The sequence below is a fragment of the Pseudoalteromonas sp. G5_S1_54_S4 genome (assembly GCF_054968565.1).
Genome location: NZ_JBQKUL010000010.1, coordinates 1 through 57,671, shown reverse-complemented (window position 1 = coordinate 57,671; position 57,671 = coordinate 1). Strand labels below are relative to the sequence as shown.

The window sequence follows — 57,671 nt, the reverse complement described above, 5'->3', positions numbered from 1 at the left end:
AAAAATGAGCAATTGATTTGTTTTCTTAAAAAAACGTTTGACCTAACCCAGTCAAATCACTATTATGCACCCCGTTGTCAACGAGGTCACTCGCAGACAATAGTAAGTATCGGCGATTAGCGCAGTTTGGTAGCGCACTTGGTTTGGGTCCAAGGGGTCGCAGGTTCAAATCCTGCATCGCCGACCATTTTTTATGTTTATTCATAACAATTTAACTTACTAGTGAACTATGAAGTTTTCGATGCGCCCATAGCTCAGCTGGATAGAGCAACGCCCTTCTAAGGCGTCGGTCGAAGGTTCGAATCCTTCTGGGTGCGCCATTTTGAAAACACTGTAATGCCGTGGTGATTGTAGCTCAGTTGGTAGAGCCCCGGATTGTGATTCCGGTTGTCGTGGGTTCGAGCCCCATCAGTCACCCCAATTTACAAAAAGAATATCGGCGATTAGCGCAGTTTGGTAGCGCACTTGGTTTGGGTCCAAGGGGTCGCAGGTTCAAATCCTGCATCGCCGACCACTTTCTTATAAGTGGTCTTAAATCCAACATTTAAGTATTCAAGAAAAGTTATATCGGCGATTAGCGCAGTTTGGTAGCGCACTTGGTTTGGGTCCAAGGGGTCGCAGGTTCAAATCCTGCATCGCCGACCATTTTCCCCTAAGTAAAACACATCTAAATTCTACTTTTATTACACAACACTCTTAATTTTTTCTTTATTTATCGTATTTTCACTTAATTAGTCTGTTTTTTATTCGCTTAGTCGTTATCTACCCTGATCTACCCCAAATAATTGCCCCCTACACTCGACTATCATAAATATTAGGTTATAATGCCGCGTCTATTTGTTTAATAATATAGTGCCCTAAGGGCAGAGCAGCAATGGTATCTCCTGGTAGCGACGGATTTTTTTAAGCCCCAAAGCTTGAATTTTATCAAGACGCCTATAGATTACTTTGTTTGTAAGGAAGGCGAACAGTCGCCAAAATTGAATATTGAGGTAAATCATGCAAGTTTCTGTTGAGACGACTCAAGGCCTTGAGCGCCGTCTGACCATCACCGTTCCTGCAGAGAACGTTGAGACCGAAGTAAAAAAACGCTTACAACAACTGTCAAAAACGCAGCGTATCGACGGTTTCCGTGCTGGTAAAGTTCCAGTATCAGTAATCAACAAGCGTTTCGGACCAGCTGTTCGTCAAGAAGTTGCTGGCGAAGTAATGCAACGTAATTACATTGAAGCAATTGTTGCTGAAAAAATTAACCCTGCAGGCGCACCAACATTTGCTCCTAAAGCACTTGAAGCAGGTAAAGATTTAGAATTCTCAGCAACATTTGAAGTTTATCCTGAAGTTGAAGTTCAAGGTTTAGAGAAAATTGCTGTTGAAAAACCAGCGGTAGAAGTTACTGACGAAGATTTAGCAAACATGCTAGAAACACTTCGTAAGCAACACGCTTCTTGGGCTGATGTTGATGCAGCAGCTGGCGCAAACGACCGTGTAACGGTTGATTTCGTTGGTACTATCGACGGCGAAGAATTTGAAGGCGGCAAAGCTGAAGACTTCCCATTAGAACTTGGCCAAGGTCGTATGATCCCAGGTTTTGAAGATAACATCGTTGGCAAAAAAGCAGGCGAAGAAGTGGTTGCTGATGTAACTTTCCCTGAAGATTACCATGCTGAAAACTTAAAAGGTAAAGCGGCTCAATTCACTATCACAGTGAAAAAAGTTGAAGCGCAAGAATTACCTGAATTAAGCGATGAGTTTGCAACTAAATTCGGTGTTACCGAAGGCGGCGTAGACGCTCTTAAAGAAGAAGTTAAAAAGAATATGACGCGTGAGCTAGACCAAGCGGTTAAAGCTAACGTTAAAGACCAAGCAATCAAAGGTCTTTTAGAGCAAAACGAAGTTGAAGTGCCTAAAGCATTAATCGACCAAGAAGTTGACGCATTACGTCAGCAAGCTGCTCAACGTTTTGGTGGCAATGGTCAAAACATGCCAGAGCTTCCTGCTGAATTGTTCCACGAACAAGCAGTTACACGAGTTAAAACTGGCCTATTATTAGGCGAAGTGATCAAAGCAAACGACATCAAAGTTGATGACGCTAAAGTTGAAGCATTAATTGCTACTGTAGCTTCTGCATACGAAGATCCAACTGAAGTAGTAGAATACTACAAAGCAAATGATCAACTAATGCAGCAAATGCGTAATGTAGCAATGGAAGAGCAAGCTGTTGAAGCTATTTTGGCTAAAGCAACTGTGACTGATGTTGAAAAAGCATTTGATGACATCATGAATCCACAGCAAGGTGCATAATAAGTCATTGACTTAAGCGCTCGCTAACGATTAAATGGCTCGTGTTACTCTGTTTATGCAGTGTGCCCGGGCCATTTTAGTTTGTGGTTCTTAATTAGCTAAAAATGATCATTATGCTTTTCTTAGAATAAGTATAAGCGCATAAGGAATTAAATAAGTATGAACACTGGTATGACAGATCCCCTAAACGCATTAGTCCCTATGGTTGTTGAGCAAACAGCTAAAGGCGAGCGCTCGTTTGATATTTATTCGAGACTATTAAAAGAGCGTATTATCTTTTTAACGGGCCAAGTTGAAGACAACATGGCAAACCTGATCTTAGCGCAAATGCTATTTTTAGAATCAGAGAACCCAGAAAAAGATATTTTCTTATATATCAATTCACCGGGTGGCTCTGTCACTGCGGGAATGGCTATTTACGATACAATGAACTTCATTAAACCAGACGTAAGCACAATCTGTGTAGGCCAAGCGGCTAGCATGGGCGCATTTTTACTGTCTGGTGGCGCGAAGGGTAAACGTTTTTGTTTACCAAATTCACGCGTGATGATTCACCAACCGTTAGGTGGATTCCAAGGTCAAGCATCTGATTTTGAAATACACGCGAAAGAAATCCTGTCTATTAAAGACAAATTAAATCGCTTAATGGCTGAGCATACTGGCCAACCGCTTGACGTTGTTTCACGCGATACAGACCGTGACAATTTTATGAGTGCAAGCCAAGCTGTAGATTACGGTATTGTTGACTCAGTATTTACTAATCGCGGTAGCAAGTAAGTATGCCTGCAAGCAGTGATGCTTGCTAATGAGAGTTACTATGCGAAAAACACTAAATTTTGGTATAGTTAAAGCGTGTTAAAATAGCCACCAAGACTTTGGTGGCCAACGTAATAAAATGAGGTAGCTGAATGTCTGACACTCCTACAGACGGCGACAAAAGTAATAAATTGTTATACTGCTCTTTTTGTGGCAAAAGCCAGCATGAAGTTCGAAAATTAATTGCAGGACCTTCAGTATACGTTTGTGATGAATGTGTAGAGCTGTGTAATGATATTATCAGGGAAGAAATTAAAGACATCGCGCCTAAGCATGATGCCGCTGACAAATTACCTGTGCCAAAAGAAATTCGTAACCACTTAGACGACTACGTTATTGGTCAAGACCATGCGAAGAAAGTATTGTCTGTAGCGGTTTACAATCACTACAAGCGTTTACGCAATCAATCAACTAAACAAGACGTTGAACTAGGTAAAAGTAATATTTTATTAATTGGCCCAACCGGGAGTGGTAAAACATTATTAGCTGAAACGTTAGCTCGTTTACTTGATGTGCCGTTTACTATGGCCGATGCCACCACACTAACCGAAGCCGGTTATGTAGGTGAAGATGTTGAAAACATTATTCAAAAGCTTTTACAAAAATGTGACTACGACGTAGAAAAAGCACAACGTGGTATTGTTTACATTGATGAAATTGACAAAATTTCTCGTAAATCAGATAACCCATCAATCACACGTGATGTATCAGGTGAAGGTGTACAACAAGCCTTACTTAAACTGATTGAAGGTACAGTGGCTTCTGTTCCGCCACAAGGTGGACGTAAACATCCACAGCAAGAGTTCCTGCAAGTAGACACTTCTAAAATACTGTTTATTTGTGGTGGTGCATTTGCTGGTCTTGATAAAGTTATTGAACAGCGTAGCCACAAAAACACCGGTATTGGTTTTGGTGTTGACGTTAAAGAGTCGGCGGCGAGCCGTTCTCTGAGTGAAACATTTAAAGATGTTGAGCCAGAAGATTTAGTAAAATATGGTTTAATTCCAGAGTTTATTGGACGTTTACCTGTGGTTGCAACACTGACAGAACTTGATGAAGCCGCGCTGGTACAAATTCTAAGTGAGCCTAAAAACGCCATTACTAAACAGTTTTCAGTATTGTTTGGTATGGAAGATGTTGAGCTTGAGTTTCGTGATGACGCACTGCGTGCTATTGCTCATAAAGCAATGGAACGTAAAACCGGTGCGCGTGGCTTACGTTCAATCGTAGAAGGTGTATTGCTTGATACTATGTATGAGCTGCCTTCAATTGATAACGTTAGCAAAGTGGTTGTTGATGAAACCGTTATTAAAGGTGAGTCTGATCCTATCTTAATTTATGACAGCAGTAATCAAGAACATGCTGCGGCAGATTAAATTCTGAGCGAATTATAAAAAAAGGGAGCCAATGGCTCCTTTTTTTATAATTAATTTAATCGAGTTAACAAAAATTGTTGAACTTTAATTAGGTTATCCCCATATACTTGAGTAATCTTTAAATAAATGAAGTGCAAAGAGAAAATACAATGACGCTTGAGAGAAACGATCGAGTCGAAATCCCTGTGCTAGCACTGCGCGATGTGGTGGTGTATCCACACATGGTGATCCCGCTTTTTGTAGGCCGTGAAAAATCAATAAAATGCCTTGAAGCGGCAATGGATAAAGACAAACAAATTTTCTTAGTTGCACAAAAAGATGCAACTGTAGATGAGCCTGAGAAAGACGATATTTATCGTGTTGGGACAATTGCGACTGTACTTCAATTATTAAAGCTACCCGATGGTACAGTAAAAGTATTAGTTGAAGGCACACAACGTGCGAATATCGAAGAGTTTGTTGATAACGAAGACTTTTTCGTTGCTAATGCACAGTTCATTGAATCGGATTCAGTGAACGAACAAGAACAAGATATCTTTATTCGTAGTGCATTGAGCCAGTTTGAAGGCTATGTAAAATTAAATAAAAAAATTCCACCTGAAGTCATGACCTCGGTCTCTGGTATTGATGAGCCAGCGCGCCTTGCTGATACCATGGCTGCACATATGCCATTGAAAGTGCCTGAAAAACAAAAAGTACTTGAAATATCTAGCGTTACAGAACGTTTAGAGTACTTAATGGCGCTGATGGAAGGTGAAATAGACTTATTGCAAGTTGAGAAGAAAATTCGCACCCGCGTTAAAAAGCAAATGGAAAAATCGCAGCGTGAGTATTACCTCAATGAGCAAATGAAAGCGATTCAAAAAGAGTTGGGTGAAATTGATGACGTACCGGATGAATTTGAAGCGTTGAAAAAGCGTATTGAAGAGTCTGGCATGCCATCAGAAGCGAAAGAAAAAGCCACAGCTGAGTTAAATAAGCTTAAAATGATGTCGCCAATGTCGGCAGAAGCCAGTGTTGTTCGCTCATACATAGATACGTTAATTAACGTACCGTGGAAAAAACGCTCCAAGGTGAAAAAAGACTTAGCCGGCGCGCAAAAAATATTAGATAGCGACCACCACGGCCTTGATAAAGTCAAAGAGCGCATTATTGAGTACCTCGCAGTACAACAGCGCACAAATAAACTTAAAGGGCCAATCTTATGTTTAGTTGGACCGCCAGGTGTAGGTAAAACATCACTTGGACAGTCTATTGCGCGTTCAACGGGTCGTAAATACGTTCGTATGGCACTCGGTGGTGTACGCGATGAGGCTGAGATTCGTGGGCATCGTCGTACTTACATTGGCTCTATGCCTGGTAAGTTAATTCAAAACATGACTAAAGTGGGCGTTAAAAACCCATTATTCTTGTTAGATGAAATTGACAAAATGTCAGCAGATATGCGCGGTGACCCTGCATCAGCATTGTTAGAAGTATTGGATCCTGAGCAAAACAGTCACTTTGCGGACCATTACTTAGAAGTTGATTACGACTTATCTGATGTGATGTTTGTTGCAACCTCAAACAGCTTTAATATTCCAGGTCCTTTATTAGACCGCATGGAAGTGATTCGATTATCGGGTTACACCGAAGACGAAAAGCTAAATATTGCTAAAGAACATTTAATTCCTAAGCAAATTAAGCGTAATGGTTTAAAAGCTAAAGAAGTTGAAATTGCCGACAGTGCTATCATTGGTATTATCCGTTATTACACTCGTGAAGCGGGCGTGCGTAATTTAGAGCGTGAAGTATCTAAGCTATGTCGTAAAGCGGTTAAAAATATCTTAATCGAAAAAGACACTAAAACAGTGACAATTGATGCAGATAACCTTGAAGAATACTTAGGTGTGCAGCGCTTTGATTACGGTAAAGCAGAAGATGGCGACCGTATTGGCCAAGTTACAGGCCTAGCATGGACAGAAGTCGGTGGTGACTTACTCACGATTGAATGTGCTGCAGTACCAGGTAAAGGCAAATTGACTTACACCGGCTCGTTAGGCGATGTAATGCAAGAGTCGATTCAAGCGGCAATGACCGTTGTGCGTAATCGTGCTGATGAGCTGCGTATTAATAGCGACTTTTATGAAAAGCGCGATATTCACGTACACGTACCTGAGGGTGCAACACCTAAAGATGGCCCAAGTGCCGGTATTGCAATGGTAACGTGTTTGGTTTCAAGCTTAACCGGTAATGCGGTGCGCTCTGATGTAGCCATGACAGGTGAAATTACCTTACGTGGTGAAGTATTGCCTATTGGTGGTTTAAAAGAGAAATTATTAGCGGCTCACCGTGGTGGGATTAAAACGGTCATCATTCCAAAAATTAACGAACGTGACTTAAAAGAGATACCTGACAATGTATTGGCGGGTCTTGATATTCACCCAGTTACATGGATTGATGAGGTATTAAAGCTTGCTTTAGTGCATCCAGTTGATAGTTTTTCAGTCGAAACACCGAAAAAGCAGTAAAAAAGCCAAAAAAAGTGCTTTTAGGGGCTTTTCAAATCTAAACGGTATGATAAGTTAAGCACTGGTTTTCAAGCCTAGCCCTTGCAGGGCCTAGGCTTAAGAAAAATATAATCATATGAGCTTTAAATAAATGCTCAAAAATTTCAAAACAGTGATGTTAGTTTAAAAAAACAATCGCTCTTGATAACAACAATGAAAGAGGATGATATTGTGAATAAATCTCAATTAATCGATCAAATCGCAGCTGATGCTGACATTTCTAAAGCGGCTGCAGGTCGTGCACTAGATTCATTCATCGAATCTGTATCTGGCGCGCTAAAAGATGGCGACTCAGTTGCACTTGTTGGTTTTGGTACTTTCTCTGTACGTGAGCGTGCTGCTCGTGCAGGTCGTAACCCACAAACTGGTGAAACGATTCAAATTGCTGCTGCTAACATCCCAGCTTTTAAAGCCGGTAAAGCGCTTAAAGACGCAGTAAACTAATCACTGTGTAAACAAATTAGTTATGGCGAGTGAACAATACGCTTAATTATTCTAATCGATGAATTAAGTTACTTCACCGCCAGTTACTTCAAGTGAAAAAGCGTATCTGGTAAGATACGCTTTTTTTACATATGACAAGGTAGAAAAGACCTTGGTCAGAAAAGAGATAAACAAATGCTTGAGAAAATCAGAGAAGGTTCGCAAGGGCCGGTAGCCAAAGTCATTTTAGGCGCGGTGATTTTATCTTTTGCCTTAGCTGGGATCGGTAGTTACTTAGGTCAAACCACAGAACAACCCGTTGCTGAAGTAAATGGAATTAAAATTAGCCAAACAGAATTTAGCCGTGCGTTTCAAAATGAACGTAGCCGCTTAGAACAACAATTTGGTGAATATTTTACCCAAATAGCAGCCGATCCAACTTATATGGCTCAAATACGTCAAGGCGTGATTGACCGTTTAGTACAACAAGAATTACAAAGCCAGTTAGCGACTGAGCTGGGTTTGCGTGTGAGTGATGAAAGTATTCGTCAAACAATTTTAGAGCTTCCTTATTTTAAAATTGGCGATCAGTTTAATAACGACCGTTACTTACAAGTGATTCGTCAAATGAACTTCCAACCTGATTCATTTCGAGAGTACCTTCGTGATGATATGACACGAAGCCAGTTAGTGTCAGCGGTTGCAGGAACTGACTTTGCATTGCAAAACGAGCTTAAATCAGCCATTGCACTGCAACAACAAACTCGCAGCATTGATTATTTAGTCATTGATAAACAAGCAATGCAGGCTGATGTTGACGTTACTGATCAAGAAGTGGCTGATTATTACGAATTAAATGCAGGGCAATTTTTATCGCCAGAGCTTATTTCAGTTAATTACATTGAGTTAGATGCAGATGATATCGATGTTGCATCGGTAAGCGAAGACGACGTAAAAGCATATTATGAGCAGAGTAAAGCGCAATATGTTGAGCCTGAAAAACGTCGTGTATCACATATCTTAATTGATAACAGTGAAGATGACGATGCGGCAAAAGCGAAAGCTGAGTCTTTATTAGCACAGCTTAATGCGGGTGCTGATTTTGCACAATTAGCTGAATCGTCGTCAGATGATATTGTTAGCGCCGAAATGGGTGGTGACCTAGAATGGATTGAACGTGATGTCATGGAGCCTGCATTTGAAGATGCTGCTTTTGCACTGCAAAACAAAGGTGATTACTCTGATGTAGTAGCCTCTGAATTTGGTTATCACATCATCAAATTAACTGATCTACAAACTCAACAAGTTAAACCGTTCGATGAGGTTAAAGCTGACTTACGTGCTGAACTTGAACAAGCTGAAAAAGTGGATGCGTTTTACGAGAAGCAAACAGAAATGGGGGCGTTAGCATTTGAGATTTCTGATCGCTTAGACGATGCTGCTGAAGTGGCGGGTGTGGAAGTACAATCTACACCGCTATTAGCGCTTAGCGCGCTTCCTGAGCCGCTTAATAACCCAGCGGTTGTGACTACCTTATCATCAGTTGAATTACTAGAAGATAAAGTAAACTCAGAAGTAATTGAGCTTGGTAATGAGCACGTGATTGTGGTTCGTGTTAACGAGCATCAACCGGCTGCAACTAAAGCATTGAGCGAAGTAAGCGAGCAAATTAAAACACGCTTAGTAAACGAAAAAGCGTCGGATCTTGCAAAAGAAAAAGCACGCACGTTATTTGCACAAATCAAAGAGGGCAAGAGCTTAAACGATGTGGCTGCTGAGCAATCACTAAGCGTTCGTCAAGAGTCGCAACTTACTCGTGAAAGCTTTGCAGTTTCGCCTGCTATTGTTACCCAAGTATTCAAAATGGCACATCCTAGTGATGCAGCTGTATATGATGTAGTTAACTTAAACAATGGTGATGCAGCGATTGTTGCGCTTAAAGCGGTAAATGATGCACCAGTGAGTGACAACATTGAGCCACAAATGAAGCAAAATATCACGATGGCGCAAGCGCAGAAAAACTATACGGTATTCATTGAGTCGCTTAAGCAACAAGCAGAGCTTAATGTACCAAAAGCAGCGCAACCTGCGGAATAAATAATAGCTAAACTATAAAAGGCGCCAATTGGCGCCTTTTTTATTTTTGTATTAACAGCTTAATAAGCGTTGAGTAACCTTTGACTGTGGGCTTTGAAAAATAGCTTCAGTGGGACCGTATTCAACAATTTCACCTTTATTGAGAACGACTAATTGGTCGCTAATATGGCGCACTAAACTTAAGTGATGGGTGATCAAAATATAGGTTAAACCGGTTTCGAGCTGTAATTTAAGTAATAAGTTAACTATTTGCGCTCTTACAGAAGGGTCAAGCGACGAAAGTGCCTCATCGAGTACAACGACCTTGGGATCTAAAATAAGTGCGCGAGCGAGCGCTACACGCTGTAATTGCCCCACACTAAACATATGCGGATAGTATTGTTGATGATCAACCAGCAATCCGACCTTAAGTAAAGTACTGCCAATTTTTTCACTGCGCTGATCTTTATCAAAATCGGTATTAAATTTTAGGCAATCATCGAGCATTTCAGCAATGGTCACTGCTGGGTTCAATGAGGTGGCGGAGTCTTGAAAAATCATTCGGATATAACGACACTGCGCATCACGATTACCATTGTTTTCTATGGTGTTATTCTCTAATAATATCTGCCCGCTATCGGCACTGTATGCACCCACTAATAATTTAGCCAGGGTACTTTTTCCTGAGCCTGTTTCACCAATAATGGCAATTGTTTCACCTTTACCAATGCAAAATGAGATGTTTTTTAAAACATCAAACTTTTTACGGCTAAATAGACCCGCTCGCATGTTAAAGGTTTTTGATAAGGCTTGAACTTTTAACAGTGGCTGCATTATTTTATTTCCTTGATCAGCGGGAAGTGACAGGCGTAGCTATGACCGTGGTGTTTAGAGAGTTTAGGCGCAACCACACATTCTTTTTGTGCTTGTGGGCAACGTGGACCGAGTCGACAACCAATCGGTAAATGTTGTAATGTTGGAATAGTGCCTTTAAGCGCATAAAAGGGTTCTTTATGGGCTAAACCATGCTCATAATCGGGCAGGCTTTTTAGTAAAGCTTGCGTATACGGATGACGAGGTTGGCTAAAAATACGGTGTGTTGGACCTGCTTCAACCATTTGTCCGCAATACAAAACATGAATACCATGTGACCAATTTACTATTTCTTCTAGCTCATGGGAAATCATCAAAATAGACATATTCTTTAGCTGATTCAAACTTTTTAATAATCGAAATACCTGCGCACGAGTGGTACTTTCTAATGCGGTTGTTGGTTCATCAGCAATGAGCAATTTAGGTGTACGCGCAATGGCCATGGCTATCATGACTTTTTGACAAACGCCTTCAGAGAGTTCATGAGGGTAGCTATCAAGCACGGCTTCATGATTTTTAATGCCCACTTTGTGTATCAGTGCTTTTACACGATCTTTACGCTCTCGGTTGCGTTTTAAGAAAAACCCTTTGGCGGCCACTTCAGGCAGTGTTTCAGCGATTTGGTTAAATATTTTTGCAGTAGGGTCAAGGCAGCGACTTGGATCTTGGTAAATCATTGCAATGTCTTGGCTGACGGTTTTACGGCGCTGCTCTGGTGTGAGGCGCATTAAATCAACACCGCGCCAATGCATTCTATCGGCGGTTATAACCCAGCGTTCGTTAAGTACGCCTACAATGGCTTTTGCAATTAAGCTTTTTCCTGAGCCTGACTCTCCCACTAAGGCGTGTACTTCACCTTCTTTTAAACTAAAACTTACCCGGTCAACAGCGCGAATAGCGGTTTCAGACGTTTGCAGCTCTATGGTTAAGTTTCGAATATCTAGTAAATGCATTTAATCGGCCTTACGCGCTTGTAAAACTTTGCGAAGTCCATCGCCCACCAAGTTTGTTGAAAGAACGGCTAAAAATAGCAGTACACCCGGAAGAGCCACCGTCCATGGCGCTAAATAAATAAGCCCTAAGTTTTCGGCTAAAATAGCTCCCCATTCAGTGGTGGGCGGCTGTGCGCCAAGTTTTAAAAACCCTAGCGCAGCAATATCTAAAATAGCAGTAGAAAGTGCCATAGTAAAAATAACCACAATATATTCATACACATTAGGAAAAATACCTCGCGATAAAATATGCCACTTAGAGGCTCCATCGAGCCGGTACGCTGTGACATAATCTTTACCTAGCTCATCAACGATTAGGTTTCTAATGGAATGAATAAACTGTGGTAACAGCGCTAAAATAATTGCCCAAACGGTATTCATTAATCCAGGTCCGAGTATGGCAATAATAATAATGGCCAATAATAATGAGGGGATAGATAAGGTTACATCAAGTAAATGGTTCAAAAAGCTAGAGCGTATGCCTTTGCTAATACCAGCAAATGTACCGACTAACACGCCAATTATGGTGGTAATTAGGGCAGCCACGACCGACAAGCCAAATGTATAAGTCGCGCCATTCATTAAGCGTGAAAGCACATCTCGGCCTAAGTCATCGGTGCCTAAAATAAACCGCACATCGCCCATTTCATTCCATGAAGGTGGCAGCAGTAGTGCATTACTGTGCTGTTGGTTTACTCCATAGGGCGCAAGAAACGGCGCTGTTGCAGCTAATATACTAAAAGCAATAAACACCCATAAACCCACCAAAGCAGGATGGTTATTTTTAAATTTTCGCCATAGTCTCGCTAATGGCGATTTATTTGAATCTTCTGAAAATAAATTAAACTTTGCCATGCGCTTGGTTCCGAGACAGAGGATCGAGTAGGGTGTATGTTAGTTCAGCTATAATTGTGGCAATAATAATGAAAAAAGAAACGGCCATTAACCCCCCTTGTATGGCAGGGTAGTCACGTTGATAAATACTGTCTATTAACCAACGGCCAATCCCCGGCCATGAAAAAATAACCTCGGTGATCATAGCAAGGGTGATTAAGGTGCTAAATTGCAAACCTATTTGCTTTATAACCGGCAGTAATGCATTTCTCAGGGCGTGATGAATAATAAGCTGTCCACGGTTAAGGCCTTTGGCGCGAGCTGTTTTGATAAAGTTTTGATCCATTACTTTTAACATTGACTCGCGAGTAAAGCGCACCAATACAGTAGTCGGATACATAGCCAGTACAATGGTGGGTAACGTTAGGTGATGCAGTGCATCAAGCATTGCCATGCCATTGTAGGGAAAATCAGCTAGTAAAATATCCAGTAAGATAAACCCCGTACTGGCAGGTATTTCATACAATAAGCTCACTCGCCCCGACATAGGAAACCAACCAAGTTTGAGCGAAAAAACCATAATTAGTAATAACGCGAGCCAAAAAATAGGCATAGAATAGCCAACCATAGCTGTTGAGCTAATTAATTTATCAGGCCATTGTTTATGATAAGCCGATGCTAAAATCCCGACAGGCACGCCAACCACAACCGAGATGACTAATGCATAAATACTCAGCTCTAAGGTCGCTGGAATTAAATCAACCACGTGAGCAAAAACACTATCTCCTGAGGCAAACGACACGCCCCAATCGCCTTGTACTATTCGCCCAACAAAGGCAATGTACTGCATAAAGTAGTTACTGTTAAACAGGTACTTTTCTTCTAGCTGTGCATTTTGAGTAAAGTTAGTGTCTGGTATGCCACTTAAGTTACTCAGTGGATCGCCAGGGAATAAGTAGCTCAACGAAAAAGTAAAAATACTCAGTAATAACACCATGAAAAATAACAATCCGAGGCGGCGTAAAATATAATCGAATAACATTACTTCTTCCTCGCGTTAGCCAATGAAATAGCGCCAAATGGCCCGAGTGTGATCCCCTCAACATCAGCACTACTTGCCTGAAAACGCATGCCGTGGGCTATTGGGTATAAGGGTAATTGTTCGATGATCATACTTTGTGCGGCGTCGTAATATTGTTTACGTAAATTTAAATCGGTCGTATCGAGAGCTTTAGTTAACAGTAAATCAAATTCAGGATTACACCAGTTCGCTGGGTTTTTGCCACTGAAGGTCGCGGTGCAGCTAAGTAACGGGCTAAAAAAGTTATCAGGATCAGGCGTATCTGCTGCCCAACCTAATAATACACTGTCGTGACGGTGCTCGCCTATGCGTTGAATAAAGGTGTTCCACTCATACTCGACAATATTAACGTTAACGCCAATTTTGCGTAAATCGCTTTGCATCAGCTCTGCCATTTTTCGTGCATTGGGGTTATAAATACGGCTGACAGGCATAGCCCAAATGCTCATATCAAACCCTTTTTCATAACCCGCTTCAGTTAATAGTTTTTTTGCCAGTTGTGGGTCGAAAATTGGCATGTTCTTTTGTGGTTCAAACGCCCACGACGTGGGGGGTAGTATTGACCGCGCACGAAGTCCATTACCGTAGTAAACTGCCTGCATTATTTTTTCTATATCAATGGCATGCACTAAGGCTTGGCGTACTTTTAAGTTATCAAACGGAGGGCGTTCGGTATTAAATGCCCAATAACCTATGTTTAAGTTGGTTTCCCTTTCAACGTTAATATCATCTCGCTGAGCTAAAATACTTAACTGTGCACTGCTAGGATGTGCAGTTACGTCACACTCTTTGGTAAGAATTTTAGCAATACGCGTGGTGCCATTAGGGGTAATGTCGTACACCAACTGCTCAAGTGCAACCTCGTGTTTCCAATAGTCAGCGTTTTTATAAAAGCGTACTAAATGGTCTCGTCGGTATTCTTTGTAAATATAAGGGCCGGTGCCAACTGGGTATTGATCAAATAAGCTTTCTTGATTGTTGGCTTTGAGCGTCATGGCATATTCTTTAGAAAGCACCACGGCGAAATCGGTCGCCATATTCGCTAAAAAACTGCTTTCTGCGTTAAATAATTCAAACCGAACTTGGTGATCAGACACCCTGACAATTTTACGAATAAGTTGGTCAATACCCACACTTTGAAAGTAGGGATAATTCGCATCACCGACAAAGTGATAGGGGTTGTATACATCAAATAAACGACTGAAAGTGAAAATGACATCATCAGCGTTAAATTCGCGTGTTGGAGTAAAATACGCGGTGGTATGAAATTTAACCCCTTTGCGCAGAGTAAAAGTGACAGACTTACCGTCTTTGCTAATTTTCCAGTCGGTGGCAAGTTCGCTTTTAAATTCAGCAGTCACAGGGTCAATACTAATTAACCGGTCGTACAACTGGTTAGCAATAATATCGATGGTTGATCCTGTGGTTGTGACTTGTGGATTGAACGACACAGGATTTGCCTCAGCGCAATAAACGAGGCCTTGGTTTTTTTCTTCTAAGATTTCTTCTTTACTATCAATGCAACCTACTAAACTCAATGATAATAAAGCAAGTAATAATTTATGCACCCGCACAACCTCTACTATTCCAGCAAATTGTATTTTTTCAAATAACCACGTAATTGATGATACGTTAAACCAAGTACTTCTGCAGTCTTCTTTTGATTAAATTGGCTATGTTCTAATGCTTTTTTTATTAATGTGATCTCAAATTCATTAGAGAGTGTTTTTAAGTCACAAGGAAACTCAGGTTCTGCGTTACTCAAACTCGGTGTTACAGGCGCTTCTGTGGGCTGGGTATTAACAACTTCATTTTGCACAGCAACAGGGGCTTGTGTATGTTTAATACGTGCTTTAGGTCTAAAGCGGCTTTCGAATGGGTCTAAAATAATTTTATGCACAGGGATGTGTTCATTGCCGTGGCGATACAGACTTCGCTCCACCACATTTTTAAGCTCACGTACATTACCCGGCCACTCATAACTAAGTAAACTTTCTTGTGCATTGCGAGTAAAACCACTAAATAGCTCCCACTCTAAGTCGCGTGCCATATTCATTGCAAATTGCTCAGCCAGTAACATAATATCGTCTTGGCGTTCGCGCAGTGGCGGTAGAGTGATCACATCAAATGCGAGCCTATCGAGTAAATCGTTTCTAAATTCACCTTGCTGCGCTAAATGCGGTAAGTCTTCATTGGTCGCACAGACTAAGCGCGTATCTACTTTAACCGTTTGTTTGCCGCCAACACGCTCAAACTCACCATACTCTATTACCCTTAATAGCTTTTCTTGCACTAGGGCAGAAGTATTTGCCAACTCATCTAAAAATAAGGTGCCGCTATTAGCCCGCTCAAATCGGCCTTCATGGCGTTTACTTGCGCCAGTAAATGCACCACTTTCATGGCCAAATAATTCACTTTCGAGTAGATTTTCGTTTAATGCCGCACAGTTGAGTTTGACGTAACTTTGATCCCAGCGCTTGGATAAAAAGTGTAAACGTGCTGCAATAAGCTCTTTACCGGTACCACGTTCACCAATAATAAGTACGGGTTTATCTAGGTTTGCTAGCTGCGATACCTGATCAAGAACCGATAAAAAGCTGTCTGATTGGCCGAGCAAATTATCCTGTTGGCGATATTGACTCATATTTCCTAACTCTTAGTCATTTTTACTAACAGTTAGTGTATTTCATTATGATTGATAACAAAAGTAATTTGTAATTTGCATATAACTATTTGAAATTTATTGCTATTTTAAAATTAAAAAAGTTGGCAAGCATATTGATACTAATAAAAGCAGACACATTTAGATTAAATAATAGAGGTATATGTTATGGGAATTTTTTCACGTTTTGCAGACATTGTTAATTCTAATATCAATGCCATTTTAGATAAAGCAGAAGATCCTGAAAAAATGGTTCGTCTTATTATCCAAGAGATGGAAGATACACTTGTAGAGGTACGCTCTACGTCAGCAAAAACCCTTGCTGAGAAAAAAGAATTAGTACGTCGCGTAGATACACTAAAAGCCCAAGTAAGCGATTGGCAAGACAAAGCCGAATTAGCACTGAGCAAAGATCGTGATGATTTAGCTCGCTCAGCTTTACTTGAAAAGCAAAAATCAGCAGATGCAGTCGCTGCAGTAGAAAGTGAACTTGATCATGTAGAATCTCATATCGAGAAACTACAGCAAGAAGTGACTACGCTACAAGAGAAACTAGCGGATGCTAAAGCACGTCAAAAAGCGATTATTTTACGTCAACGCTCGGCTGAGTCGCGCCTTGAGGTTAAAAAAGCACTTGATAGTTCTAAAGTAGATGATGCACTTAATCGTTTTGAACGTTACGAAACCAAAATTGATGGGCTAGAATCTCAAATAGAGTCTTATGATTTGGGTAAACAAACGTTAGCAGATGAAATTGCTGATTTACAAAAGAATGAAAAAATTGACGACGAGTTAGCTGAACTTAAAAAGAAACTCTCGAATAAATAAATATAAAACAGGGGCCTTGTGCCCCTGACATCAACATTGAATACGGATTGTCAGGAGAGGATTATGTTTGATCCAGAGATACTAATTGCACCCTTTATCTTGTTTATGATTTTTGTTGCACCACTGTGGTTAATTTTACACTATCGAAGCAAAAAGCAGGTAAGCCAAGGGTTAAGCGAGCATGAGCATCACCAGTTATTAGAACTTGCTCAAAAAGCTGAAAAAATGACTGATAGAATCGAGACATTAGAAGCTTTACTTGATCAAGAGTCACCACAGTGGAGACAAAAAGTATGAACACCAAACGCGAATTATTAAGAGACCCACAACGCGGTAAAATTGCCGGTGTATGTGCGGGATTAAGTGACTACTTTAATATGGAGTTATGGTTAGTTCGCATTATTTTTGTTAGTGCTGTACTACTAACCGGTGGCCCATTATTTGTGGTAGCGTATATTGCAGCGTGGTTTATTTTAGATAAAAAACAACCCAGTACTGTAAATAAAACACAATCAACCTATGGCGGTGATCCGCTAGAAGTAAAATTTAAAGTATGGCAAAAAGGCGAGCCACCGCGTCGTGCGCTTCAAGACTTAAAAGAGCGATTGACCCGTGTAGATAGCCGCCTTCAAAACATGGAACGCTACGTTACTTCAAGCGAGTTTACGGTCAGCCGTGAAATTAATAAACTTTAAGGGATTAATAAGCACCTTGTTTGCAGCCTGATCAATGACGGCAACTAAGGTGCAAAACACTTTATGAGCCAATCATTTGCAAAAAAGACCTTCAAAAGCGTTAAAGGCAAAGCACAAAAAGCCCTGCATCGTAGTTTAGATCAACACGTTAAACTTGCCGTAACAGGGCTGAGCGGCAGTGGTAAAACGGCGTTTATTAGCGCGTTAGTTAAGCATTTAACCTCTCAGGCGGATGACAACAACTTACCTTTTTTCGATGTAATGCGTGAACACCGCCACATTGCTACTAAAATTGTGCCGCAAGAGGCATTAAATGTTCCCACTTTTGATTACAACCGTGCAATAAGTGCTTTACTACCAAGTGAAGGCGACCCTGCATGGCCCGCTTCTACCGAGCGAATAAATACTTTACGTTTGGCGATTAAATATCAAAGCAACGCGGGTCTGCGCGGTCATTTCTCACCACAATCGACGCTGTATTTAGATATTATTGACTATCCTGGTGAGTGGTTGCTTGACCTACCTATGCTCGCGCAAAGCTTTGAGCAATGGTGCGAGCAACAATATCCATTGCTAAGCCAAACGCCACGTAACCAAAGCTCAGCTGAATTTTTGCAATCCATAGAGCAGCTTGATTTAGATGCACCGGTAGATGAAAACGCACTGGCTGATATTGCACGATGTTATCAAACCATGTTGGTAGGGCTAAAAAAAGACACTAAGCTTGCCATGTTACAGCCAGGACGGATGTTAATGCCGGGCGACTTGCAAGGTGCACCATTATTATTATTTTTTCCAATTAGTCCTGAAAAAATAAGTGACGATGTAGTAGCAGGTTCTAACTTAGCGCATTTAATTAAACGTTTTGATGCTTACGTAAAAGAAGTCGTTAAACCTTTTTATAATGAGCATTTTCGCCATTTTGACCGTCAAATCGTCTTGGTAGATGTACTGAGTGCATTAAATGAAGGTTATGAAACGTTGGCTGAGCAAAGTCGAGTGATCAATCAGTTATTGTCACACTTTAGCTATGGTGATTCTGGTTTTTTTAAACGCTTGTTTAAACCTAATATAGATAAAATATTATTTGCTGCTAATAAGTCCGATCACATCAGTGCGAAGCATCACAAAGATCTTGCATTGTTACTCGATTCGTTAGTTAAAGAGCAAAGCAATCACTTAAAATTTGATGGGGTTAAAATAGAAACACTGGCGATGTCATCAATTGCTGCTACTGTGTCCCGCCAAGTGGTTGATAAGGGGCAAACACTCGACTGTATCTATGGCAAACCATTGGATGAACAACAGTGGCTAACTTACCTGCCTCCTCAGCCGCCGAGCAGAATGCTTAATAAAAGTGAGTGGCCAGCACATGGGTTTGAGTTTTTATCATTTGCACCTATGCCAAGCCCAGATCAACAGCTTAAGCACATTCGCTTAGACCATGTGATGCAGTACTTGTTAGGAGATAAGTTAACATGAGTGAGTCAACACACCAATTTCAAGCTGGGCGTCGTATTAATGCCCAAAATATTGAGCAAAATGAACCAGATTTATTAGCGGCTAAAGTCGTAGAGCAGGGACAAAGTGAGCAGCCTAGCAAAGATAGCGACGAGCTAATTGAACCTGAAATCGATATTGAGCCTGTATATAAAAAGTCTAAGTGGCAAACCCTTAAAGGCCTATTTGCACTGAGCTTTATGGTTTTAATATTACTTGAGTTCGCATTTTCAATTGTATTGGCGTTTCAGCAGTCGGTTATTTTAGGTGGGGTGTACTTAACCGCTGTAATAACCGGTGTACTACTGATATCGCGTTTATTGTGGCGTGAATATAGAATGTTACGCAGCTTAAAGCGTAATCAGCTACACCGCCATGAAGCTAACCGTTTGCTCAATAGTGAGCAGGTAGGCGGGGCGATACCTTGGCTTGAAAAGCTTAATAAACATCAGCAATTAGATAATTTCGAAAACTTTAAAAATCAGGTCGCTACGCACCACAGTGACAAAGAAATAATGTCTCTGTACGCGAATAGCTTACTGATAACGCAAGACAATCAAGCTAAAAAGTTAATAAACCGTTTTGCAACAGAGTCAGCTTTATTAGTTGCTCTAAGCCCTATTGCGCTGGTAGATATGATGGCTGTGCTGTGGCGTGGCACTAAATTAATAGAGCAAATAGGCCGAATATATGGCATTGGCTTTGGTTATGCCAGCCGCATTAAACTTTACCGCATGCTTATTAAGCAAGTAATGTTTGTAGGTAGTGCAGAGCTCGTTTCTGATTTAGCTGCCACGGCACTCAGTGCTGAATTATTAGGAAAGCTTTCAGGGCGAGCTGCACAAGGTGTTAGTGCCGGTATATTTACAGCGCGTATTGGTTACAAAGCTATGGAGTTAAGCCGACCCTTACCGCGTCTTGAAAACAAGCGCAGCTTGTTAAAAGGCACAGTCCAAGGGATTGCGAGTAAAATTATGAGCCGTAAGGGAGCTGAAACTAAGTAGTGAGACTTCGTTGGCAATATTTGTGTACAGCTTTTTGGGTAAAGTTTGCACAAATAGCCATCTGAGCATCCGGCATGCTTGTGATTTTAAGTGCGGTGCGTTTTATTTATGCTATTGACACACATAATAAAAACGAGAACACACAATGAGCAAGCATCATCAAAATACCCAATGTATCCATGGCCCACAAAAAGCAAACGACCCCCATGGCGCATTAACCTCACCTTTGTATCAAACGTCTACGTTTCATTTTGAAAGTGCCGCCCAAGGTGCTGCACGGTTTGCTGGCGATGAGCCAGGTTATATTTATACGCGTTTGGGTAACCCTACCACTACTGAACTTGAGCAAAAAGTGGCGCAATTAGAAGGCTGTGAGGCCGCCGCCGCCACGGCAACAGGTATGGGGGCTGTATCGGCTTCGGTACTAAGCTTCCTATCGCAAGGCGATCACTTAATTGCATCAAGCGCTCTGTATGGCTGCACCTTTGCTTTTTTTTCGCATATGTTGCCGCGATGGGGAATTGAAGTCACCTTTGTTGATATGACCAATGAGAGTGAACTGCGCGCAGCCATTAAACCTAACTCAAAAATGATATTTGTAGAAACACCAATCAATCCAACCATGGCAGTGATTGATTTAGCACTTATTGGCGATGTTGCTAAACAGCATAATTTACTGAGTGTGGTCGACAATACGTTTTTAACCCCGCTGCTGCAGTCACCAAAAAAGTACGGTATCGATATTATAATGCATAGCGCGACCAAGTATTTAAATGGTCACGGCGATGTTGTTGCGGGTATTGTGTGTGGTTCACTTGAGCATATTACACAGATTAAAATGACCGTGCTTAAAGATATTGGTGCCACTATTAGTCCACACGATGCGTGGTTAATAAATCGCGGCTTAAAAACTTTAGCTATTCGCATAGAACGCCATTGCCAAAGTGCGCAAACGATTGCTGAATATTTAGAGGCTCATCCGCAAGTAAATAAAGTGTATTACCCTGGGCTTAAGTCTCACCCGGGTTACAAGTATATTGGTAAGCAAATGAAAGCGGCTGGCGGTGTTATTGCCTTTGAAATTAAAGGGAGCTTAACCGACGGTGAGCATTTTATTGATAGTATGCAACTGTGCACATTAGCGGTTAGCTTAGGCGATGCTGAAACGCTCATTCAACACCCTGCATCAATGACGCATTCGCCATACACTCCCGAAGAAAGACTAGCAGCTGGAATTAGTGATGGTTTAATTCGTTTATCAGTTGGACTTGAAGATGTTAACGATATTATTAACGATCTCAACCAAGCATTTACTAAAATATCTTGAGGTGTAAATTAATGGTTACATTAAATTCTTCCTGTGGGTACTATTAAGAATGGGCTGTGTTTTTATCTTTGCTCTAGTGTAATTTTAAATTTACGATCTGTGTGATCTGCAAAAGTATTGATCTGCGTCAAGCTATTAAACTTTTGTTCACTTTTGCATAGTATGGCTACATCGAATAGCCAAGCATTTGGCTGTTATTTTGACACCGATTTAGGGTTTTATCCCAAAGAAGGTATTTATGGCTAAAGCAAGTAATTACACCTCCAAAACACCTGATGAAAATGGGGTTATACATTGGAGCGATGAAGAAAATAAAATTTGGTCTGAGCTTGTAGCACGCCAACTTGCGTGCATAGAAGGCAAAGCCTGTGATGAGTACATGGAAGGATTGAAAAAAATCAATTTGCCTCATGATCGTATCCCACAGCTGAGTGAGCTAAACGAAGTACTTTTAGCAACCACAGGTTGGCAGGTTGCACCTGTACCTGCACTTATCGATTTTGATGAGTTTTTTAGGTTACTCGCTAACAAGCAATTTCCTGTAGCTACCTTCATTCGTAGCCGTGAAGAATTTGACTACTTACAAGAACCCGATATTTTTCATGAGATATTTGGTCATTGTGCCATGCTAACCAATCCTGACTTTGCAGAATTTACCCATAAGTACGGGCAACTAGGATACGCGGCAGAGAAAAAAGACCGCGTTTATTTAGCGCGCATGTACTGGTTTACCGTTGAGTTTGGTTTGATGCAAACTAAAAAAGGATTACGTATTTACGGTGGCGGTATTTTATCAAGCCCAGGGGAAACCCAATACGTGTATTCAGATACACCAGAGATTAATCCAATGAATGTGCTAGATGTGCTACGTACACCGTACCGTATAGACATTATGCAACCATTGTATTACACGATTAATTCGATTCATGATCTGTTTGAAATATCTCAAATGGATATAATGACTTTAGTTGAGCAAGCTAAATCACTTGGTTTGCACGACCCTAAGTTTCCTCCAAAAGAAAAATTAGCTAGTTAATTTTTGAAAAAAGTAACGCTAAACTAAGGATTTAAAATGTCTTCATTAAGTGCACAAAAATGTGAAGCCTGTCATGCAGATGCGCCAAAAGTATCTGATGCTGAATTGGCTGAATTAATTAAAAAAATCCCTGACTGGGTGCCAGAAGTACGCGACGGTATTATGCAGTTAGAGCGCGTTTATAAGTTTAAAAACTTTAAACAAGCCATTGCGTTTACTAATAAGGTAGGTGATATGGCTGAAGACGAAGGGCATCACCCAGGTCTATTAACCGAATGGGGCAAAGTAACCGTGACTTGGTGGAGCCATTCAATTAAAGGTCTGCATAAAAATGACTTCATTTGCGCTGCTAAAACAGATGATGTATTTAACGCGCTGTAATTAATTAGATTTGAGTAAATAAAAAGGCACTTTACAGTGCCTTTTTTATTTTTAATTACCGTTTTATCAATACTGGCAGTATCAGTTAAGCTTTATCGGTATTTAACATGTCATCATGCTCAGCCATATCCCAAGGTAGTTCGCCGGGGCTGTTACCTAAAAAGTGTAAGTAGTTCTCAAACTGATCAAGAATATCCTTCACAATATCATCTTCATTGTAGCCATAAACATCGTACGACAGACCACCACGACGTAAAAACACGTCGGCCTTATAATACATTTCAGTATTGTCGTTATCAGGGCGCAGCTCTGAGTAAGCAAAGCTCGGCATAGGGTGCTCGGTAAGGCGAATGTCATAAACAAAATCAACATGCTCATGGCGTAGTACAGTTAAATGAGCGCGTCCTAAATCAGTATCAAATTCCACCACAGCATGCCATTGTCGAGATTTCAATTCTGCTTGTACGGCTTTCATTGCCTCAACGACTACGCTACCAATAAAAGTATGTACTTTTTCTTTATTGGGGTAATTAACCATAGCCGCTAAACGGCGTTTCCAATGGGATAGATCAATATTACGACTATTGAGTGAATGTGCTTGTAGGCTGGTATCGCGATGGCCCTCAATTCTTAGCGCTCGCCAAAGCCCCGCAGTGGCAATTAGCATAATAATAGCAAAGGGTAAGGCACTGGCTATGGTCATGGTTTGCAGCGCACTTAGTCCGCCTGCCACTAATAAAACAGCCGCCACAGCACCTTCAAGTACCGCCCAAAACACGCGTTGCCAAGCCGGCGTATTAATGCTTCCTCCAGAGGCGAGTGAATCAATGACTAAAGAGCCTGAATCAGATGATGTAACAAAAAAAGTTATGATCAAAATGACAGTGAGCAGTGAAATGAAAAATGACAGCGGTAACACTTCAAATAATTGAAATAATGCGACGGCATGATTTGCTTGTACATCGCCAATAAGGGTATCAAATCCCTCATTCATAATTAAGTTAAGTGCGGTATCACCAAACACTGAAAACCATAAAAAGGTAAAAATAGTGGGGACTAACATTACGCCAACAACAAATTGCCTAATAGTTCTACCGCGGCTAATTTTTGCGATAAACATCCCAACAAACGGCGCCCACGCAATCGTCCAGCCAAATATAAATAAAGTCCAGTTCCCAATCCAATCACTGCGACTATAGGCTTGTAAGTTAAAGGTCCGCTCAACAATACCACTAAGATAACTGCCGGTGTTTTGTAAAAACGATTCTAAAATATGAATAGTTGGGCCAATAAAAAATACAAAGGCCATTAATGAAACCGCTAAGGTCATATTCACGATTGATAAACGTTTTACCCCTTTATCCATCCCTGCGATTACAGAGAGGGTTGCTGCGGCGGTAATAATAGCAATCGCGGTAATTTGTACTGTGGTATTAATAGGAATATCGGGCCATAAATAGTGTAGCCCCGCGTTGATTTGAGTCACCGAAAGTCCGAGTGTGGTCGCAATACCAAATAAGGTGCCTAGTATGGCAAATACATCAACGGTATGACCGATAGGACCATATATTTTATCACCAATTAGTGGATACAAGGCTGAACGAATAGACAGCGGCAGACCATGACGAAAGGCAAAATAAGCTAGCACTAAACCAACAATTCCATAAATAGCCCAAATATGAAATCCCCAATGGAAAAAGGCAATTTGCATTGCTTGCTTAGCGGCATCCACGGTTTCAGCCGCGCCCGATGGCGGGGATGCGTAATGCAGTACTGGCTCGGCTACACCAAAATAAAGTAGCGCTACGCCGTAACCGGCAGAAAATAGCATGGCAAACCACTCACCAAAGCTGTATTGCGGCTGTGCATGATCGGGGCCTAGTTTTATATTCCCCCAACTGGAGGCGGCGACACACACAATAAATACCAAGAAGATAGCGACTGATAACATATAAAACCAGCCAAAGGTTTCTGTTATCCACGCAAGGGCAACACTAAATGCCTGACCTGCGAGTTCAGGGTTGCTACTTGTACCAATTACCAAAAGTAGAATAATAAATACTGCAGGCAAAAATACAGGTAGCAAAATAGTTGAGCGTAAAGCTGTTTTTGTCATATTAATCCTTAATATTAATTGCTAACTTTCAAGTATGCTTGCCTACCTTATTATATATTCCGTTTATTGGCTAATTCAGTTGCTTGATTTATATACTTTAAAAAGGAGGGTAAAAGTTAATTTATAGGTGTTAGCAAATTGAAAATCATACTTTTTAATCCGGCTGTCAGTGACGAGTAGCCCTGTGTAATTTCATCGGCGTTTAACTCAGCTCAGATAAACGTTTATAACTTAAAGCTATAAGCTTTTCTCCCAATTGCATTGCTTTACTAAGTTAAACCATGGGCTGGTAAAATCTTTAGTGGTAATGGGCTCAGGTAGGGTTAAAGTAACATCAAGCTTTTTAGCTAGATAATGTGCTACTAGCTGTTTCATTTTATCGCTTTCTAATTGCTCGTAAGCTGCTTGCAGCTGATGTTTATCTTTTTGACTTATGAAATCGCCAGTTAAATTTTTGTAGCCTAATTCAAGCCAAAGTAGCTGTGCTTGTTTAGCTTCGTTGGGAAATGCATGGGTTAAAGTTGCCGTTGGAGTATAGAGACGTTCAAAGTTAAGCTGATGTTCTTGAATTAAAAAGACCATTAATAAATTAAGCCCGGTTGAGATTTGCCCCGCGCGTTTATCAATATTTTGGTTAAGGCTTAACGCACTTCTAAAGTAGCGTTCAGCATCAGTAACATTGCCTTCATCAAGCGCTAAGTAGCCCAAGTTACTTTTTATAAGTGCTGTTATATTAGGAAGCTTTAATTGCGTGGTGAGATCAAGATTATTTAAGTATAAAGCACGCGCTTTAGCAAAGTCATTTTGCGAGCGAGCAACCAGCGCCATACTGTTGGTGAGAGTTAATCGTTGGCGATCGTTGTGCGCATATTTATAAGCACATTTGAATGAGAGCTGGGCATCGCTTAAATATTCAGCATGGCGAAGCCATATTCCCAAGGCACTCATTATGGTGGTCAATTTTTGTTTAAAGTAGTCAGCTTGATGATGCTGAAATATTGCGTCAATCGATTTATAAAGCCGATCATAATGACTTGTGGGCACAGCTGTGCGGGCATAAAGCAAATGCCAGCGGATAAATAGCGCAGCAGGAGCTGTATTTAGTTCTTTGAGATTTTCAAGAATGATTATTGATTGTGCGGGATTAACAACAAGATAATCTTCGGCTTCGTTAAGTTTAGCTTCAAACGATGTAAAATCATTAGCCATAGCCTGCGTTGAACCAAATAACACCAACCAACCTAAAACGAAAAGGCGCAACAACTTATCCTCGATAATCGAATCATGCGTTTATTCACTATAGATGCAGGTATCTAACAAAGCAACGCGATTAAAGGGTACAGGTTTGTGAGAAGGTATTTTAAAAGCACTAAAAAAGCCCTAAACCTATACAAGCTTAGAGCTTTTTCTGTATGTAATTAAATTTTAGCGAATACACTTAACTTTAATGTGATGTTGGGTTTCGTTTTACTCAACCCAATCTACGTTTAATATTAACCTGCTTAGCGCATACAGCTAAAAACTTACAACTGCTTTTTAATCATCAATTGAGCGAAGCAGAGCGTTAATGCCTACTTTTTCGCGTGTTTGTTGATCAACTTTTTTCACAATAATCGCAGCGTATAAACTATGCGTGCCATCTTTTGAAGGCAGAGCACCTGGAACCACAACAGCACCAGCAGGTACGCGACCATAATGAATTTCACCGGTTTCACGGTCATAAATACGGGTACTTTGGCTAATGTAAACACCCATTGAAATAACCGCACCTTCTTCAACAATAACGCCTTCAACAATTTCTGAACGTGCGCCAATAAAGCAATTGTCTTCAATGATGGTAGGATTTGCTTGTAGCGGCTCTAAAACACCGCCTATGCCCACACCGCCTGATAAGTGTACATTCTTACCAATTTGAGCACATGAACCTACAGTGGCCCATGTATCAACCATAGTGCCTTCATCAACGTAAGCACCAATGTTTACATACGATGGCATTAGTACAACATTTTTCCCTACAAAGCTGCCTTTACGGGCAACGGCGTTTGGTACTACGCGCATGCCGCCTTGTTGAAACTGTTCTGGTGTGTAGTCGCTAAATTTAAGCGGTACTTTGTCGTAAAATTGATTTACGCCATCATTCATTGGCTGGTTTTCACGAATTCTAAATGAAAGTAGCACGGCTTTTTTAAGCCATTGATGAACAACCCATTCGCCAGAAATTTTTTCTGCAACACGCGCTGCGCCACTATCTAATAGCTCAAGTGCATCAATAATTGCTTGTTTAACATCGCTTGATACGGTTGTTGGGCTAATGCTGTCGCGGTTATCCCACGCATTTTCAATCATGGTTTTTAAATCTGACATAGTGTCCTCTTATTCAATTTCGGCGTTGAGTTTTTTACGTAATGCCTGATGAATTTTTGCTTGCTCTTCATCAGTCAGCGATTGATATTCGTTATTAGATACCACAAAGAAATCTTCTGCGCGCTCGCCTACCGTGGTAATGCGTGCGGCATGTATGTGGAGTAAGTAAGCTTGAAAAACCTCGGCTATTTTAGTTAACAGCCCAGGTATATCAACCGCTTGAATTTCTATTAAACTACGATCCTTACGAGGGTGAGGGCGCAGTACAATTTTTGGTTTAATATTAAAGTCTTTAAAGCGTTGTGAACGGCTCTTTTTAAAGCGTATTTTTTTACGTGGATCACTTAATGCTTGCTCTAATCCGCGTTTAATCGATTGCGCACGGCTACTGGCAATTGGGTCTCCGCTAACTTCTAAAATAACAAAGTTGAACAGTACGTAGCCATCTTTGGTGGTCAGTACTTGGGCGTGTTGAATTTGTGCTTTTTTAGAGCCAATAACACTTACCAGTCGAGCAAATAGCGCACCTGAATAAGGACTATATGCAAATACTTGGGTGCCGCCATGCATTGCTTTATTTGAGACAATAACACTGGGTAGGCTCAAATCGGTGCATTTTAGTAAATGCTCCGTATGCCACGAAATCTGTTGCTCACTAAAAGCGGTAAAGTAATTGGCTTTAAAGCGGCTCCAAATTAAGTCAATTTGCTCCTCGTGATAATGCAAATTAATCAAGCGCTGTTTAGCTTGATGCTTTTTATCTCGAATTTGGTCGCGTTGATCCATAGGATTTTCAAGGCCAAGGCGCAAAGCACGTTGTGTATGCAAGTAAAGCTCGCGTAGTAGAGTGTTTTTCCAGTCATTCCACAAGTTGTCATTAGTGGCGCGTATATCGGCGACGGTTAAACAATAGAGATAATCGAGCTGGCGCTCTGTTTTTACTCGCGATGCAAAATCTTTTATTACGTCTGGATCGTTTATATCTTTACGCTGCGCCGTTACCGACATGAGTAAGTGGTTACTAACAAGCCAAGAAATTAACTTACCATCTGATGATGCAAAACCATGCAATTTAGAAAAAGCAATGGCATCAACAGCGCCCAGTTCAGAGTGATCGCCCCCACGGCCCTTAGCAATATCGTGGAAAATACCGGCTAAATACAGTAGCTCTGGTTTATCCATACGCGTGACGATTTCGCTGCAAATTGGGAATTCGCTAATCCCGGTTTTATCAAAATACTGATAAATATTATTGATTAGCTTATGGGTGTGTTCATCAACTGTGTAGGCATGAAACAAATCAAACTGCATTTGGCCAAAAATATTTCGCCACTGCGGCAAATAGGCAGCAATCATGCCGTGTTTGTGCATCAGCGTAAAAGCACGCCCCATGCCATTAGGATGCTTTATGATTCGTAAAAAAGCTTCTCGGCAGGCTGCGTAGTCTTGTAGGTCGCCTAATAAACGGCGACGAACTTGGCGAATAGTGCGAATTGTGCTTGGGTATATATGGGTAATTTCAGGGTGGTCAGCAATATGCTCAAACAACACAAAAAGTTGATCGCGTCTAAAGAATACAGACGGACTTTTTACCCGAATTTGATGGCCAACGCGCTCAAAGTTACGATCAAGTTCTTCAACGGTAGCTTGACTGCTGTCTGGCGAAATACTTTGCTCAAAGTACGAAAGCAACATTTGGTTAAGCTCACGTACTCGGCTCATGATTCTGAATAAACGCTTCATCATGCGCTCAACCGAGGCTTTACCATCGCTACCAAAACCTAAAATTTCTGCAGCTTGGGGTTGATGATCAAACAATAAGCGGTTTTCTGAACGTTCTGCGGCTAAATGCAATGCAAAGCGAATATTCCATAAATTTTCAAGACACTCTAACAGCTCTTGATATTCCTCATGGGTCAGATAGCCGTGACTAATTAGCTCTTGCAGAGTTTCTGCCCTAAAGTGCTTTTTAGCGACCCAAATAATAGTTTGCAGGTCGCGAAGACCCCCTGGGTTTTCTTTTATATTTGGTTCTAAATTGTAGGCAGTACCGTGGCACTTTCTGTGACGCAAGTTTTGTTCTTGTACTTTTGCGACAAAAAATTCACCTGAGCCCCACACCGGGGTTTCAATAATATGGTTTTTGAGTTTTTCAAACTCAATATGATTGCCAAAAATAAGACGGCTTTCTAATAAGCTGGTGGCAAAGGTAACGTCTTCACGTTTTTGATCTATGGCTTGTTCAATAGTACGAACACTATGACCTATCTCGAGATTAAGATCCCATAACATAGTAACGAATTGGCCGATTTTTTCGCAAATATCATCATTAGGCTGTTTCGTAACAAGTAACAAAAAGTCTATATCAGAGTAGGGATGTAGCTCGCCACGACCATAACCACCTACTGCAATTAAAGCCAAGTCTGGTTCGTGAGCTAAATCATAAACCTGAAAAAGTTTGATTAGCAACCGGTCAATAAATTCTGCACGGGCATTAATTAATTTACCAACAGGTTGTTTTGAGAATTCATTATGCAACCATTTATAGAAATAGGCGGAGCAATCACGGTAATCGCTTAATTGCTCAGCATCATTGAGCAACTTTTTTACTTTGTTAGGTAATGCCACTTAGGCTGGCTCCTATATGGACTGCATTGTAAGTTGAAATTTATTTTTATAATATATTTGCTGTAAGGGCAATAACTTATGTTACCCCCTTACAGCAAGCCGCTTAAGCGATATACAGCAAATCTGTTACTATCGCGATTAAGCGCGCACTTAAAATTAGTGCTCGATAATTCTATCGATTGTATCATCTGATCGTAGTGTTAAAATTTCAACACCATTTTCAGTTACAAGCAAGGTGTGTTCCCACTGAGCTGATAAACTACGGTCTTTTGTTACCACAGTCCAGTCGTCTTTAAGTAATTTACATTGGCGTTTGCCCGCATTTACCATAGGTTCGATGGTTAAACACATACCTGCTTTTAATGTTTCGCCAGTACCTGCTTTACCGTAATGCATTACTTGTGGTTCTTCATGGAACTCGCTTCCGATACCATGGCCGCAGTATTCACGTACGATAGAGTAGTTAAAGCTCTCTGCATATTTTTGAATAGCTGCACCAATATCACCAAGGCGAACACCCGGTTTTACCATTTTAATGGCAAGGTAAAGACTTTCTTGAGTAACTTCTGCTAGGCGTTTACCTTGAATATTAGGCGTGCCTACATGAAACATCTTTGATGTGTCACCGTGGTAACCATCTTTGATAACGGTGATGTCAATATTTACACTGTCACCGTCTTTTAATGCTTTGTCGTTCGGAATACCGTGACAAATTACATGATTTACTGAGGTACAAATTGATTTTGGAAAACCATGATAATTAAGAGGAGCAGGAACGGCATCTTGCACATTAACAATATAATCATGACAAATTGTATTTAGCTCATCGGTGGTAATACCTGGTACCACATGTGGTTCGATCATTTCTAGCACATCAGCAGCCAAACGGCCGGCTACACGCATTTTCTCGATTTCTTCAGGGGTCTTAATCACAGCGCTCATTGAGGCTCCAAAGTTGCGTTTTTAGATGATTATCGTCGCACAATTTTTGCACGAGACGTTGAGTATTTATTTTTAATATGGTATAAAGCGCGCCGTCTTTTTACAAATAAATTCTTAAATGATTTTTTGTATTTAAGGCAAACACAATTTTATTTTAACACACACACGTATCGTCACATACACTTGGGTGCATTTCAGTTTCATTTAACTGCGGTGTTGGTGCTATGGGATATGTGGAGGCCTAACCCTAAACAACTTAGAGGATTTACAAAATGGCAAACGTTTCAATGCGCGATATGCTTCAAGCTGGTGTTCACTTTGGTCACCAAGCACGTTACTGGAACCCAAAGATGAAGCCTTTCATCTTCGGCGCACGTAACCGTGTACATATCATCAACCTTGAGCAAACTGTACCAATGTTCAACACTGCACTTAAGTTTTTATCTGGTGCTGCTGCAAACAAAGGTAAAGTTCTTTTCGTTGGTACTAAGCGCGCAGCAAGCGAAGCAGTAAAAGAAGCTGCTTTACAAAGCGATCAATTCTTCGTTAACCACCGTTGGTTAGGCGGCATGTTGACTAACTGGAAAACAGTTCGTCAATCAATCAAGCGTCTTAAAGACCTTGAAGCTCAAAGCCAAGACGGTACTTTCGAGAAGTTAACTAAGAAAGAAGCGTTAATGCTTACTCGTGAAATGGAAAAGCTTGAAAAGAGCCTTGGTGGTATTAAAAACATGGGTGGCCTTCCAGACGCTATCTTTGTAATCGATGCTGACCACGAGCACATTGCTATCCGTGAAGCTAACAACCTAGGTATCCCAGTTGTTGCAATCGTTGATACTAACTCTAACCCAGACGGTGTTGATTACATCGTACCTGGTAACGATGATGCTATCCGTGCAATCAACCTTTACACTAGTGCTGTTGCAGCTGCGATCACTGAAGGCCGTGAGAGTAACATCGTTGCTCAAGCTGAAAAAGATGACTTCGTAGAAGCTGAGTAATTAGCTGTCATCAAGTCTTCATCTTTTAAAGGTGAAGACTTGCTATTCTTGTGGAGCGGGTAACCCGCTTATCTAAACCTGATTTCAGATTTGAGGATTTACTAATGGCTGTAACTACTGCCCTAGTTAAAGAATTACGCGAGCGTACTGGCGCTGGCATGATGGATTGTAAAAAAGCGTTAACTGAGACTGATGGTGACATCGAGTTAGCGATTGAAAACATGCGTAAGAGCGGTGCTGCAAAGGCTGCTAAAAAAGCAGGTAACATTGCTGCTGAAGGTACTATCATCATCAAGCAAAACGCGGGTGTTGCAGTACTTGTAGAAGTTAACTGTCAAACTGACTTCGTTGCTAAAGATGCAAGCTTCTTAGCATTTGCTAATAAAGTTGCAGATGCTGCTATCGCTGACACTTCATCTATCGAAGACTTACAAGCTAAGTTTGAAGAAGATCGTGTTGAGCTAGTAACTAAAATTGGTGAAAACATCAATGTACGTCGTCTTCAGTACATCACTGGTGAGCAACTAGTTGAGTACCGTCACGGCGAGCGTATTGGTGTTGTTGTTGCAGGTGTTGCTGATGAAGAAACACTTAAGCACGTTGCAATGCACGTTGCTGCTTCAAACCCAGACTACCTAACGCCAGATGATGTACCTGCTGATGTTGTTGAAAAAGAAAAGCAAGTACAAATCGACATCGCGATGAATGAAGGCAAGCCTGCTGAAATCGCTGAGAAGATGGTTGTTGGTCGTATGAAAAAATTCACTGGTGAGGTTTCTCTTACTGGTCAAGCTTTCATCATGGAACCTAAAAAGTCTGTTGGCGAAATTCTTAAAGAGAAAAACGCAACAGTTACTGGCTTTGTACGTATGGAAGTTGGTGCAGGTATCGAGAAGAAAGAAGAAGATTTTGCTGCTGAAGTTGCTGCTCAAATTGCAGCTGCTAAAGCTAAGTAAGATTAGCTATTTGTGATGCCAAAGGAAAATACATGCAATTAAAGTACTATTTGCTTTTGCGTCACGCTTAGAAATTCTTTAAAATAACCGCGCTTTTATGTTTAACATAAGCGCGGTTATTTTTTATCCATAATTCAATAAAAGTTGGCCCCAAAACTATGACTATCAATCGCAAACCTATTTTTAGACGTGTTCTTCTCAAATTAAGTGGTGAAGCTTTAATGGGAGACGAAGGCTTCGGCATCGACCCTAAAGTTTTAGATCGTATGGCACAAGAAATTAAAGAGCTCGTAGAACTCGACGTAGAAGTGGGTTTAGTTATTGGTGGCGGTAACTTTTTACGTGGTGGCTCACTAGCCGAAGCGGGTATGAACCGCGTTGTTGGCGACCACATGGGTATGCTTGCAACCGTCATGAATGGCCTTGCTATGCGTGATGCGTTGCACCGTGCATTTGTAAATTGCCGTTTAATGTCAGCCATTCCTTTAAATGGCGTATGTGATGCATATAACTGGGCAGAAGCCATTAGCTTATTAAAAACAGGTCGCGTTGTTATTTTTGCAGCCGGTACGGGTAACCCGTTCTTCACAACTGACTCTGCAGCGTGTTTACGTGGCATTGAAATTGAAGCTGACACAGTAATTAAAGCAACCAAAGTAGATGGTGTATTTAGCGATGATCCGGTTAAAAACCCAGATGCGACACTTTACCGTCACTTAAGCTACAATGAAATTATTGATAAAGAACTAAAAGTAATGGATTTAGCGGCATTTACATTAGCTCGCGACCATAATATGCCATTGAGCGTATTTAATATGAATAAATCAGGCGCATTAAAACGCGTAATAATGGGTGAAGAAGAAGGAACCCTTATTTCTTCACAAGCCTCAGATGAAGTTAGTAACTAGATTAGGATTAAACCGTGATTAACGATATTCAAAAAGATGCGCAAGCGCGCATGCAAAAAAGTGTAGCAGCACTTGGTAGTCAATTATCTAAAATTCGTACTGGCCGTGCTCATCCTGCAATTTTAGACGGCATCATGGTGTCGTACTACGGCGCACCAACACCGTTAAACCAAGTTGCAAATGTAACAATTGAAGACTCACGTACATTGGCTATTGGTGTATTTGATAAGTCATTAGCGCAAGCTGTTGAAAAAGCGATTATGGCATCTGACCTTGGTTTAAATCCAATGTCTGCAGGTACAGTGATCCGTGTACCACTTCCTCCATTGACTGAAGAACGTCGTAAAGATTTAATTAAAATCGTACGTGGTGAAGTAGAAGGCGGTCGTGTTGCTATTCGTAACATTCGCCGTGATGCAAATGGCGATATTAAAAACTTATTAAAAGATAAAGACATCTCTGAAGATGAAGCGCGTCAGGCTGAAGATGCTATCCAAAAAATCACTGATAAGTTTATCAAAGAAATGGATACGCAACTAACAGCGAAAGAAGCTGAGTTGATGGAAATCTAATTGCTAATCTAGGCTCGGATTAACAGCTTTACTAAAGTAACTAAGTCGTTGTTTATATGCCTTCGCACTTAACTTTAATTGTGTGATTTTAAAGAGTAACAGATTGTGTTTACTCTTTGCTATTGGCTCGATTGTCAGTAAATACAAGGTTGTTAGCTGTATAATTATTTGCTTTATGTAGATTTATTATCACGGGTACAGGTTAAAATTATTAGTTTTGAAACGCCGTCTGGGGTATACTAGGCGGCGTTTTTTTATGGAATACACAAAATTTATGGTTCTAGACGCTGATACAATTTCACAGCAATGTTTACCTAAACATGTTGCCATCATCATGGATGGGAACGGGCGTTGGGCACAAGCTAGAAATAGACCTCGTGTATATGGGCATAAAAAAGGCGTGGATGCAGTTCGTCAATCCGTGCAGTTTTGTACTAAATTAGGAATACAATCGTTAACCTTATTTGCTTTTAGTAGTGAAAACTGGCGCCGCCCTGAAGACGAAGTAAATACACTTATGGAGCTTTTTTTATTTGTACTGAGTAAAGAAGTTAAAAAGCTGCATAAAAATAACGTAAAACTAACCATCATTGGAGATTTATCTCGCTTCTCTGAAAGCTTGCGCGCTAAAGTACATACAGCTCAAGAACTAACAGCGAACAATACCGGGCTGCACTTAAATGTTGCGGCAAATTACGGTGGTCGCTGGGATATGACTCACGCTGCTAAGCAAGTTGCTTTACAAGTAGCGAATGGAGAAATTGACCCAGCAGATATTACAGAAGAACATATTGCACAGCATATGAGTATGGCAGATCAAGCTCAGCCTGATTTATTGATCCGTACCGGTGGCGATGTCAGAATTAGTAACTTTTTACTTTGGCAGGCAGCCTACGCTGAACTTTATTTCACAAATACACTTTGGCCTGATTTTAATGAAGCTGCTTTTGCAGAGGCCATTGCATGTTACGTTGCCAGAGAGCGACGTTTTGGTTGCACGGGCGAACAAATAAAACAATTACTCGCTCAAACCTAAAATAGATTAAGGGTCATCATTTTGTTAAAACAACGTATTTTAACCTCACTAGTGCTAGCGCCATTAGCACTGGCTTTGGTTTTTTACACCCCACTAACGTTATTTAGTTATTTTGCGGGTGCTATTGTATTAATGGGCGCGTGGGAATGGTCTGCCTTTATGGGACTATGCGATAAGCTAAAACGTGGCGCCTTCGTGTTATTAGTGGCAGTATTACTAGGGTTACTCAATTTGCATTGGCCTATAGAGACTCTATGGCAAGATGGTCAACTTGTAGGCGATGCTAATTACTTATTTACCTTGTCGTTTTCTTGGTGGTTGGTAGCCAGTTACTTAGTGTGGCGTTACCCTGCTATGGCGAAAGGGTGGAACGAAGGGCTTGTGATGCGCGGCATTGCTGGTTTGTTGACCTTAGTACCGCTATGGCTTGCACTTAACACACTGCGTAGTGCGCAATATACAGAATCTACTCACTATGGCTCTATGCTCATTTTAGTTGTATTAGGCATTGTATGGAGTGCCGATATAGGCGCTTACTTTACAGGTAAAAGTTTTGGTAAACATAAGTTAATGCCTAAAGTTAGTCCAAATAAAACCATAGAAGGCCTCGCAGGTGGCGTGGTTGCTGCGGTGTTATTTGTACTGGCTTTTTGTTATTACACTAACGTTGATACCTCTGTATGGCCTATTTATGCAGTTATGACAGCGTTTATTGCCTTGTTTTCTGCGGTAGGTGATTTACTTGAGAGTATGTTTAAGCGCGAAGCGGGACTTAAAGATAGCGGCAGTTGCTTACCAGGACACGGTGGTATTTTAGACCGTATTGATAGTTTAACTGCGGCAGCACCGATGTTTGTTATTTGCTTTGCTTGGACGCTTAGCTTATGAGTGCTGTGCAACAACTGGTTATTTTGGGTGCGACGGGGTCGATAGGTCTTAGCACGTTAGATGTTGTTGCAAGAAACCAACAGCAATTTAAAGTTTTTGCATTGACCGCAGGACAAAATGCAAAAAAAATGGCTGAACTGTGTATAGCTCACAAGCCTCATTATGCTGTAATGGCATCTGAATCGGCGGCTAAGCAGCTTTCTGCGCTTTTAAAGCATGATAGTAAAACGCAAGTAATGCATGGCGAGAAAGCCATGAGTGAGCTCTGTGCTCATGTTGATGTTGATACGGTTATGTCAGCGATTGTCGGTGCAGCCGGATTACTACCTACCTTGAGCGCTGTTGAAGCGGGCAAAAAAGTATTGCTTGCCAACAAAGAGTCACTGGTGATGTCGGGTCAGTTATTCATTGATAAAGTTAAAAAGCATCAAGCAACTTTATTACCCATCGACAGCGAGCATAATGCTATTTTTCAGTGTTTACCCAGTGCTTTACAAAATACCCAAGGGCAAGCAAGGCTTGAGCAACATGGGGTTAGCAAAATTTTATTAACTGGCTCAGGTGGCCCGTTTTTAAATCGCGATATCAATACCCTTAACACCGTTAGCGTCAGTGAAGCGGTTGCTCATCCTAATTGGTCTATGGGGCAAAAAATATCAGTAGACTCAGCTACGATGATGAACAAAGGCTTAGAGTTTATTGAGGCAAAATGGTTATTTAACTGTGATGCAAGCGATATTGATGTGGTGATTCATCCTCAAAGTATTATCCATTCGATGGTGCAATACCAAGATGGCTCTATTTTAGCGCAAATGGGTAACCCTGATATGCGCACCCCGATAGCGCATGCACTTGCGTATCCTGAGCGCATTGATGCGGGTGTCAAGCCGTTAAATTTTTCTGATATTTGTGATTTTTCGTTCACTAAACCTGATTTCTCACGTTACCCCAATTTAAAGCTTGCAATTGCAGCCTGTGATGCAGGCCAAGGAGCCACCACCACCGTTAATGCGGCTAATGAGATTGCAGTCAATGCGTTTTTACAGGGGAAGATTGGGTTTACGGATATTTATAAAGTGAATGCGCAAACATTAGACGCCGCACAATTTACTAATGCGAAAACACTCGATGAAATTTTAGAGTGTGACCGTTTAGCACGTATCAGCGCTGCGCAGTTTATAACAAAAGTGGTGCATTGATATGTTCGATTTTTTTTGGAATTTAGGTTCGTTTATACTCGCACTAGGCATTCTAGTGACCGTTCATGAATATGGTCATTTTTGGGTTGCGCGTAAAGCGGGTGTAAAGGTACTGCGCTTTTCAATTGGTTTTGGTAAACCCTTACTAAAATGGCACGATAAATATAATACTGAGTACGTTATTGCGGCAATCCCGCTGGGCGGATACGTGAAAATGCTCGACGAGCGTGTTGATGAAGTGCCTGCCAATCAACGTCATTTATCGTTTAATGCTAAATCAGTTCAAGCCCGCATAGCCATTGTGGCAGCAGGGCCGATGGCGAACTTTTTGTTCGCTATTTTTGCTTTAGCGGTGATGTACATGGTAGGTGTGCAAACCATAAAACCAGTTGTGGGTAGTGTTGTTGAAGGCAGTCGAGCTGAACAAGCCGGTATTATGCCAACCCAGCAAATTATTAAAATTGGTGATGACGACATAAGTAATTGGCAAGATGCGACCTTTTCTTTGATGTCTCATTTAGGTGATAAAAGCGTTGCCGTAACCTTACGCAACGAAAATTATCAGCAAACAGTGCAAACGCTTAACCTAGATGGTTGGAAGCTTGATCAACAAGATGTACCGCCGCTCAGTTCGTTAGGTATTGTACCGTTTCGTCCTCAGGCAACCTTGGTTATTGCTGCTATTACTAAAAACTCAGCTGCTGAACAGGCTAATTTACAGGTTAACGACGTTATTTTAGCTGTGAATGGTGAAACAATGACCAGTTGGCAGCAATTAGTTAATCTTATTACTCAATCGGCTAACAAATCCTTACAATTTAGTGTAAAAAGACAAGATAGTATAAAAACAATAACAGTTACTCCAAAGAGCCGGGTCGTCAGTAATGGCATAGAGCAAGGCTTTTTGGGTGTTGCTCCCGTTGTAGAACAGTGGCCTGATGATTTTGTAGAGACTAGACATTATGGGCCACTAGATAGTATTGTGCTGGGCACAAAAGAAACATGGCGTTTAATTACGCTGAGTTTTGACATGATAGGTAACTTAATAACAGGCCAGGTGTCGGTTAAAAACCTAAGTGGGCCCGTCGGCATAGCCGTAGGCGCCGGCACCAGTGTTAGTTATGGATTAGTCGCATTTTTAAGCTTTTTAGCTTTGATAAGCGTTAACTTGGGAGTATTTAATTTACTTCCTCTGCCAGTGCTTGATGGTGGGCACTTAATGTATTACATAATTGAACTTTTTCGTAAAAAGCCAGTCTCTGAAAAGACACAAGAGTTTGGTTTTAAAGTGGGAGCCTTGCTACTCATTTTTCTAACATGTTTCGCTTTGTTCAATGATGTATCGCGCTTGTAGTTATGTAAGCGTGGTAACGACAAATTAGAACACGATTGTAAAGCTCGTAAATATTTAATTTTCGATGCTAAGCGGTAATACAGTTGTAAAGGATAAAGATAATAAAATGGCTATAAAAAAACATTTGGTAGTTTCAAGTTTATTGGGTGCAAGCTTTGCAGCCCTAGGCCAAAACTCCTTTATTGTTGAAGATTTAAAAGTTGAGGGATTGCAACGTGTCGCACTTGGTGCTGCATTAACGCATATTCCTATTAACGTGGGCGACAATGTTGATGAATATACAATTTCAAAAACAATTAAGTCACTTTATCGCTCTGGTCACTTTGACAATATAAAAGCGTTACGTGATGGTAATAACGTTATTTTTAAAGTAACTGAACGTCCAACCATTAGCTTTATTGAATTTGAAGGCAATAAAGACATAAAAGATGAGCAATTAAATCAGTCACTCGATCAACAAGATATTCGCCAAGGCGAGCCGCTTGATAAAACGGTAATCGATAATATCGAAAAAGGCCTGATTGAATTTTTTCACAGTATTGGTAAATACAATGCAAAAGTGGATATCAGTGTCACTAAATTACCACGTAATCGCGTTAAATTAAGACTTGAGTTTGACGAGGGCGATGCAGCCTCCATTCGTCAAATTAACTTAGTGGGTAATGAGCTTTTCTCAAACGAAGAGTTATTGCAACTAGTTGAGTCGCAGCAAGACTTACCATGGTGGCAGTTTATGGGTAGCGACCGCTATCAAAAACAAACCATTGAAGGCGATTTAGAAAAAATTCGCAGCTTTTATTTAGACCGTGGCTATTTACGCTTTAATATTGACTCAACTCAAGTATCAGTTAGCCCTGAACGTGAGTCTGTTTATGTAACGGCAAATATTACCGAAGGCGTTAAATACAAAGTGAAAGGCTTTGATTTCATCGGTGATTTACTCGGTCGTGAAGAATTAATAAAAAGTGTTATTCCACTGCGTACAGGCGAGCTTTATAACGGATCAGTGGTTACCTCATCAGAAGAATTTATCAAAAGCTACTTGGCGCGTTTTGGTTACGCCAATGCTGAAGTACGTACGATTCCAGAAATTGATGACGAGAACCAAGAAGTACAATTGACTCTGTCGGTTGACCCAGGCAAGCGTGTGTATGTTCGTCGAATTATTGTAGGTGGTAACCAAAACACGGCTGATGAAGTACTGCGCCGTGAAATGACACAGCTTGAAGGTGCATGGTTATCTAATCAAAACCTAGAGCGTTCTAAACTACAAATTCAACGTTTACCTTATATGGAAACCGTTGATTTTAATGTGGTGCCAGTTCCAGGTGTTGATGACCAAGTAGACGTTGACTTTACTGTTAAAGAGCAATCTGCGGGCAGCTTCAATGCCGGTCTTGCCTATGGCTCATACTTAGGTCTGCAGTTTAATATTGGTGTAACCGAGTCTAACTTTTTAGGCACAGGTAACCAAATTGGCTTTAATATTAATACTTCACGCGGCTCTGAGCGTGTCAGTGTATCGTATACCGACCCTTACTTTACGCCGGATGGCGTATCGCAGGGTAGCAGTATCTTTTACAGTAACTACGATGCCAGTCAGTTTAGTTTGATTGACTATAAGTCAAAAAGTTATGGGTTAGGGACAAACATTGGTTTCCCAATTGATGCCATTAACCGTATTAATTTTGGCGCACGTTGGATAGAAGAACAATTGTCAGATATTGCTGAATATGAGCAAACACGTGTACTACGTGAAACCTTCTTAGATCCAGAAAATCCAGATGCGGGCTTTGAATTTACAAAGTACGAGCTAAGTGTTGGTTGGTCACGAGTTACAGTTAACCGTGGTTTATTCCCAACGGCAGGTTCACGACAAACATTAAACTTAACAGCCACAACGCCAAACTCTGATTTACAGTACTTTAAATTAAATTATGATTCGCGTTTTTACTGGCCGATTTCTAACGATCATCGTTGGGTTTTCTCAACGCGTGCTGCATTAGGTTATGGTAATGGTTATGGCTCTACCAATGGCTATGATCAAACTTTACCGTTCCAAGAATACTTCCGTATCACTGAAATGGAATTACGTGGCTTTGATAGAAATACCATTTTACCGCGTGCTGTTTCGCGTATACCGCAATCAATACCAGGTACGCCATCAGGTGATGGTACAACCACAGGTAATATTGGTGGAGCATCGGAGTTTGATGTATTGAGAACTCAAGGCCGTATAGGTGGTAACGCGAAGGCGGTTGCAGGTATGGAACTTATTGTTCCTACACCGTTCTTAGATGAAGAAAATACCAGTTCGGTACGTACTAGTTTCTTTGTTGATGCTGCCAACGTTTGGGATACCGAGTTTAACGTTGATCGTTATCAAAACTTAGGTATTGATGAGCGTGCAAAATTAGATGATTATTCAGACCCAATGCGCTTTAGGGTTGCAACCGGTTTATCATTACAATGGATCTCACCTATGGGTCCTATGCTGATCAGCTTTGCGTATCCGTTGCAAAAAGAAGAAGATGACGATACCAAGACCATCAGTTTTAATATTAGTAACACTTTCTAAAGGAGTTTTTTGTGAAAAAATTATTCAAATCAACAGCAGTTGCCGTTCTAGCTACACTTATGATGGGTACATCAGTTAATGCTTTTGCTCATAAAGTGGGTATTGTAGATATGCAAGAAATCTACAAGCAGCTTCCACAAATGGCTAAAATCGAACAGTCTTTACAAACTGAATTTGCTGAGCGTCGTCAAGAGCTTGAAAAGTTACAGGGCGATATTCGCTTTGAAGCTGAAAAGTTTAAGCGTGAAAGCACCACAATGAGTCAAGATCAAAAAGACGCATTACGTGATAAAATTCAGGGTATGCAAAAAAACCTTGCTGAAAAGGGCCGTCCGTTAGAGCAAGAAATTAAAGCACGTCAAAATCAGGAGTTGGCTAAAGTTCAGACTTTAATCATTGAAACTATCCAAGAGATTGCTAAAAAAGGTGACTTCGACGAAGTTAAAGTAAAAGACACAACTATTTACTTTAATCCTAAAGAAGTAACTGATCTTTCTGAAAAAGTAGTAACAGCTGTAAGTAAGAAATAATTAATCTATGCAAAATTATACGCTTTCGCAAATTGCGGAACTTCTAGGCGCCGAGCTTCAAGGTGATGGCGCTTTAGAAATTAAAAAAATAGCGACACTTGCAAATGCCCATACTGGGCATATTGCATTTTTAGCGAACAAGAAATATCGATCTCAGCTTGAGACAACAAAGGCCAGTGCGGTGATACTCAGCCCTGACGATGCGCCTTACTTTTCAGGCAATAAAATCATCGTTGCCAATCCTTATGTTTGTTATGCCAAACTCGCTCAGTTTATGGATACTACACCTCGTAGTGCAAATAGTGGTGTACACCCGAGTGCGGTAATACATGCCAGTGCACAAGTGAGCAAAAGTGCAGCCATTGGTGCTAGTGTTGTAATTGAAGCTGATGCTGTAATTGGTGATAACGCACAAATTGGTCCGAACAGTTTTATTGGTGAACGTGCTAAAATAGGCTCAGGCACCAAACTTTGGCCAAGTGTGAGCATTTATCATGATGTTGAGATTGGCGCAGATTGTTTATTGCAAGCTAACACTGTCATTGGTAGTGATGGCTTTGGCTATGCAAATGAACGTGGTCAGTGGCTTAAAATTCCACAATTAGGCTCTGTGATCATTGGCGATAAAGTAGAAATTGGCGCAAGTACCACGATAGATCGTGGTGCGCTTGATGATACTATTATCCACAGTAACGTTATTATTGATAACCAGTGTCAAATAGCACACAACGTTGAAGTTCAGTCAGGCACTGCAATTGCCGGTTGTACTGTACTTGCAGGCAGTGTCAGCATAGGTAAAAATTGCCAGATTGGCGGCATGAGCGCAATTAACGGTCACATGTCTGTGTGTGATGGTGTTATAATTACCGGCATGAGTATGGTGACCAAATCAATCACCGAACCAGGTATTTACTCATCTGGTATGCCTCATACGACTAACAAAGAATGGCGAAAATCAATTGCTCATTTGCGCAACCTTTCAGACATGAAATCACGTCTAAAAGCGCTTGAAGCATTGAACAAGTCATGAACGTTGAACACTAAAAAGGATGCTATTTTGGCAAACGAATTAAATAGCCTTGATATTCAAGAAATTTTAAGTTTATTACCGCACCGTTACCCGATGTTACTAATTGATCGTGTAATCGATTTCACCCCAGGTGAATCATTGCATGCAATTAAAAATGTATCGATTAATGAACCTATTTTCACTGGCCACTTCCCAAATCAGCCGATTTTTCCTGGTGTGCTAATATTAGAGTCAATGGCGCAAGCAACGGGTCTATTAGGGTTTAAAACGGTTGAAAATCGTAGCGAAAACGAACTTTACCTATTTGCAGCTGTAGACAACGCGCGTTTTAAGCAGCCAGTTGTGCCAGGTGATACCATGCATCTTCATGTTAAGTTTTTAAAAGAGCGTCGTAACATATGGAAATTTGCGGCTGAAGCTAAAGTTGACGGCAAAACAGTGTGTAGCGCCGAAATCATGTGTGCTAGAAGAGAGTTTTAATTGTGATCCATGCTACGGCAATAATCGAACCGGGTGCAAAACTTGGTAACAATGTGTCAGTTGGACCATATAGTTACATCGGTAATGATGTTGTTATTGGTGATGACTGCATTATTGAGTCTCACGTTGTTGTTAAAGGGCCTGCTACTATTGGCTCTGGTAACCATATTTTTCAGTTTGCCTCTGTGGGCGAAGCCTGCCAAGACAAAAAATATAACAACGAACCAACCAGTTTAATTATTGGCGACAATAATGTGATTCGTGAATGTGCGACTATCCACCGCGGTACAATTCAAGATGAAGGTGTTACCAAAATAGGCAGCAATAACTTATTTATGGCTTACACCCACGTTGCACACGATGCGGTAATTGGCGATAACGTTATTTTTGCAAATAATGCCAGTGTAGCGGGTCACGTTCATGTTGGTGATTGGGTTATTTTAGCGGGTAACTCAGGTGTTCATCAATTTTGTAAAATTGGTGCGCATGCATTTGTTGGTATGTATTCGGGGGTAAACAAAGACGTACCTCCATTTGTTACCACCATTGGTATGCCAGCAGGCCCTGCAGCAATCAATACTGAAGGCATGAAACGCCGTGGTTTTGAAAGTGATGAAATCATGGCAGTACGCCGCGCTTATAAAGCGTTTTACCGCAAGAGCTTAGGTGTTGATGAAGCGATTGAATTACTTGCTGAAGATGCTGCAAAGTTTCCAGCAGTGCAATTGATGATTGATTTCGTTAAAAGCTCAGAACGCGGTATCGTGCGTTAATACAGAGCATTTTAATAGATATAAAAAACCACCTTTGAGCAATCAAGGTGGTTTTTTATTAGCTGATATTTGATTAATAACTCAGCCATGAAGTGCATGTTGCTATGTTTATTAAATTCAGTCTCTACTCAGGCTTACCTTATTACACTCCCTACACATTTTCCTATAAAGTATAAATAATGAAACTGATAAAATTCGTATTTATTTCAGTATTATTAGTGATTTTGACCGCCTGTAGTACTGCGCCAAGTAATATAAATAATCAACAACGTAATGTTGCCGAGCAAGGTAAAGCATCATTTTATGCTGATAAATACCACGGCCGAACTACTGCCAGTGGCGAGCGATTTAGCCAACAAGCAGCAACAGCTGCTCACTTAAAACTCCCGTTTGGTACACGAGTAAAAGTTACTAATATCGCTAATAATAAGTCAGTGGTGGTCAGAATTAACGACAGGGGTCCTTATATTCGGGGGCGAATTATAGATTTATCTAAGGCGATGTTTAAAAAAATAGCCGACCCTAAAGTCGGCGTTATTGATGTATCGGTCACCGTTATTGATAATAAGTAATACTGCTAAGGGCTAAAAGCGGGTTGTTAACGCCACATAGTCAGGGTGTTCATTGAGCAATTGTTGATGTGAACCTTGAGCGATGATTTGTCCGCTATCTAACCAGATGACACTATCCATTTGCGATAACAACGCTGGATCATGAGTAATTGTTAATACACTGGCGTGCTCTTTCAGTTGTAAAACACTGTTCATAACAGCTTGTTTAGAGATATTATCGAGCCCTTCAGTCGGTTCATCGAGTACTAAAATGGCGGGTTTTTGCAGCAGGGCCTGTGCCAAGGCTATACGTCTTGATTGACCTTGAGACACATTTCGCCCGCCGGTACCTAAACGGGTTTTCAGCCCTTGTTTGAGCTCAGAGAACCAACCACCAAGTTCTGCCTGTGTTAATGCTGCTATCATTTGTTGCGAGGTTGCATCGGGAGCTGCATAAGCAAGGTTTTCGCTTAATGTGCCATCAAAAATATGATGCTGCTGAGCTAAAATATTTAATGTCTTTGCACGACTCTCATTATTTAAATCATGCAGGCTTATGATTTCTTTGTCGCTTTGTAAGTTTATTGTTCCTTGCTGCAGTGGCCATAAACTACTGAGCAAATTCACTAAGGTCGTTTTACCACTGCCGCTTCTACCAACAATAGCCACTTTTTGCTTCGCGGGGAGCTCAAAACTCACATTATTTAATGCCTGCTTTTGGCCATAGTGATAGCTGACATTATTTAACGACAAAGCCCAGTGCTTATTTAATAGCTCAATATCTGTGGTTGATACATTGTTTGTGCTAAGCGTTTTGTCTTCAAGAATAAAGAGTCGCTCAGCTGCTTTTAGTACATTAGGAAGCTCAATAAAGGCGTTAGGCAGTAACAATACGCTTTCAAAACTGGCAAGCACAAACAGGCTCAACATCGCCAGCTCTACATTGACCATAGCACCGCTAAACACTAGCGGCACAATAGTAACAATGCTGGAAAGCATAGCTAATTGCACTATGAGTAAGCTTAAGCCATCAGCGTTTCCAAGAGCCTTATGACGAATAAATAATTGTTGATTATACTGCTCACTTAACAGATCACACTTAGTGAGTTGTTGGTTTCGAGCTTGATAAATATTTAGTTCTCTAAGGCCCGTAAGAGTGTCTGATAGCTCTGCTCTAAGTTGTGCACTAAGTAAGGTTTCTTGGTGACTATTTTTATCTAATTGCTTACTTAATATTGCCGGTATAATCACCCCAATAATAATAATCCCAACAAAACAAATAAGGGCGACATTTACATTGTAGGCTGACATAAACAGCATAATAATAGGCACAGTCAGTAAAGCTACTAACATCGGCAGCAACACATTTAAATAAAACTTATCTAATGCGTCTACATCGTTTTGCAAGCGATTAACTAAATCGGCACTGCGGCTCATAGCTAAATCAAGGTTATTGAGCTTGCTGAGAGTGGCGAACATGTTTACTCGTATTTCACTTAACAATAAAAATGTGGCGTTGTGAGTAACTAAGCGTTCAGCGTAACGTGAGGCGGTGCGCACAATCGCTAAAAAGCGGATGGTGCCAGCTGGGGTAAAGTAGTTCATATGGACGCCGGCAATTCCTGCGGCTGCCATAGAAGCTAAAAACCAGCCTGAAATAGCGAGTAAGCCTACATTAGCTAGCACCGTGAGTGACGCTAGAAACGTCCCCAAAAGCATCGCTTTATAATGAGGGCGGCACAATTTGAGCAAACGAATAAAATTAGCCATTAGTTACCCCTTGTTCTGCTGTTTGCAGTAGCTTTGCAAATTCGCCAGATTGCTGGCTGAGCGATTTAAAATCGCCTTGTTGAGCGATGCAGCCGTTTTCCATCACGATAAGTTGCTTAGCATTTTTTACTGTATTTAAGCGATGTGCAATGGTGATCACTAAGTGTTCTTTTGCATACTCAGCAATAGCGTTTTGAATGAGTTGCTCGGTTTGGCTATCTAAATGAGCGGTTGGCTCATCGAGCATTAAAATAGGGGCGTGTTTTAAAAATGCACGAGCTAATGCTATACGCTGTTTTTGCCCGCCAGATAGCCCTTCACCTTGCTCACCTATTAAGGTGTTAAAGCCATCGGGTAGCTCGTTAATAAACTCCAGCGCACCTGCTTGCTCTGCAGCATTTACAAGTGCTTCATATGAAGCGTCTGGGTTACCTAATTTTATGTTGGCGGCTAGGGTGTCGTAAAATAAGGTTGGCTTTTGTGGGATCCATGCAATGTTTTGTTGTAATTGGCTTATATCCGCGGTCGTCAATGGTTGTTGGTCAATGGATATATGTTGTATTACTTCTGGGTGAAAACCAAGCATGCAATCAAGTAGGGTGCTCTTACCTGAGCCGCTAGCTCCGACAATGGCTACTAGTCCTGTGCTTGGCAGGGTTAAATTAATATTATTTATTCCCTCATTGCTATTAGGGTAACTAAAGTTGAGCTCATGGATGCTTATAGTTCTACTAGCATTAACATTGATCTTTGCTGTGTGGCTATCATCATTTTCGGGCAGTGGTGCATTTAAAATAATCAACATATCTGCAGCAGCACTAATTCCCTGCAGGCGTGCATGGTAATGGCTGCCTAATTGGCGAAGGGGTAAATAAAATTCAGGTGCTAGTAACAGCACTACAAAGCCAGTAGCAAAATCTAGGGTGCCAAAAAATAATCTAAAGCCAATAATTACCGCTACCAGTGCCACACTAATTGTGGCTAAAAACTCCAGAGCAAAAGAGGATAAAAAAGCAATTTTTAACACGTTTAGCGTTGCGTGCCTAAAATCATCTGAAATACGCGCGATTTGTTTAAGCTCTTTGCGCGTGGCATTAAATAATTTTAGTTGAGTAAGCCCTTGTACGCGATCAAAAAAGTAGTTACCTAATACTGCCAGTTGTTGCCAACGTTTTTGATTAAGTGCCTCGGCTTTGTGGCCAACTAGAATCATAAAAAAGGGAATAAGTGGTGCAGTTAATAAAAATATCAGTCCTGCTTTATAGTCGGTCGGAAATATAACCATTAATATTGCAATAGGAATAAGCGCACTGTAGGCAACCCCAGGTAAGTACTTTGCATAGTAGTCATGGAGTGCTTCTACGCCATTGTGCAGCGTGTTGAGCGTTGCACCTTGGCCATGTTGCTCTATATAACTTGGGCCGAGTTGTGTGAGTTTATCGAGTAAGGTTTGGCGAATAGCCGATTTAATTTTAAGCGTAGCAAATGCGCTCAAGCGCTCACTTAACGCTAAGAAAATGGCGCGCAGTAAAATAATACCCGCTAAAGGCCATAAATAGTGGGTTACTTGGGCTAAACTATGCCCTTCAAACATCACCTCATGAATGGTTTGCGCGAGTAAATAAGCACCTGCAATCATTAAAATTGCATTAACTGTTCCAAGTGCAATGCTTAGCTTTAACCACATTGCCGCCGGTTTACTCTGCTGTTTTAAAAAAGCGCGCAGGGGTTGTTGCTGCGCGCGATTTGGTCGGGGATTAGTCGTCATTGTGATTTGTATTATGCTCGTTTAATAAATCATGGGTGGCTTGTTCATCATCAGCAATACTGTTTTTATTTTGATGAAATTCATACCACATCACGTTTATAACGCCTAAGGTACAAGCAAGCAGTACACCTAAAATCCACGCGAAATACCACATAATTTAGTCTCCTTAATAACTGCCGTGAGGGTTGTTTTCAATTTCATCAACCGTCACTCTGCGCCACATTTTCACATAACACCAGGTGGTGTAGGCTAAAATGAGTGGCACAAATATAACCACAGCAATGAACATAACATTGAGTGTTCTGTGGCTCGATACCGCATCCCAAATTGTTAAGCTAATATCAGGGTTATTGCTTGAAGGCATAATAAACGGAAATAATGAAACGCCCGCAGTCATAATCACCCCAATTAACATCACACTGGTTGCTAATAATCCCAAAGCTGGCTTATTCAATTTAGAAAACAGGAGTGCACACAGAGCCATCGCAAATGCCAAAATAGGGAAGGTCATTGTCCATGGACGTTCACTGTAGTTATTAAGCCATGCGCCTTGAGCCGTGGTAACTACTTTTGCCAATGGATCTGCATGACCTTGGGTGTCGCCCATAGAGGCAATTTGATAACCTGTTAGGTTGGCAACCCACACACCGGCCGCTGCAAATAATACTATAAAGGCAAGTAATGAGTAGCGACCATATTGTCCTGAGCGCTCAGCAACTTGATCAGCGGTTCGCAATTGTAGCCACATTCCCGCGTGTGCAATTAACATGGTAATACTAACTAAGCCGGCAATGAGCGCAAACGGATTAAGTAAGGCAAAAAACGACCCTTGATAACTAACTCTCAATAAATTATCGATATGAAACGGTACACCCAAAAACAAGTTACCAAACGCTACACCAAATACCAGCGCAGGTATGGCACTACCGGCAAACAAGCCCCAGTCCCAGTTATTACGCCAGCGTTTAGAGTCAACTTTAGAGCGATAATCAAAGCCAAGAGGCCTAAAAAATAATGCAAATAACACCAGCATCATGGCAAAGTAAAAACCAGAAAACGCTGCCGCATAAACCATAGGCCATGCTGCAAATAAAGCGCCACCTGCGGTTATAAACCATACTTGGTTACCATCCCAATGGGCGCCAATAGTGTTAATAACGGTACGGCGTTCAGAATCTGTTTTGCCGACTAAGCGTAGCAACATGGCAACGCCCATATCCATACCATCGGTAATGGCAAAACCAATTAACAGCACACCTATAATTAACCACCAGAGCATTTTTAATGTTTCATAATCAAAAATCATGATAGTTCTCCTTTAGCAGCCGTGCTGTGATCAGGTAATTCAAAATGGTACTTACCGGTATGAAGGGAGCTTGGTCCTTGCTTAATAAATTTAATCATTAACCATGCTTCAACAATCGCCAGTCCAGTATAGAAAACAATAAAACCAGTTAAGCTAATTAAAATATCATTAACCGTCAGTGATGACGTTGCTAAAAAGGTCGGTAACACTTCAGAAATTGCCCATGGCTGGCGGCCATATTCAGCCACAATCCAACCAAACTCAATGGCAATCCAAGGCAGAGGAATGCTTAATACTGCGGCCCACAACAACCAACGTTTTTGTTCAATAATACGATGGGCGTTGTAATAAAAAGCAAGGATAAATACGCCAAGCATAATTACACCACAGCCAACCATGATCCTAAATGACCAAAACATAGGGCCCACTTTAGGGAAGGAGTCTTTAACGGCTTGTTGTATTTGTGCCTCACTGGCATCTACCACGTTAGGGGTATAACGTTTCAGTAATAGGCCATAGCCTAAATCATCTTTGACGTTATCAAACTTTTCGATATTTGCAGGGGTATCGTCACCTGCGCGAAGTTTTTCTAGATATTCATAAGCAATCATGCCATTGCGAATACGCTTCTCGTGTTTTTTCTCAAGATCTGAAATACCAATCACTTGTTCATCAAGTGAGCGCGTTGCAATAATACCTAATGCGTAAGGAATTTTAACCGCAGCATGAGTTACTTGCTCTTCAGAGTCAGGAATACCTAGCATGGTAAAAGCTGCGGGGGCTTCTTCGGTATGCCATTCAGCTTCAATGGTCGCGAGTTTTACTTTTTGTACTTCACCGACTTCGTAGCCAGATTCATCACCGAGTAAAATAACACATAAAATAGAGGCTAAACCAAAGCCTGATGCCACCGAGAACGAACGTTTAGCAAATGCCAAATCACGTCCTTTTAATATGTACCAGCTACTAATCCCAAGCACAAACATAGACGCCGCAACATAACCTGCAGACACAGTATGAATAAACTTAACTTGCGCTACAGGGTTAAATACTAGCTCTGCAAAACTAGTCATTTCCATACGCATGGTTTGATAGTTAAACTCTGCCCCGACTGGGTTTTGCATCCACGCATTAGCAACTAAAATCCATAGCGCAGACATATTAGTGCCCAGCGCCATTAAAAATGTTACCCCTAAATGCTGGCGTTTAGAGAGCCTGTCCCAACCTAAAAAGAACATCCCCACAAAGGTTGATTCTAAAAAGAAGGCCATTAAGCCTTCAATAGCTAGTGGTGCACCAAATACATCACCCACATAATGAGAGTAATACGACCAGTTAGTACCAAACTCAAATTCCATGGTGAGGCCGGTAGCCACACCAATAGCAAAGTTAATACCAAATAACTTGCCCCAAAACTTAGTCATATCACGATAAATCTCGCGACCGGTCATAACATAAACCGATTCCATAATAACTAAAATCCAGGTCATACCGATTGTTAACGGCACAAATAAAAAATGAAATAGAGCGGTGACAGCAAACTGTAATCGCGATAGATCCACAAAGGTTTCATCTATCATTTTTGGCTCCTTTGGTTGTGATGCAGTGACAGCACAAAGCAATTGTTAATGTTTTTAATAAACTTTCAGTAATTTCTGAAAGTTTGCATCATTATTGGCGTTTGTACAATTTTTGTCAACATGTATATTAGAAAACTTTAATATACTATGACATTACATCAGTCTATAAAATACGCAATCATCAATTAAGAGTAAGCTAGAAAAAAGTGGTGCGTTTTAAGCGTTTAACCTAGCCTTAAAACACGGTAAACTAATCGGTATGAACGCCGGGTTTACTTGTGAAAAAATAGCAAATGAAAAAAGATAAAAAACAACTACGAATTGGTATTGTGGCAGGTGAACTGTCGGGCGATATTTTAGGTGAAGGGCTGATAAAAGCGCTTAAAGCGCATTTTCCTGATGCAATTTTTGAAGGTATTGCAGGTCCTAAAATGCAAGCTCAAGGCTGCAAAACGCTGTTTGATATGGATGAACTGTCGGTTATGGGGTTGGTTGAAGTCCTTGGCCGTTTACCGCGCTTGCTAAAAATTCGCAAGCAGTTAGTACAGCACTTTATTGATAATCCTCCTGATGTGTTTATAGGCATTGACGCGCCCGATTTTAATTTACGTGTAGAAAAACCGTTAAAAGATGCGGGTATTAAAACTGTGCAATACGTTAGCCCTTCAGTGTGGGCGTGGCGTGAAAAACGCATTCACACTATAAGTGCAGCCACTAACTTAGTATTGGCTTTATTACCTTTTGAGAAAGAATTTTACGACAAGCACCAAGTACCTTGTACTTTTGTAGGCCACACATTAGCCGACGACATTGCACTTGAGCACGACGATAGCCAAGCCCGTAGCCAACTAGGCTTAAATGCTGATGACAAGGTGTTAGCGTTATTACCCGGGAGCCGGGGCTCAGAAGTGGGCTTGTTAAGTGAAACCTACATAAAAACAGCGGCTCAGTTGCAAGCACAGAACCCAGCGCTTAAAGTCGTTGTGCCACTGGTGAACGAAAAGCGCAAAGCGCAGTTTATTGCTATTTTAAATGCCACAGCGCCCTCACTAAATGTTAACTTACTAGACGGCCAATCAAATTTAGCCATGCAAGCCGCCGATGCCATATTACTGGCATCAGGTACGGCAACGCTTGAGGGCATGTTATATAAAAAACCAATGGTGGTTGGTTATAAAATTAAACCACTGAGTTATTGGATTTTTAAAACCTTATTTACCTTTAATATTAAATATTTTTCGTTACCTAATTTATTGGCAGACGAAGAATTAGTGCCAGAGTTTTTGCAAAGCGAGTGTAATGTCGCTAATTTAACAGCAGCACTTACCCCTATGCTAAATAGTGACAATAAAGAATTAAAAGCCCGCTTTTTAGCCATACATGAAAAAATTAGATTAGATGCAAGTAAACAAGCTGCAAATGCAGTGGCGGAGTTAATAAATGCAAATTGAACGACCTAATGTAACCCTAATTGCCGGTGTAGATGAAGTGGGTCGTGGACCGCTGGTGGGCGACGTGGTTACTGCCGCTGTTATTTTAAATCCCAATAAGCCAATCGCAGGCTTGGCCGATTCTAAAAAATTAACGGATAAAAAACGTCAATTATTAGCCACTGAAATAAAAGAAAAAGCACTGTGTTACGCCATTGGCCGTTGTAGTCCAAGCGAAATAGATGAGCTAAATATATTACAAGCCACTATGCTTGCTATGAGCCGCGCAGTGGAAGCACTTAGCACCGTGCCTGAATTTGTGTTTGTAGATGGTAACCGCCTACCTAAATTAGCTATGCCCGCCCAAGCGGTGGTGAAAGGCGATAGCTTAGTCGCTGAAATCTCAGCCGCATCTATTTTAGCAAAAGTGGCTCGTGATGATGAAATGATTGAACTTGATGCGCGCTATCCACAGTATGGGTTTGCAGGGCATAAAGGGTATCCAACTAAAGCACACTTTGCAGCGCTTGAGCAATACGGCGCTATAGATGAGCATCGTAAGAGCTTTAAACCGGTGCAGCGTGTGCTTGCGCTTTCGGGTAAGGAGTAATTATGCCAGCTCCTGATTTTGTTCACTTACGAGTGCACTCAGACTTTTCGATGGTTGATGGTTTGGCAAAAACCAAACCAATCGTCGCTAAAGCACAAGAGCTTGAAATGCCAGCGCTGGCAATTACCGATCAAATGAACTTTTGTGGTTTAGTGCGTTTTTATGGCGCAGCGCATAACGCAGGTATCAAGCCACTTGTTGGTGCTGATTTTTGGGTACGTAGCCCAGAATTCCCTGATGAACCAAGCCGAATAACGTTATTAGCTAAAGATAACACTGGCTATAAAAATATTACTTTATTGATTTCTAAAGCTTACCAACGTGGTCATGTGTTTCATCGCCCAGTGATTGACCGTGAATGGTTAGTTGATTTAAAAGAGGGGCTCATCATACTCTCGGGTGCTAAAGATGGCGATTTAGGAAAAGCATTAATAAAAGGCAACCCCGCTATTGTTGAGTCGGTGGTAAGCTTTTATAAACAGCACTTCAGCGATCATTATTATATTGAACTTATTCGCACCAACCGTGCTCAAGAAGAAAATTATTTGCACATGGCAGTGGAGCTTGCAACCACAGAGCAACTGCCAGTAGTGGCTACCAATGAAGTGGTATTTTTAAAGCCAGAAAACTTTGAAGCCCATGAAATTCGGGTGGCTATTTTTGATGGTTATACCCTAGATGATAAACGCCGACCAAAGCGTTTTTCACAAGAGCAATACCTAAAAACGCCAGAACAAATGGCAGAGCTATTTAGTGATATTCCAGAGGCGTTACAAAATACCGTAGAAATCGCAAAGCGCTGTAATGTAACCGTTCAATTAGGTGAGTATTTCCTACCAGATTACCCTACAGGCTCATTAAAAATTGATGAGTTTTTGGTTAAAGTCTCACAAGATGGACTTGAAGAACGACTGCAATTTTTATTTCCTGATGAGCAAGAACGCCAAGAAAAACGCGGCGAATACGATGAGCGTTTAAAGATAGAGCTCGATGTAATTAACCAAATGGGATTTCCTGGTTACTTCTTGATCGTAATGGAATTTATTCAGTGGAGTAAAGATAACAATATTCCAGTAGGTCCAGGGCGTGGTTCAGGTGCGGGCTCCTTAGTAGCTTATGCGCTTAAAATTACCGACCTTGATCCACTAGAGTTCGATTTACTCTTCGAGCGCTTCTTGAATCCAGAACGTGTTTCAATGCCCGACTTTGACGTCGACTTTTGTATGGATAGACGTGATGAAGTAATTGATCACGTATCGGCCTTGTATGGGCGTGATGCGGTATCGCAAATTATTACTTTTGGTACTATGGCGGCCAAAGCGGTTATACGCGATGTAGGCCGGGTACTTGGTCATCCGTATGGATTTGTTGATCGTATTTCTAAGCTTATTCCGGGCGACCCTGGAATGACCTTAGCCAAAGCGTTTGAAGTTGAACCTCGTTTGCAAGAAGCCTACGACGGCGATGAAGAAGTTAAAGACTTAATCGACATGTGTCGTATTCTTGAGGGTTGTACCCGTAATGCCGGTAAACACGCAGGGGGCGTTGTAATATCGCCGACCACAATTACCGATTTTGCTGCGCTCTATTGTGATGATGAAGGCAAGTTTCCGGTTACTCAGTTTGATAAAAACGATGTAGAAACCGCCGGTTTGGTTAAGTTTGACTTTTTAGGCTTACGTACGCTGACCATCTTACAGTGGGCAGTGGATATGACCAACGAGCGCTTAAAGCGTGAAGGCAAACAGCCGGTTGATATCAACACCATTCCACTGAATGATAAAAAAAGTATTGAACTACTGCTGCGCGCTGAAACCACCGCAGTATTCCAGCTAGAATCACGCGGCATGAAAGACCTAGTTCGCCGATTAAAGCCCGATTGCTTCGAAGATATGATAGCCCTTGTTGCTTTGTTCCGTCCAGGTCCACTGCAATCAGGCATGGTAGATAACTTCATCGACCGAAAGCTCGGCAGAGAAGAAATCTCATACCCCGATGCGCAATATCAACACGAAAGTTTAAAGCCTATTCTTGAGCCGACTTACGGCATTATTTTGTATCAAGAACAAGTTATGCAAATAGCGCAGGTGCTGGCCGGTTATACACTAGGCGGCGCCGATATGTTACGTCGTGCCATGGGTAAGAAAAAGCCCGAAGAAATGGCAAAACAGCGCTCAACCTTTGAAGAGGGCGCGCGTAGTAATGGCATAGATGGCGAGCTTGCAATAAAAATATTCGACTTGGTTGAAAAGTTCGCGGGTTATGGTTTTAACAAATCTCACTCAGCAGCTTATGCATTGGTATCGTATCAAACGCTGTGGATGAAAACCCATTATCCGGCCGAGTTTATGGCTGCGGTAATGTCGGCTGATATGGATAACACCGACAAAATAGTAACGCTGGTGGATGAGTGTGAAAACATGAAACTCACTTTGTTACCGCCCGATGTAAACGCCGGTGAATACAAGTTTACTGTTAATCTTCAAGGTGAAGTTGTTTACGGTATAGGAGCAATTAAAGGCGTGGGTGAAGCCCCCGTTGATGCCATATTAGAAGCGCGAGCGAAAGGAGGCCCATTTAAGGATTTATTTGATTTTTGTGCGCGTGTTGATTTAAAGCGCTTAAATAAACGTGTCACCGAAAAATTAATTTATGCAGGTGCATTAGATCAACTAGGGCCAGAAAAAAACCAACCTGGGCGAGCAACGCTGCTAGCAAGTTTAAAAGATGCAATGCGCGCAGCCGATCAACACAACAAAGCTGAGCTGTTAGGGCAAAGTGACTTGTTTGGTTTACTGGCCACAGAGCCTGACGAAGTAGAACAAGCGTTTATTAAAGCCACACCACTTACAGATAATCAGTGGCTTGATGGCGAAAAAGATACCTTAGGCCTTTATTTAACTGGCCATCCTATAAACCAGTATCGACGAGAGCTTGGGCATTACACCTCAGGCCGACTCATTGATTTGCAGCCCACTAACCGTGATGTAGTCTCAACTGGGGCGGGCTTGGTGATTGCCGCGAGAACCTTAATTAATAAAAAAGGAAATCGCTGGGGCTTGATAACTTTAGATGACAAAAGCGCCCGAATTGATGTACGCTTGTTTCCAGAACAGTTTGAAATGTACCAAGATATGTTGCAAATCAATAATATTTTGGTGATATCCGGACAGGTCAGCTTTGATAACTTCTCTGGTGGTATTACAATGACCGCCAGAGAAATAAACACCATTGCTCAGGCGCGTGAAAAGCGTATAAAAGCGATTAAGATGACGCTGAATATGGTGCAGATCGAGGCTGGTTTCTTCGATAAATTACAAAAAGTACTCGAACCATACAAAATGGGAACGTGTCCGATCAAGGTATATTATCAACGCCCCGATGCGTTGGTACAATTAACCCTAGGGATCGAATGGTGTGTTACGCCAAGTGACGACTTAATTCATAAGTTATCGCTGATGGCAGCGCAAAATGTAGAACTAGAATTTAACTAATTAGGTAGTTTAGAGCATGAGCCTCAATTATCTTGATTTTGAGCTTCCAATCGCAGAATTAGAAGCAAAAATTGAAGAATTACAAAATGTAAGCCGCGCTGGCGAATTAGACCTTGGATTAGAAGAGGAAGTCAGCAAACTTAAAGAAAAGAGCGCACAAATGAAGGAGAAAATTTTCTCTGAACTTGGTGCTTGGCAAGTATCACAGCTAGCACGTCATCCGCTGCGTCCTTATACTCGAGATTATATCGAGCGTATTTTTACGGAATTTGACGAGTTTGCGGGTGATCGTACGTTTGCTAACGACCCTGCAATTTTAGGCGGCGTTGCTCGTTTAGATGGTGAACCTGTTATGGTGATCGGTCAGCAAAAGGGCCGTGGTACTGCTGAAAAAATTAAACGTAATTTTGGCATGCCAAAACCAGAAGGTTACCGTAAAGCATTGCGCTTAATGGAAATGGCTGAGCGTTTTAAAATGCCAATCATGACATTTATCGACACCCCAGGTGCATACCCAGGTGTTGGCGCAGAAGAGCGTGGTCAGTCAGAAGCAATTGCACGTAACCTAAAAGTAATGGCCGCACTAAAAGTACCTACAATTTGTACTGTTATTGGTGAAGGTGGTTCAGGTGGTGCATTAGCGATTGGTGTAGGCGACAGAGTAAACATGCTGCAATACAGCACTTACTCAGTTATTTCACCAGAAGGTTGTGCCTCTATTTTATGGAAAAGTGCTGATAAAGCGCCACTTGCAGCAGAAGCAATGGGTGTAACAGCCGAGCGTGTTAAAGAGCTAGATTTAATCAACAACCTAGTTGATGAGCCGCTAGGCGGCGCACACCGTAATTATGATGCCATGGCACGTAATTTAAAAGTTCGCCTTAAGCGCGATTTAGCAGACTTACAAGCGTTATCGCTTGAAGAGATGCTTGACCAACGTTACAAGCGTTTAATGTCGTTTGGTTATTGCTAAACATAGCTAAATGTAGCTAAGTATAGAAAAAAGCCGCCTATGCGGCTTTTTTTGTTTTCAGCCCCTAAACCACCTAT

Annotated in this window: 48 protein-coding genes and 5 tRNA genes; 37 read left to right on the top strand and 16 right to left on the bottom strand. The window is 41.2% G+C overall.

Annotation, left to right across the window (positions count from 1 at the left end):
• The first annotated feature begins 110 nt into the window (after positions 1-110).
• The 11 genes from ACTRWE_RS06230 (at position 111) to ACTRWE_RS06180 (ending at position 9,565) form a co-directional block, all read left to right on the top strand.
• A tRNA-Pro gene (locus ACTRWE_RS06230) sits at positions 111-187 on the top strand.
• A gap of 56 nt (positions 188-243) precedes the next feature.
• Positions 244-320: transfer RNA gene (locus tag ACTRWE_RS06225), tRNA-Arg, on the top strand.
• Positions 321-344: 24 nt separating this feature from the next.
• Positions 345-420, top strand: a tRNA-His gene (locus ACTRWE_RS06220).
• A 17-nt stretch (positions 421-437) separates the two neighbouring features.
• Positions 438-514: transfer RNA gene (locus ACTRWE_RS06215), tRNA-Pro, on the top strand.
• Positions 515-568: 54 nt separating this feature from the next.
• Positions 569-645 (top strand) — tRNA-Pro (locus ACTRWE_RS06210).
• A gap of 354 nt (positions 646-999) precedes the next feature.
• Positions 1,000-2,304, top strand: a complete 1,305-nt coding sequence (tig, locus tag ACTRWE_RS06205; protein WP_058155052.1) for a trigger factor — start codon at positions 1,000-1,002, stop codon at positions 2,302-2,304.
• 159 nt (positions 2,305-2,463) lie between these two features.
• Positions 2,464-3,081 carry an ATP-dependent Clp endopeptidase proteolytic subunit ClpP gene (gene clpP / locus ACTRWE_RS06200; protein ID WP_013465450.1) on the top strand — a complete coding sequence of 206 codons (618 nt, stop codon included), beginning with the start codon at positions 2,464-2,466 and terminating at the stop codon, positions 3,079-3,081.
• A gap of 131 nt (positions 3,082-3,212) precedes the next feature.
• The gene (gene clpX / locus ACTRWE_RS06195) at positions 3,213-4,496 is read left to right on the top strand and encodes an ATP-dependent protease ATP-binding subunit ClpX (protein ID WP_013465449.1); all 1,284 of its coding nucleotides are present in this window, start codon (positions 3,213-3,215) and stop codon (positions 4,494-4,496) included.
• Positions 4,497-4,645: 149 nt separating this feature from the next.
• Complete coding sequence (gene lon / locus ACTRWE_RS06190) at positions 4,646-7,006, top strand: endopeptidase La (RefSeq protein WP_013465448.1); 2,361 nt, start codon at positions 4,646-4,648, stop codon at positions 7,004-7,006.
• Positions 7,007-7,132: 126 nt separating this feature from the next.
• Positions 7,133-7,489, top strand: coding sequence for an HU family DNA-binding protein (locus tag ACTRWE_RS06185; RefSeq protein ID WP_255314649.1), 357 nt, complete (start codon positions 7,133-7,135; stop codon positions 7,487-7,489).
• Positions 7,490-7,663: 174 nt separating this feature from the next.
• Positions 7,664-9,565 carry a SurA N-terminal domain-containing protein gene (locus tag ACTRWE_RS06180; protein ID WP_462879678.1) on the top strand — a complete coding sequence of 634 codons (1,902 nt, stop codon included), beginning with the start codon at positions 7,664-7,666 and terminating at the stop codon, positions 9,563-9,565.
• A 51-nt stretch (positions 9,566-9,616) separates the two neighbouring features.
• Here ACTRWE_RS06180 and ACTRWE_RS06175 read toward each other — a convergent pair whose 3' ends face one another.
• The 6 genes from ACTRWE_RS06175 to pspF are packed head-to-tail and all read right to left on the bottom strand — an operon-like array spanning position 9,617 to position 15,968.
• Positions 9,617-10,378: an ATP-binding cassette domain-containing protein gene (locus tag ACTRWE_RS06175; protein WP_462879677.1), complete on the bottom strand. Its 762-nt coding sequence runs from the start codon at positions 10,376-10,378 to the stop codon at positions 9,617-9,619.
• Positions 10,378-11,370 carry a peptide ABC transporter ATP-binding protein gene (locus tag ACTRWE_RS06170; protein ID WP_024601797.1) on the bottom strand — a complete coding sequence of 331 codons (993 nt, stop codon included), beginning with the start codon at positions 11,368-11,370 and terminating at the stop codon, positions 10,378-10,380. The genes ACTRWE_RS06175 and ACTRWE_RS06170 overlap by 1 nt, the downstream gene beginning before the upstream one ends.
• Entirely contained in the window at positions 11,371-12,264 is an 894-nt protein-coding gene (locus tag ACTRWE_RS06165) for an ABC transporter permease subunit (RefSeq protein WP_013465445.1), read from the bottom strand.
• Entirely contained in the window at positions 12,251-13,285 is a 1,035-nt protein-coding gene (locus ACTRWE_RS06160; protein ID WP_008111022.1) for an ABC transporter permease subunit, read from the bottom strand. Before ACTRWE_RS06160 ends, ACTRWE_RS06165 begins: the two co-directional genes overlap by 14 nt.
• Complete coding sequence (locus ACTRWE_RS06155; RefSeq protein ID WP_462879676.1) at positions 13,285-14,892, bottom strand: ABC transporter substrate-binding protein; 1,608 nt, start codon at positions 14,890-14,892, stop codon at positions 13,285-13,287. The genes ACTRWE_RS06160 and ACTRWE_RS06155 overlap by 1 nt, the downstream gene beginning before the upstream one ends.
• A 14-nt stretch (positions 14,893-14,906) precedes the next feature.
• A complete protein-coding gene (pspF, locus tag ACTRWE_RS06150) occupies positions 14,907-15,968 on the bottom strand; it encodes a phage shock protein operon transcriptional activator (protein ID WP_462879675.1) in 1,062 nt (353 codons plus the stop codon).
• Positions 15,969-16,154: 186 nt separating this feature from the next.
• Here pspF and pspA point away from each other — a divergent pair, with 186 nt between their 5' ends.
• From pspA to ACTRWE_RS06110, 8 genes are all read left to right on the top strand, one after another.
• On the top strand, positions 16,155-16,814 hold the full coding sequence (gene pspA, locus ACTRWE_RS06145) for a phage shock protein PspA (protein WP_010388087.1): 660 nt from the start codon (positions 16,155-16,157) through the stop codon (positions 16,812-16,814).
• A gap of 63 nt (positions 16,815-16,877) precedes the next feature.
• A complete protein-coding gene (gene pspB, locus ACTRWE_RS06140) occupies positions 16,878-17,111 on the top strand; it encodes an envelope stress response membrane protein PspB (RefSeq protein WP_010388090.1) in 234 nt (77 codons plus the stop codon).
• Entirely contained in the window at positions 17,108-17,509 is a 402-nt protein-coding gene (gene pspC, locus ACTRWE_RS06135; protein ID WP_010388092.1) for an envelope stress response membrane protein PspC, read from the top strand. The genes pspB and pspC overlap by 4 nt, the downstream gene beginning before the upstream one ends.
• Positions 17,510-17,572: 63 nt before the next feature.
• On the top strand, positions 17,573-18,991 hold the full coding sequence (locus ACTRWE_RS06130) for a YcjX family GTP-binding protein (protein WP_462879673.1): 1,419 nt from the start codon (positions 17,573-17,575) through the stop codon (positions 18,989-18,991).
• The gene (locus tag ACTRWE_RS06125; protein WP_462879672.1) at positions 18,988-20,013 is read left to right on the top strand and encodes a TIGR01620 family protein; all 1,026 of its coding nucleotides are present in this window, start codon (positions 18,988-18,990) and stop codon (positions 20,011-20,013) included. The genes ACTRWE_RS06130 and ACTRWE_RS06125 overlap by 4 nt, the downstream gene beginning before the upstream one ends.
• Before the next feature lie 145 nt (positions 20,014-20,158).
• The gene (megL, locus tag ACTRWE_RS06120) at positions 20,159-21,340 is read left to right on the top strand and encodes a methionine gamma-lyase (RefSeq protein WP_462879671.1); all 1,182 of its coding nucleotides are present in this window, start codon (positions 20,159-20,161) and stop codon (positions 21,338-21,340) included.
• Positions 21,341-21,578: 238 nt separating this feature from the next.
• Complete coding sequence (phhA, locus tag ACTRWE_RS06115; protein WP_462879669.1) at positions 21,579-22,376, top strand: phenylalanine 4-monooxygenase; 798 nt, start codon at positions 21,579-21,581, stop codon at positions 22,374-22,376.
• A 36-nt stretch (positions 22,377-22,412) separates the two neighbouring features.
• Positions 22,413-22,757: a 4a-hydroxytetrahydrobiopterin dehydratase gene (locus ACTRWE_RS06110; RefSeq protein WP_008111000.1), complete on the top strand. Its 345-nt coding sequence runs from the start codon at positions 22,413-22,415 to the stop codon at positions 22,755-22,757.
• A gap of 85 nt (positions 22,758-22,842) precedes the next feature.
• On the opposite strand, the gene ACTRWE_RS06105 is transcribed toward ACTRWE_RS06110, so the two are convergent.
• The 5 genes from ACTRWE_RS06105 to map form a co-directional block, all read right to left on the bottom strand.
• Entirely contained in the window at positions 22,843-24,873 is a 2,031-nt protein-coding gene (locus ACTRWE_RS06105; protein WP_462879668.1) for a BCCT family transporter, read from the bottom strand.
• 237 nt (positions 24,874-25,110) lie between these two features.
• Entirely contained in the window at positions 25,111-26,133 is a 1,023-nt protein-coding gene (locus ACTRWE_RS06100; protein ID WP_462879666.1) for a tetratricopeptide repeat protein, read from the bottom strand.
• A 276-nt stretch (positions 26,134-26,409) separates the two neighbouring features.
• Positions 26,410-27,237, bottom strand: a complete 828-nt coding sequence (dapD, locus tag ACTRWE_RS06095) for a 2,3,4,5-tetrahydropyridine-2,6-dicarboxylate N-succinyltransferase (protein ID WP_010388107.1) — start codon at positions 27,235-27,237, stop codon at positions 26,410-26,412.
• A 9-nt stretch (positions 27,238-27,246) separates the two neighbouring features.
• Positions 27,247-29,865 (bottom strand): [protein-PII] uridylyltransferase, encoded by a 2,619-nt coding sequence (glnD, locus tag ACTRWE_RS06090; RefSeq protein WP_462879664.1) that lies wholly within the window; start codon positions 29,863-29,865, stop codon positions 27,247-27,249.
• A 156-nt stretch (positions 29,866-30,021) separates the two neighbouring features.
• Positions 30,022-30,807 (bottom strand): type I methionyl aminopeptidase, encoded by a 786-nt coding sequence (gene map / locus ACTRWE_RS06085; protein ID WP_054202413.1) that lies wholly within the window; start codon positions 30,805-30,807, stop codon positions 30,022-30,024.
• Positions 30,808-31,079: 272 nt separating this feature from the next.
• Here map and rpsB point away from each other — a divergent pair, with 272 nt between their 5' ends.
• The 14 genes from rpsB to ACTRWE_RS06015 all read left to right on the top strand — a co-directional run bounded on the left by rpsB (position 31,080) and on the right by ACTRWE_RS06015 (position 44,684).
• Positions 31,080-31,808 carry a 30S ribosomal protein S2 gene (gene rpsB, locus ACTRWE_RS06080; RefSeq protein WP_008110990.1) on the top strand — a complete coding sequence of 243 codons (729 nt, stop codon included), beginning with the start codon at positions 31,080-31,082 and terminating at the stop codon, positions 31,806-31,808.
• Positions 31,809-31,912: 104 nt separating this feature from the next.
• A complete protein-coding gene (tsf, locus tag ACTRWE_RS06075) occupies positions 31,913-32,764 on the top strand; it encodes a translation elongation factor Ts (RefSeq protein WP_013465429.1) in 852 nt (283 codons plus the stop codon).
• 158 nt (positions 32,765-32,922) lie between these two features.
• Positions 32,923-33,672, top strand: a complete 750-nt coding sequence (gene pyrH, locus ACTRWE_RS06070) for a UMP kinase (protein WP_016899281.1) — start codon at positions 32,923-32,925, stop codon at positions 33,670-33,672.
• A gap of 50 nt (positions 33,673-33,722) precedes the next feature.
• Positions 33,723-34,244, top strand: coding sequence for a ribosome recycling factor (gene frr / locus ACTRWE_RS06065; protein WP_013465428.1), 522 nt, complete (start codon positions 33,723-33,725; stop codon positions 34,242-34,244).
• A gap of 256 nt (positions 34,245-34,500) precedes the next feature.
• Positions 34,501-35,280 carry an isoprenyl transferase gene (locus ACTRWE_RS06060; RefSeq protein WP_008110986.1) on the top strand — a complete coding sequence of 260 codons (780 nt, stop codon included), beginning with the start codon at positions 34,501-34,503 and terminating at the stop codon, positions 35,278-35,280.
• A gap of 21 nt (positions 35,281-35,301) precedes the next feature.
• On the top strand, positions 35,302-36,168 hold the full coding sequence (locus ACTRWE_RS06055; protein WP_008110985.1) for a phosphatidate cytidylyltransferase: 867 nt from the start codon (positions 35,302-35,304) through the stop codon (positions 36,166-36,168).
• Entirely contained in the window at positions 36,165-37,367 is a 1,203-nt protein-coding gene (ispC, locus tag ACTRWE_RS06050; protein ID WP_462879663.1) for a 1-deoxy-D-xylulose-5-phosphate reductoisomerase, read from the top strand. Before ACTRWE_RS06055 ends, ispC begins: the two co-directional genes overlap by 4 nt.
• Position 37,368: 1 nt before the next feature.
• The gene (rseP, locus tag ACTRWE_RS06045) at positions 37,369-38,721 is read left to right on the top strand and encodes a sigma E protease regulator RseP (RefSeq protein ID WP_016899283.1); all 1,353 of its coding nucleotides are present in this window, start codon (positions 37,369-37,371) and stop codon (positions 38,719-38,721) included.
• A gap of 106 nt (positions 38,722-38,827) precedes the next feature.
• The gene (bamA, locus tag ACTRWE_RS06040) at positions 38,828-41,299 is read left to right on the top strand and encodes an outer membrane protein assembly factor BamA (RefSeq protein ID WP_462879662.1); all 2,472 of its coding nucleotides are present in this window, start codon (positions 38,828-38,830) and stop codon (positions 41,297-41,299) included.
• Positions 41,300-41,310: 11 nt separating this feature from the next.
• Positions 41,311-41,829 (top strand): OmpH/Skp family outer membrane protein, encoded by a 519-nt coding sequence (locus ACTRWE_RS06035; RefSeq protein ID WP_010388129.1) that lies wholly within the window; start codon positions 41,311-41,313, stop codon positions 41,827-41,829.
• Positions 41,830-41,836: 7 nt separating this feature from the next.
• On the top strand, positions 41,837-42,859 hold the full coding sequence (lpxD, locus tag ACTRWE_RS06030) for a UDP-3-O-(3-hydroxymyristoyl)glucosamine N-acyltransferase (protein ID WP_462879661.1): 1,023 nt from the start codon (positions 41,837-41,839) through the stop codon (positions 42,857-42,859).
• A 27-nt stretch (positions 42,860-42,886) separates the two neighbouring features.
• Positions 42,887-43,339, top strand: a complete 453-nt coding sequence (gene fabZ, locus ACTRWE_RS06025) for a 3-hydroxyacyl-ACP dehydratase FabZ (protein ID WP_008110974.1) — start codon at positions 42,887-42,889, stop codon at positions 43,337-43,339.
• Positions 43,340-43,341: 2 nt separating this feature from the next.
• Entirely contained in the window at positions 43,342-44,112 is a 771-nt protein-coding gene (gene lpxA / locus ACTRWE_RS06020) for an acyl-ACP--UDP-N-acetylglucosamine O-acyltransferase (protein WP_008110972.1), read from the top strand.
• 179 nt (positions 44,113-44,291) lie between these two features.
• Positions 44,292-44,684, top strand: coding sequence for a septal ring lytic transglycosylase RlpA family protein (locus ACTRWE_RS06015; protein ID WP_462879660.1), 393 nt, complete (start codon positions 44,292-44,294; stop codon positions 44,682-44,684).
• Positions 44,685-44,696: 12 nt separating this feature from the next.
• Here ACTRWE_RS06015 and cydC read toward each other — a convergent pair whose 3' ends face one another.
• The 5 genes from cydC to ACTRWE_RS05990 are packed head-to-tail and all read right to left on the bottom strand — an operon-like array spanning position 44,697 to position 51,087.
• Positions 44,697-46,433: a thiol reductant ABC exporter subunit CydC gene (cydC, locus tag ACTRWE_RS06010; protein WP_462879658.1), complete on the bottom strand. Its 1,737-nt coding sequence runs from the start codon at positions 46,431-46,433 to the stop codon at positions 44,697-44,699.
• Positions 46,426-48,201, bottom strand: a complete 1,776-nt coding sequence (gene cydD, locus ACTRWE_RS06005; RefSeq protein WP_462879656.1) for a thiol reductant ABC exporter subunit CydD — start codon at positions 48,199-48,201, stop codon at positions 46,426-46,428. Before cydD ends, cydC begins: the two co-directional genes overlap by 8 nt.
• Positions 48,191-48,355 (bottom strand): cytochrome bd-I oxidase subunit CydX, encoded by a 165-nt coding sequence (cydX, locus tag ACTRWE_RS06000; RefSeq protein WP_008110965.1) that lies wholly within the window; start codon positions 48,353-48,355, stop codon positions 48,191-48,193. Before cydX ends, cydD begins: the two co-directional genes overlap by 11 nt.
• Positions 48,356-48,367: 12 nt before the next feature.
• Positions 48,368-49,507 (bottom strand): cytochrome d ubiquinol oxidase subunit II, encoded by a 1,140-nt coding sequence (gene cydB, locus ACTRWE_RS05995; RefSeq protein ID WP_008110962.1) that lies wholly within the window; start codon positions 49,505-49,507, stop codon positions 48,368-48,370.
• Positions 49,504-51,087 (bottom strand): cytochrome ubiquinol oxidase subunit I, encoded by a 1,584-nt coding sequence (locus ACTRWE_RS05990; protein WP_462879655.1) that lies wholly within the window; start codon positions 51,085-51,087, stop codon positions 49,504-49,506. The genes cydB and ACTRWE_RS05990 overlap by 4 nt, the downstream gene beginning before the upstream one ends.
• 293 nt (positions 51,088-51,380) lie before the next feature.
• On the opposite strand from ACTRWE_RS05990, the gene lpxB reads away from it, so the two are divergent.
• Genes lpxB through accA form a run of 4 tightly spaced genes read left to right on the top strand, consistent with a single transcriptional unit; the run spans position 51,381 to position 57,594 of the window.
• Positions 51,381-52,538, top strand: a complete 1,158-nt coding sequence (lpxB, locus tag ACTRWE_RS05985) for a lipid-A-disaccharide synthase (protein WP_008110958.1) — start codon at positions 51,381-51,383, stop codon at positions 52,536-52,538.
• Positions 52,528-53,127 (top strand): ribonuclease HII, encoded by a 600-nt coding sequence (rnhB, locus tag ACTRWE_RS05980; RefSeq protein ID WP_010388148.1) that lies wholly within the window; start codon positions 52,528-52,530, stop codon positions 53,125-53,127. Before lpxB ends, rnhB begins: the two co-directional genes overlap by 11 nt.
• A gap of 2 nt (positions 53,128-53,129) precedes the next feature.
• Positions 53,130-56,621 (top strand): DNA polymerase III subunit alpha, encoded by a 3,492-nt coding sequence (gene dnaE, locus ACTRWE_RS05975; protein WP_462879654.1) that lies wholly within the window; start codon positions 53,130-53,132, stop codon positions 56,619-56,621.
• 16 nt (positions 56,622-56,637) lie between these two features.
• On the top strand, positions 56,638-57,594 hold the full coding sequence (gene accA, locus ACTRWE_RS05970) for an acetyl-CoA carboxylase carboxyl transferase subunit alpha (protein ID WP_008110950.1): 957 nt from the start codon (positions 56,638-56,640) through the stop codon (positions 57,592-57,594).
• Positions 57,595-57,671 lie beyond the last annotated feature (77 nt).

Excerpts from the sequence above, each read along its gene's own strand:
- tig (WP_058155052.1), top strand. The coding sequence starts at position 1,000 with ATGCAAGTTTCTGTTGAGACGACTCAAGGCCTTGAGCGCCGTCTGACC.
- clpP (WP_013465450.1), top strand. The coding sequence starts at position 2,464 with ATGAACACTGGTATGACAGATCCCCTAAACGCATTAGTCCCTATGGTT.
- clpX (WP_013465449.1), top strand. The coding sequence starts at position 3,213 with ATGTCTGACACTCCTACAGACGGCGACAAAAGTAATAAATTGTTATAC.
- lon (WP_013465448.1), top strand. The coding sequence starts at position 4,646 with ATGACGCTTGAGAGAAACGATCGAGTCGAAATCCCTGTGCTAGCACTG.
- ACTRWE_RS06180 (WP_462879678.1), top strand. The coding sequence starts at position 7,664 with ATGCTTGAGAAAATCAGAGAAGGTTCGCAAGGGCCGGTAGCCAAAGTC.
- ACTRWE_RS06175 (WP_462879677.1), bottom strand. The coding sequence starts at position 10,378 with ATGCAGCCACTGTTAAAAGTTCAAGCCTTATCAAAAACCTTTAACATG.
- ACTRWE_RS06170 (WP_024601797.1), bottom strand. The coding sequence starts at position 11,370 with ATGCATTTACTAGATATTCGAAACTTAACCATAGAGCTGCAAACGTCT.
- ACTRWE_RS06165 (WP_013465445.1), bottom strand. The coding sequence starts at position 12,264 with ATGGCAAAGTTTAATTTATTTTCAGAAGATTCAAATAAATCGCCATTA.
- ACTRWE_RS06160 (WP_008111022.1), bottom strand. The coding sequence starts at position 13,285 with ATGTTATTCGATTATATTTTACGCCGCCTCGGATTGTTATTTTTCATG.
- pspF (WP_462879675.1), bottom strand. The coding sequence starts at position 15,968 with ATGAGTCAATATCGCCAACAGGATAATTTGCTCGGCCAATCAGACAGC.
- pspA (WP_010388087.1), top strand. The coding sequence starts at position 16,155 with ATGGGAATTTTTTCACGTTTTGCAGACATTGTTAATTCTAATATCAAT.
- pspB (WP_010388090.1), top strand. The coding sequence starts at position 16,878 with ATGTTTGATCCAGAGATACTAATTGCACCCTTTATCTTGTTTATGATT.
- pspC (WP_010388092.1), top strand. The coding sequence starts at position 17,108 with ATGAACACCAAACGCGAATTATTAAGAGACCCACAACGCGGTAAAATT.
- ACTRWE_RS06130 (WP_462879673.1), top strand. The coding sequence starts at position 17,573 with ATGAGCCAATCATTTGCAAAAAAGACCTTCAAAAGCGTTAAAGGCAAA.
- ACTRWE_RS06125 (WP_462879672.1), top strand. The coding sequence starts at position 18,988 with ATGAGTGAGTCAACACACCAATTTCAAGCTGGGCGTCGTATTAATGCC.
- megL (WP_462879671.1), top strand. The coding sequence starts at position 20,159 with ATGAGCAAGCATCATCAAAATACCCAATGTATCCATGGCCCACAAAAA.
- phhA (WP_462879669.1), top strand. The coding sequence starts at position 21,579 with ATGGCTAAAGCAAGTAATTACACCTCCAAAACACCTGATGAAAATGGG.
- ACTRWE_RS06110 (WP_008111000.1), top strand. The coding sequence starts at position 22,413 with ATGTCTTCATTAAGTGCACAAAAATGTGAAGCCTGTCATGCAGATGCG.
- ACTRWE_RS06105 (WP_462879668.1), bottom strand. The coding sequence starts at position 24,873 with ATGACAAAAACAGCTTTACGCTCAACTATTTTGCTACCTGTATTTTTG.
- dapD (WP_010388107.1), bottom strand. The coding sequence starts at position 27,237 with ATGTCAGATTTAAAAACCATGATTGAAAATGCGTGGGATAACCGCGAC.
- map (WP_054202413.1), bottom strand. The coding sequence starts at position 30,807 with ATGAGCGCTGTGATTAAGACCCCTGAAGAAATCGAGAAAATGCGTGTA.
- rpsB (WP_008110990.1), top strand. The coding sequence starts at position 31,080 with ATGGCAAACGTTTCAATGCGCGATATGCTTCAAGCTGGTGTTCACTTT.
- tsf (WP_013465429.1), top strand. The coding sequence starts at position 31,913 with ATGGCTGTAACTACTGCCCTAGTTAAAGAATTACGCGAGCGTACTGGC.
- pyrH (WP_016899281.1), top strand. The coding sequence starts at position 32,923 with ATGACTATCAATCGCAAACCTATTTTTAGACGTGTTCTTCTCAAATTA.
- frr (WP_013465428.1), top strand. The coding sequence starts at position 33,723 with ATGCAAAAAAGTGTAGCAGCACTTGGTAGTCAATTATCTAAAATTCGT.
- ACTRWE_RS06060 (WP_008110986.1), top strand. The coding sequence starts at position 34,501 with ATGGAATACACAAAATTTATGGTTCTAGACGCTGATACAATTTCACAG.
- ispC (WP_462879663.1), top strand. The coding sequence starts at position 36,165 with ATGAGTGCTGTGCAACAACTGGTTATTTTGGGTGCGACGGGGTCGATA.
- rseP (WP_016899283.1), top strand. The coding sequence starts at position 37,369 with ATGTTCGATTTTTTTTGGAATTTAGGTTCGTTTATACTCGCACTAGGC.
- bamA (WP_462879662.1), top strand. The coding sequence starts at position 38,828 with ATGGCTATAAAAAAACATTTGGTAGTTTCAAGTTTATTGGGTGCAAGC.
- lpxD (WP_462879661.1), top strand. The coding sequence starts at position 41,837 with ATGCAAAATTATACGCTTTCGCAAATTGCGGAACTTCTAGGCGCCGAG.
- ACTRWE_RS06015 (WP_462879660.1), top strand. The coding sequence starts at position 44,292 with ATGAAACTGATAAAATTCGTATTTATTTCAGTATTATTAGTGATTTTG.
- cydC (WP_462879658.1), bottom strand. The coding sequence starts at position 46,433 with ATGGCTAATTTTATTCGTTTGCTCAAATTGTGCCGCCCTCATTATAAA.
- cydD (WP_462879656.1), bottom strand. The coding sequence starts at position 48,201 with ATGACGACTAATCCCCGACCAAATCGCGCGCAGCAACAACCCCTGCGC.
- cydX (WP_008110965.1), bottom strand. The coding sequence starts at position 48,355 with ATGTGGTATTTCGCGTGGATTTTAGGTGTACTGCTTGCTTGTACCTTA.
- cydB (WP_008110962.1), bottom strand. The coding sequence starts at position 49,507 with ATGATTTTTGATTATGAAACATTAAAAATGCTCTGGTGGTTAATTATA.
- ACTRWE_RS05990 (WP_462879655.1), bottom strand. The coding sequence starts at position 51,087 with ATGATAGATGAAACCTTTGTGGATCTATCGCGATTACAGTTTGCTGTC.
- lpxB (WP_008110958.1), top strand. The coding sequence starts at position 51,381 with ATGAAAAAAGATAAAAAACAACTACGAATTGGTATTGTGGCAGGTGAA.
- rnhB (WP_010388148.1), top strand. The coding sequence starts at position 52,528 with ATGCAAATTGAACGACCTAATGTAACCCTAATTGCCGGTGTAGATGAA.
- dnaE (WP_462879654.1), top strand. The coding sequence starts at position 53,130 with ATGCCAGCTCCTGATTTTGTTCACTTACGAGTGCACTCAGACTTTTCG.
- accA (WP_008110950.1), top strand. The coding sequence starts at position 56,638 with ATGAGCCTCAATTATCTTGATTTTGAGCTTCCAATCGCAGAATTAGAA.